Source organism: Curtobacterium flaccumfaciens, assembly GCF_018598405.1.
Taxonomy (GTDB): domain Bacteria; phylum Actinomycetota; class Actinomycetes; order Actinomycetales; family Microbacteriaceae; genus Curtobacterium; species Curtobacterium aurantiacum.
In genome coordinates this window covers 115343-172533 of sequence record NZ_JAHEWS010000003.1, presented here as the reverse complement: position 1 = coordinate 172533, position 57191 = coordinate 115343, and the positions used below count along the sequence as shown (strand labels likewise).

The following is a 57191-nucleotide window of genomic DNA, read 5'->3' as shown; positions in this document are numbered from 1 at the left end:
GTACGCCTTCGACGTGAAGTGGTCGCCGGACTGGGTCGCCAAGGGCCATCCACACCGTTGGCACGACGAGGCCGGCTGGCACACACGGTGCAACGACTGCCTCGACGAGAGTCCAGCCGAGGCGGACGAAGCGGTCGCGTACTCCTGGTTCGCCGACCACCGTCCGATCGCGCACGGTGACACCGCGCCGTCGTTCCGCCCGTCGCCACCGCCCCTGGACGTCCCGATGCCGGGCGCGGACTGACCGGCGGCGGTCAGACGAGCGGCAGCCGCATCATCGTCAGGTCGAGCCACCGGTCGAACTTCCGCCCGACCTCGGGCACGACCGCGACCGTGGTGAAACCGAGCCGTTCGTGCAGGGCGATCGACCCCGTGTTGGTGCTGCAGATCCCGGCCATCATCACGTGCCGCCCCTCGGCGGTGGCGCGCGCGACCAACTCGGCCATCAGCGTCGACGCGATGCCCCGGCCGCGGAACGCCTCGACCACGTAGACGCTGTGCTCGACGGTCAGCCGGTACCCCTGGTGCGGCCGCCACTGGGAGTACGTGGCGTAGCCGGCCACGACCCCGTCGACCTCTGCCACGACCACCGGGAAGCCGTCGCCCTGCCGCGCAGCGAGCCATCCGTCGAAGTACGCACGCGGGTGCGGGGTCTCCTGCCAGATGGCGGTGGAGTGCAACACGGCATCGACGTGCAGGGCGTGCACGACGTCGAGGTCGGCGGGGGTGCAGTCGCGGATCACGACCCCGTTCGTCGCATATGCTGTCGTCATGTCTCACATCGTAGACGACGAGCGCGCCGATCCCGCAACCGGCACCGACGACACCGCGGTCGCCGAGCAGCGGGCGCTCGGCGAACGCCTGCAGCGCCTCCGCACCGAGCGGAAGTGGAGCCTGACCGAGCTCGCCGAGGAGTCGGGCGTCTCCCGCGCGATGATCAACCGCGTCGAACGCGGGGTCTCCAGCCCCACCGCGACGATCCTCGGCCGGCTGTCCGGTGCCTTCGGCCTGACGATCTCGCAGCTCCTCGACGACGCCCTCGAGCACGAGGTGCCCAGGGCGACGGACCCCCACGAGGCGCGTGGGGTCCAACGCGGCGCGACCGCCGATTCCTGGACCGATCCCGACACCGGGTACCGCCGTCGTCCGGTCTCGAGCGCGGCGTTCCCCGCTGACGTCACCGAGGTGCGCCTCCCGGCCGGCCGCGAAGTGGCCTACCCGGCGTCCGCCTACGCGTTCCTGCGGCACTGCATCTGGGTCGTCGACGGCGTGCTGGAGGTCGTCGTCGGCGGCGAGCCGACGCGTCTGGCGGCGGGGGACCGGATCGAGCTCGGCGACCCCGCCGACGTCGTCTACCGCAACCCGGGCGAGGACCCCAACCGGTACCTCGTGGTGGTGGTCCGCGCACCGTAGCCAGTGGTGGTCCGGGCCCCGGAGCCGCAGGAATAGGATCGGTTCCATGCGCATCCACCTCGGAACGGACCACGCCGGCCTCGAGTTCAACAAGACCCTCGCAACCCACCTGACGGAAGCCGGGCACGAGGTCGTGGACCACGGTCCGACCGAGTACGACGCGCTTGACGACTACCCCTCGTTCTGCATCAACGCCGCGCACGCCGTGGTGCAGGACCAGCGCGCCGGTGTCCAGTCCCTCGGCGTCGTCTTCGGTGGTTCCGGCAACGGCGAGCAGATCGCCGCGAACAAGGTCGAGGGCATCCGCGCCGCGCTGGTCTGGAACGAGTCGACCGCCGTCCTCGCCCGGCAGCACAACGACGCCAACGTCATCTCCATCGGCGCGCGCCAGCACACCGAGGACGAAGCGATCCGGTTCGTCGACCTGTTCATCGCCGAGCCGTTCTCCGGCGAGGAGCGTCACGCCCGCCGCATCGCGCAGCTCGCCGAGTACGAGACCACCGGGCTGATCGCCGGTCGTCAGATCGACGCGTAGGGCTCGGACCCACGGCCCAGCAACACCGAGCAGCACCGAGTAGACAAGACCAATGCCCGAGGGTCACTCCGTCCACCGCATCGCCAACCAGTTCACCCGGCACTTCGTCGGCAAGCGCTGCGAGGTCTCGAGCCCGCAGGGTCGCTTCGCCGCCGGGGCCGCGCAGCTCGACGGCAAGCGCATGATCGCCGCGCGTGCCGTGGCGAAGCAGATGTTCCTGGAGTTCGAGGGCGACCTGTTCCTCCGCGTCCACCTCGGGCTCTACGGGGCATGGGACTTCGCGGGGATGATCTCCACCGCCGAGGCGCTGTCCGACGACGACGACCGCGAAGAGTCGCTCAGCTCGATCGGCGCACCCCGGCTGGCCCGCTACCGGATGGCCGAGCAGGAGAAGGTGGAGGACCCGATCGAGTCCTTCCCGCCGGATCCGGTCGGCCAGGTCCGGGTGCGGATCCTCACCGAGGACACCGTCGCCGACCTCCGCGGCCCGACCGCCTGCGTGGTGGAGACCCCGGCCGAGGTGCAGCGCGCCCTCGACAAGCTCGGCCCCGACCCGATGAACGACGACGGACCCGAGGCCGAGAAGACCTTCGTCGACAACGTCCGCCGTCGGAACGTCGCGATCGGCCAGCTGCTGATGGACCAGTCCGTCGTGGCCGGCATCGGCAACATCTACCGCGCCGAACTGCTGTTCCGGCAGCGCATCGACCCGTACAAGCCGGGCAAGAAGATCACCGTCAAGCAGGCGAAGGCGCTCTGGGCGGACTGGTCGAAGCTGCTGCACGACGGGGTCCGCGACGGCCTGATGATGACGATGGACGACTTGTCCGAGGCCGACCACAAGAAGGCCCTGCGCTCGCGGAAGGACCGCCACTGGGTCTACCACCGCCAGGGCGAGCCCTGCCGGGTGTGCGGCACCGAGATCCGGATGGCCGACATGGCCGGCCGGAAGCTCTACTGGTGCCCGAAGGACCAGAAGTAGCGCACCTCCGACGGCGCACCCGCCCGCTCACACCTCCAGGTACGTGAACCGCCCGGCGACGGCCGTGCCGAGCACCCGCATGGCCCGCAGACCGGCGGACGACGCCACGAGCGGGTCGGTCTCGACGAGCACCAGGTCCGCCACGTCGCCGACGGACACCGAGACCCGGCCGTCCGTCGAGCCCTGCCACGCGACGAGTGCCGAGAGCCGTTCGGCCGGCTGCCACGGCTCCCGGCCGTCGCGGTCGCGCCCGACGGCCGCGGCCATGGACACCCACGGGTCGAGCGGCGCCACCGGGGCGTCCGACCCGAGCAGCACGCGTGCCCCGGCCCGGGCGAGTGAGGCGAACGCGAAGGCCCGGTCGGTGAACCCCGCCCAGTGCCGGTCGGCGATGTCCCGGTCGTCCATCGCGTGCTCGGGCTGCACGGACGCGGCGACCCCGAGCCGGGCGAACCGGTCGACGTCGGTGTCGACGAGCAGCTGCGCGTGCTCGATCGTGCCACGGGCCCCGACGGTCTCGAACACGTCGAGGGCGAGGGTGTTCGCCCGGTCGCCGATGGCGTGGATCGCGGGGACGAGCCCGGCGTCGACGGCCCGACGGGTGATGGCCACGAGGTCCTCGAACGGCCAGGCGAGCACGCCGGAGCCGTCCGTCATCGCGGCGGTCCGGGTGCCGAGCGAACCGTCGGTCACCACCTTGAACGGCCCCATCGTGAGCAGACCCCGCGTGCCGTCGACCACGTCGCCGGTGCGCAGCCCCCGGGCGATGGCGGCGTCGAGTTCGGCCGGGTACACCCCGGACGCGACCCGGATCGCGTCGGTGCCGGCGTGGATCCGGCGGCGCCAGCGGTCGAGCCCGAAGCGCATCTCGAGGTCGACGACGCCCGTCACCCCTCGGGCCGCCGCTGCCTCGGCAGCGTCCGCCACGTAGGCGTCGAGCAGGTCGTCCGGCACCTGCGACAGCGCGCCGGTCACGTCGAACGCGTCCTGTTCGCGCAGGATCCCGTCCTCGCCCGCCTCGAGCGGGCGGCCGACGGTCGCGGAGAAGTGCGCGAGCGCGAGGGCGTTGCACCACACCGCGTGCAGGTCCGCGCTGATGACGACGACCGGGAGGCCCGGTGCGGCACGGTCGAGCAGCTCGCGTCGCGCAGGGCGCGGCCACAGACCGTCGCGGTACCCGTGGCCGACGAGCACACGGTCCGTCACACCCGCCCGCGCGACGGCGGCGAGCAGGTCGGCGGTCGTCTCGGCGGAGTCGCAGCCGGTGACGTCGACGCGGCGGCGGACGAGCGCCCACTGGTCGAAGTGCGTGTGGTGGTCGCGGAGCCCCGGACCGAGCCAGGCGCCGGCGGCCTCGACCACGTCGGTGTCGACGCTCGTGGGGTCGAGCGTGCCGGTCGGCGCGATCTCGGTGACGCGACCGTCGACGATGCGGACGTCGGCAGGGGCTCCGGAGGTGCCCACACGCCGGACGGTGCGCAGCAGGATCTCGCTCACCGCTCCTCCAGGTCGTCGACACGCGCAGCGTGCGCTCGCTCCATCTCGTCGGCGAGCGCCGCCGACGCGTAGGGGCCGTCGCCCCGCAGCCCGGCGACGATGCGGTCGATCACCTCGGGGGCCTTGTTCTGCGACAGCTTGGCGCGGGCGTCGAACCGGGTGACCCGGATGCGGATCCCGACGGTGCCCTTGGCCATCCGGCGGGCGGTCTCCTCGTCGATCTGCAACGACACGGGCGAGGGCATCACCCGCTCGAAGTGGTCGACGAGTTCGCCGAGCACCCGGAAGTTCTCGTCGTCGGACAGGATCTCGGGGGCGCCCCAGACGTGGGCGGTGACGTGGTTCCAGGTCGGCACGAACTGCTCCGGCGGGTACCAGGCGGGGGAGACGTAGCCGTGCGGGCCCTGGAACACGACGAGCACCTCGTGCTGCCCGAGTTCGTGCGCGACCTCGTCGGGGCGGCCGACGTGGGACACCAGGACGAGGGCGTCCGGGTCGTCGTCGGGGCCGGGGGTCTCGAGCAGCACCGGGTAGTGCGAGGCGACCAGCCCGGCCGCGGTGTGCGACACGATCGTCGCCCACGGGTTCCCGGTGATGAGGCGTCGGACCTCGTCGACGTCGGTCATCAGGAAGTGCGGTGTGTGGCGCATGGTCCGAGCGTGGCACACCGTGCCGGAGCGCGCGACGAGTGTCGTTTCGCCGGTGTTTCTGCGCGGTAAAACTTTCAGAGTCGATTGAAAGAAGTCTTGTGGACGGGATTCGAACCGGCCTAGCTTTCCCACCACGACGACCGGGCAGGGATCCGGCCGCACCCGATCGAGGAGAGATCATGCGACGCAGGACGATCGCCGCGCTGGCCGCAGCGGCAACCTTGGCACTGGTGGCGACCGGCTGTTCCGCGAGCGGCACCGCGGACGACGACGCGGCCTCGACCCTGGTGTACGCGACCGGTGAGCCCGACCACCTGACCCCGGGGCGGCAGACCGTGGCCTTCGACCAGGTGATGAGCGTCTTCGCGCCGCTCACCCAGACCGACGCCGACGGGGACCTGCGGTACGTGGCGGCGAAGAGCGTCGAGAGCGACGACGCCACCACCTGGACGATCACGCTGCGGGACGGCTGGACGTTCCAGAACGGCGAGGCCGTCACGCCGGAGAGCTACGTGAAGGCCTGGAACCACGTCGCCTACGGCCCGAACGCCTGGGAGAACAGCGGCCAGCTCGCCGGGATCGTCGGGTACACGGACCTCAACCCGGCGAAGGGCGCCCCGAAGACCAAGGAGATGTCGGGGCTCGAGGTCACCGGCAAGGACACCTTCACGGTCACGCTCACCCACGCGGACAGCCAGTTCCCCCTGCAGCTCAGCCAGGCCCAGACGGCGTTCTACCCGATGCCCGAGGCCGCCTACGACGACCTGAAGGCGTACGACAAGCAGCCGATCGGCAACGGCCCGTACGAGATGACGAAGGCGTGGAAGGCGGACCAGGAGTTCACCGTCACCGCCTGGAAGGACTACGAGGGCACGAAGCCCGCCACCGACGAGGTGACCTTCCGCAGCTACTCCGACATGAACACCGCCTACACCGACGTCCTGGCCGGCAACGCCGACGTGCTGTTCCTGCCGACCGACAAGATGACGAGCGCGAAGGCCGACTTCGGCGACCGCCTGCACTCCTTCGACGCCCCCGGCATCGACTACCTCGGGTTCCCGCTGTGGGACGACCGGTACTCCGACCCCGACGTGCGCCGGGCGATCTCGATGTCGATCGACCGTGACCAGGTGAACGACGCCATCTACGGCGGCCTGTACGAACCGGCCACCGCCCTCACCCCGCCGTCGATGTCGGGCACGGAAGAGGGCATCTGCGGGGACGCCTGCGAGTTCGACCCCGCGGCGGCCAAGCAGCTCCTCGCCAGCGCCGGCGGGTTCGACGGCACCATGACGCTCGTCTACCCGGGCGGCACCGGCCTCGACTCCCTGTACGAGGCGTACGCCAACCAGATCCGGCAGAACCTGGGCGTCGACGCCGAGGCGAAGGCCACCACCGACTGGGCGTCGTACTACTCGGAGCTGACCGACAAGAAGGTCGCCGGCCCGCACTTCGGCCACTGGGGCGCGCTCTACATCAGCCAGCAGAACACGCTCCGCGCGCTGTTCACCACGGCCGGCGGCTGTGCCCCGTGCACCGGCTACTACCAGTCCGACGACGTCGACTCGCTGCTCGCGAAGGCCGACTCCGCCGGGTCGCAGGACGAGGCGAACGGGTACTACACGAAGACGCAGGAGGCGGTCCTCGAGGACTTCCCGATCGTCCCGACCTTCTTCGACAAGTACTCGTACGTCACGAGCGACAAGATCGCGAAGCTGCCGGCGGTCGCGGGCAGCCCCGTCATCGCCCAGATCGCCGTGAAGTAGGGCGGGCATGGAGCAGCACACCATCCTCGACCTGGTCCGGGGCGTCCCCGACCGCGACGGCTTCCCGCTCGTCGACGACCTGCACGCCCGGTTCGCGGCGCTCGCCGCAGCGCACCCCGACCGGGTCACGGTCACCAGGATCGGCACGAGCCGCCTCGGCGAACCCCTGCACAGCTACCGCATCGGCACCGGGTCGCACGCGGCCGTCGTGGTCGGCGGGGTGCACCCGAACGAGCCCATCGGTTCGTGGACGGCGTTGCACCTCGCCGAGACGGCCCTCGGTGACGAACGGATGGCCGGGCTCGACGTCACCTGGCACATCGTCCCGACGATCGACCCGGACGGCATGCGGCTCAACGAGGCGTGGTTCCACGACCCGCACGACCGGGTGTTCTACTCGCGGCACTTCTACCGGCCCGCCCCGGACAGCCAGGTCGAGTGGACGTTCCCGAACAGCTACAGGTCGGTGTACTTCGACCGGGTGCTGCCCGAGACGCTCGCGTTCATGCGGCTCATCGACGACACCGAGCCGGACCTGCTCGTGAGCCTGCACAACGGCGAGATGGGCGGCGTCTACTACTACCTGTCCGAGGACCTGCCCGCCGTCGTCGACACCCTGCACGCGGTCCCGGCCGCGCTCGGGCTGCCGCTCGACACCGGGGAGCCCGAGTCGCCGTACCTGCGGGAGCTCGCCCCGGCGGTGTTCGCGATGGACGGCATCGAGACGGCGTACGCCTACCTCGAGGGGCTCGGCGTCGACCCCGGCGAGCACATCCACGGCGGGTCGAGTGCCGCCTGGGCGATGCGGCACGGGGCCCTGTGCATGGTGGCCGAGCTGCCGTACTGGAGCCACCCCGACGCCGACGACCAGACCCCGACCGACGAGTCCTACGCCGACCTGCTCCGCCGGTGCGCGGACGAGCTCGGGGCATCGGGTACAGAACTGCAGGCGTTCCTCGACGAGGCGACGCCGATGCTCTCGATCCCGTCCCCGTTCGTCGAGGCATCCCGGGCGTTCGTGCCGATGCTCGTCGGCACGGCGGAGACCGACCGCCGCCGGGCCGAGCGGGAACCGGCCGACCGGACGGCGACCGTCGCGGAGCGCTTCGGCTGCGAGGACCTCGTCCGCTGCTTCCGCCTGCGCTACGGCGGCATGCTGCTGCGTGCCGTCGAGGCGGAGACCACCGCCGGCACGGCGTCCGCGCCGCTCCGGCGGCTCCGCGATCGCCTGGCCGAGCGGTACGCGCGGTGGCAGGCGGACGCGTCGACGGGTGCGCAGCCGATCCCGGTGGGGAAGCTCGTGGGCGTGCAGTACGGGGCGATCCTCGCCTGCGCGGCGCACGTGGCGGACCCGACCCGCGCCTCCCGGCCGGTGTCGGCGACCGTCTCGGGAGGCGCGTGATGCGTCCGACGCTCGCCGTCGGTCGCCGACTCGGCGGCCTGGTCATCGTGTTCCTCGGGGTGACCTTCCTGATCTACGCGATGACGTTCGCGTTGCCGGGTGACCCGATCAAGGCCCTCGGCGGCGAGCGCCCGCTCACCGACACGGTCGTGCGCACGCTGCGGGCGGAGTACCACCTGGACCAGCCGCTCTGGCTGCAGTACGTGCAGTACGTGGGCGGGCTGTTCCGTGGCGACTTCGGCACCGACTTCAACGGGCAGCCCGTCGGTGAGCAGATGGCGTCGCGGTGGCCGGTGACCATCACGCTGGCGCTGAGCGCGTGGGCGCTCGAGATCGTCCTCGGCATCGGGCTCGGCGTGGTCTCGGCGCTCAAGCGCGGCACCGTGCTCGACAAGACGGTGCTCGTCGGCACCATCGTCGTCGGAGCCGTCCCCGTGTTCGTGCTCGGCGTGGCCCTGCAGCTGGTGTTCTCGGTGCGGCTGCACTGGTTCCCGGTCGCGGGTGTCACCGCCGGGTGGCCGACCGCCTACGTCCTGCCGGCGTTCGTGATCGCCCTGTTCGGCCTGGCCGCGGTGTCCCGGCTCACCCGGACCTCGATGATCGAGACGCTCGATGCCGACTACGTGCGGACGGCCCGTGCGAAGGGGCTCGCCCCGGGCCGGATCGTCGGTGTGCACGTGCTGCGGAACTCGCTCATCCCGACGGCGACGTACCTGGCGACCGACCTCGGGTACCTGATGGGCGGCACCGTCATCATCGAGGGCATCTTCAACCTGCCCGGCGTCGGCAACCTGCTGTTCCAGGGCATCCGCTCGCACGAGGGTGCCGTCGTCGTCGGCATCTCGACCGCCCTCATCCTGGTGTTCCTCGTCACGAGCGTGCTCGTCGACCTGCTGCACGCCGCCCTCGACCCGCGCGTCCGGACAGGAGTCTCGCGATGACCACCGAAGCCCTCGGCGCCACCGTCGAACCCGTCGTCGGGGTCCGGCGCCGGCCACTGCTCGCCGCCGCACGGACGCCGGGGTTCTGGGTGCCCGCGTCGGTGCTCGTGGTGGTCCTGCTCATCGCGGCGTTCCCGCAGGTGTTCGCCGGCCTGTTCGGCCACGGCGACCCGCGGGTGTGCGACCTCGGCCGGAGCGGGGCGGCACCGACCGCCGGGCACCCGTTCGGCTTCGACCTGCAGGGCTGCGACGTGTACGCGAACGTCGTCTGGGGCACCCGGTCGTCGATCGCCGTCGCGGTGCTCACGACCGTGCTCGCCGGCATGGTGGCGGTCGTCGTCGGGACCGTCGCGGGGATGGTCGGCGGATGGGTGGACGCCGTCCTCGCCCGGCTCACCGACGTGTTCCTCGGGTTCCCGTTCCTGCTCGGCGCCGTCGTCGTGCTGAACAGCGTGGGGGAGCGGTCGGTGCTCACCGTGTCGCTCGTGCTCGCCCTGTTCGGGTGGCCGACGATGGCCCGGCTCGTGCGGTCGAGCGTCCGCAGCGTCCGGGGCGCCGAGTTCGTGCTCGCCGCCCGGACGATGGGGCTGTCGACGTGGCGGATCACCACCCGGTACGTGCTGCCGTCGTCGATCTCACCCCTGCTCGTGCTCGCCACCATCACCGTCGGCGGGGTCATCGTGTCCGAGTCGTCGCTGACCTACCTCGGCATCGGACTGGAGCGTCCGGCGATCTCGTGGGGGCTGCAGCTGTCCGCGGCGACGTCGCAGTTCCTCCGCGCACCGCACATGCTCATCGCCCCCGCGGCGTTCCTCGCCGTGACCGTGCTCGCCGTCATCGCGCTCGGCGACACGCTGCGCGCCGCACTCGACCCACGTCGGCGCTGACGGCGCTGACGGCCGTCGACCGCGTCGCGGCGGACATCGCCGCGACCGACGCGCCAGACTCGGACAGAACCGCTCTCGAAAGGACCACCGTGACCGACACCCTCTCCGCGTACCGGAAGACCCTGCCCTACATCCGCGAGTGGGTGTCCTACAAGGTGTGGCAGCTGCGTGTGCCGGGCGTGCAGGTCGCCGTCAGGTACGGCGACGAGGTCCTGTTCGACGAGGCCTGGGGTTACGCCGACGTCGAGGCCGGCCGCCGCCTGACCACCACCGACCTGTTCCGCATCGCCTCGCACTCCAAGACCTTCACGGCGACGGCCCTGCTGCAGCTCGCGGAGCGCGGGTCGCTCCGGCTCGACGACACCGTCGGCACGTACGTCCCCGCCCTGGTAGAGGGCGGGTCCCCGCTCGCCGACGCCACCCTGCGCGAGCTCATGGAGATGGGCGCCGGCGTGATCCGCGACGGACACGACGGCGACTACTGGTCCCTGCTGCGGGCGTTCCCCGACGAGCAGGAGCTCCTCGCGCTCGTGCTCGATGGCGGCCAGAAGGTACCGGCCGGGTCGTCGTTCAACTACTCGAACCTCGGCTACTCGCTGCTCGGCCTCGTCATCGCCGCGGTGTCCGGGCAGTCGTACAACGACTTCGTGCGCGAGTCGATCACCGAACCCCTGGGCTTGCGGAACACCGGCCCGGACTGGGACCCGTCCCGCGCGGACGACTTCGTGGTCGGGTACACCGGCTTCCACACCGCGCGGCACCGGCAGCGCATCGACCACGTCGACACCCGCGCGATGGCCGCCGCCACCGGGTTCCACGGCACCGCGTCCGACCTGGTCCGGTACTTCTCGCAGCACGTGATCGGGCAGGGCACCCTGCTCGACGACCACTCCAAGCGGCTCGCACAGCGGAAGGCCTGGAGCGCCACCGACGACCCCGCCGCCCGTGGCTACGGTGCCGGCTTCATCGTCGACCGGATCGGCGGCCGGGAGATCCGCGGCCACTCCGGCGGGTTCCCCGGCCACATCACCCAGTCGATGTTCGACCCGGCCTCCGGACTCGTGGTGTCCGTGCTGACCAGCGCCGCCGCCGGACCCGCCGCGGTCATCGCCACCGCGATCATCGCGATGCTCGACGCCGCGGCCGACGCCGACGCCCCGGGGACCCCGGTGCCCGACGACGTCGACACGGCCACCTTCACCGGACGCTTCGCGAACCCGTGGGGCGTCACCGACGTCGCCCGGATCGGCGACCGGCTCATCGAGGTCGACCCGTCCGGCCCCGAGCCGATGGACACCCCCACCCGACTCGAGGTCGTCGACGCCGACACCCTGCGGATGACCCACGGCAACCGCTTCGGCTCGGTCGACGAGGACATCACCTACACCCGCGACGAGGACGGCACCGTGCAGGCGATCCGCGGCGGTGGCGGCATGTCGCAGGAGCCGTGGTCGATCCCGGACGAGCGACCCGAGGTGGCCGCCGGGCTGGCCTCGTGACCGACGACGGGGGTACGGGCACCGACGACGGGGGCACGGGCACCGACGACGGGGGTACGGGCACCGACGACGACCGGCTGCTCGGACCGGAGCGCCAGGCGTTCGTCGAGGAGTTCGCCCTGATGCTCAACGACGGAGCGGGCATGCCCCTCACCGACGCCCGGGTGCTCGGCTACCTGATGATGACCCGCGCGCCGCACTCGTCGTCGTCGGACCTGCAGACCGCGCTCGGCGCCAGCTCGGGGTCGGTGTCGATGGCCACCCGGCGGCTCGTCGACTCCGGGTTCGTCAAGCGGCACATCGTCGCCGGCGAGCGCAGCCACTACTTCCGCGCCGAGGCCGACGTCTGGGGCTCCTGGCTCGCCAGCGAACGGAAGTACCTGGACCGGCAGCGCGACATCATCGGCCGCGGGCTCGCCGTCGTCGAGGGTGCCGGCCGCACCGGGACGGGCGACGTGGACGCCGAGGTCCGCGAGCGTCTGCTCAACGGCCGCGACTACATGCAGTGGCTGCAGGGCTACCACCGCAAGATGCTCGAGGAGTGGGAGGCCTTCAAGGCCGCCCGCGACGACACCGACCCCCCGGAGACCCCATGAGCAGCACCAGCGACGTCCTGACGGTCGAACGCCTCACCGTCACCTTCGACGTCGAGGGCGAGGTCGTCCGCGCCGTCGACGACGCCTCGTTCACGGTCGCCCGCGGCGAGGTCGTCGCCGTCGTGGGGGAGTCCGGCTCCGGCAAGAGCATGACCGCGATGACCGCCATGGGCATCGCCCCAAACGGTGCGCGCGCCTCGGGGAGCATCCGGCTCGGCGACCTCGAGGTGCTCGGCACGGACGAGCGCACCCTCCGGTCGGTCCGGGGCCGGAGCGTGTCGATGATCTTCCAGGACCCGTCCGCGGCCCTGAACCCGGTCTTCACGATCGGCTTCCAACTCGCCGAGGCCGTCCGACGCGCCGATGCCGCACACGACCGCGCCGCCGTCCGGGAGCGGTCGCTCGAACTGCTCCGCGCCGTGGAGGTCCCCGAACCCGAACGCCGCCTGGGCCAGTACCCGCACGAGCTCTCCGGCGGGCAGGCCCAGCGCGTGATGATCGCGATGGCGCTCGCCGCCGACCCGGACCTGCTCATCGCGGACGAGCCGACGACCGCCCTCGACGTCACGGTGCAGGCCGAGGTGCTCGACGTGCTCCGCGCGCTGCGCGAGCGCACGGGAACCGCGATCCTGCTCATCACGCACGACATGGGCGTCGTCGCGGACCTCGCCGACCGCGTGGTCGTCATGCGCCGGGGCAGTGTCGTCGAGACCGGCGCCGCCGGTGCGGTCTTCGCCGCACCGTCCGCCGACTACACGCGCGAACTCCTCGCTGCGGTCCCGCGCATGGGCAGGAGCGTCGAACCGGAGGCGCGGGTCGACCCCGCCACCGAGCCACCGGCACCCGTCCTGGACGTCCGGCACCTCGTGGTCGAGTACGGCGGCACCCTGCGGGGGCGCTTTCGTGCCGTCGACGACGTGTCGTTCACCGTCGGCCGCGGCGAGATCGTCGGCCTGGTGGGGGAGTCGGGCAGCGGCAAGACCACCATCGGCCGCTCAGCGATCGGCCTCGCCCCGATCACCTCCGGGTCGGTCATCGTCGACGGCACCGACGTCGCCGGAGCACGACGAGCCGCCCGCCGGCAGATGCGCCAGCACGTCGGCGTGGTGTTCCAGAACCCGCTCCGGTCGCTGAACCCCCGGTACACCGTCGGGCAGACCGTGGCCGAGCCGCTCCGCCAGATCCTCCGGCTGCCGGCGGCGCAGGTCGAGGAGCGTGTCGAGCGACTCCTCGCCGACGTCGGTCTCGACGGCGGGTACGCCGAGCGCTACCCGCACGAACTCTCCGGAGGCCAACGGCAACGCGTCGCGATCGCCCGCGCGGTGGCACTCGACCCCGCGCTCCTGATCGCTGACGAGCCGACGAGCGCGCTCGACGTGTCCGTGCAGGCGCGCGTGCTCGACGTGTTCCGCGAGCTGCAGGGGCGCCTCGGGTTCGCGTGCCTGTTCGTCACGCACGACCTCGCCGTCGTCGACACCCTGTGCGACCGGGTCGTCGTGCTGCACGGCGGGCGCGTCGCCGAACAGGGCACCCGTGACGCCATCCTGCGCTCGCCCCGGGACCCGTACACGCGACGCCTGATCCAGGCCGCCCCCGTGCCGGACCCCGGGGAGCAGGCACGCCGACGATCCGAACGACTGGCGGCCCGCGCGGGCTGAGTCGGGCGGGAGTCCGGGTCAGCGCACCTCGGCCGAGGCCCACAGCGCGCCGACACCGCGGCCCACCGGACGCAGCAGCGGCACGGCGACGAGCACCGCCGCGGCCAGGTAGGCGACGGTCTGCATGAGCCCCGGGAGCGACACCGCGGCGTCGAGCGCGGTCTGCGGCAGCGCGCCGAGCGGCACCGACACCATCAGCAGTGCGGTGACGAACCACGCCGCAGCCGCCACCGTGACGATCCAGCCGAAGGCCCGCTGCACACCCGGTTCACTCCGGACGGTGACGACGCCGAAGGCCACGAGGGCGCCCTGCGCGACGACGAGGAGCACCTCGACCGCCCACCCGGGAGCCGGCCACAGCAGCGCGAACGCGAGGACCGACACCGCGAACGCCAGTGCACGGCGATCCCGGGCGCGCACCGCCGCGACGAGGACGACCACGCCCGCGAGCCCGGCGACCACCGCACCGGCCTGCAACCAGGTCGGCGACAGCTCCCACGGTGCGAGCCAGATCGTCCCCAGCACGCCGCTCGCCCCGAACACCAGCGCCGCCACCACCGCGGCCGCCGACACCACCCGTACCCCCGTGCTGCTCTGCATGCCCGCACCCTATGCCCGGGACCCCGCCAGCGGAACACGCTCCCCGCCGTTCTCGCTCCGACGACACGCCCGTCCGGCGCGCGGCGCTCGTCCAGACGGCGCGGTCGACTTGACTGTCGTTCGAACACACGTTCGAATACCGTCGTGGGACGGCGTCGCGAGAACCGGTGGCAGCCCCCGGAACACCCGGAGGTCGAGCGTCCGCGCGCGTACTCGTTGTCCGAGGACGCCCGCGGCGATGACGTCTGCCACGCCGTCACCCCCAAGCCGGTCTGGGCCTGGATCCAGTTCCCAACCTTCCACGTCCGCGTGAAGGCCTTCGCGAAGAGCTGGACGCGTGACGCCGTACTGGTGGAGTGGGCGCAGTTCGGGCAGCAGGCCGAGGCCTGGGTGTGGCGCTCCGCGGTGAAGCACCGGACGCTGCGGGTGGACCAGGCCGACCGCGCGAATCGGAGTCCGCAGACCGCACTGCGTTGACTTCCGCACGCACCCCGAGGATGGTTTAGCGAACACCGGTTCAGCAAGTAACTCACTGATCGAGGCATTCGGTCCGAGGGCTGCTCCGGAGGAGGAGGCACCATGAAGAACACAGCGGTGCCGTCCTGGGTCGCCCACGTGCTCACCCCGCCCGAGGTCATCAGCGCCTACGTCGAGCGCCGGATCAACGATCCGGCCCTCCTGTCGGGTGAGCAGTCGGAACCCACGTACGCAGACTTCCTGCGCGACGAGTAGACGGTCTTCTCGAGGAGGCCCGGATCACGTACCGCTGTCGGCGGACGTGATCCGGGCCTCCTCTTCGTTCACCCCGCGGCTCCGCCGCGTCGGCGGCGGGCCGACAGGGTCACGCCGACGCTCGCTGCGGTGACGCACGCCAGGGCGACCGTCTCGAGCACCGAGAGCCCCTCGGCCAGCACCACGAGACCGGCGAGGGCGGCGATCGCCGGGCCGAGGCTCTGCAGCACCCCGAAGACCCGTGTCGGCATCCGCCGGAGCGCGAGCATCTCGAGGGCGTACGGCAGCACGCTGGACAGCACGGCGACGGCACCGAAGACGATCAGGAGGGTCGGCTCGCGCAGGACGCCGTCGACCGCCGACCGGAGCCCGAACGGCAGCGACACGAGCATCGCGACCACCATCGACACCACCAGGCCGTCGACCCCGGGGATCGCGGCGCCGACGTGCCGGTTCATCACGATGTAACCCGCCCAGCAGCCGGCGGCGAGGACGGCCCAGACGACCCCGCCGACCTCGGTCACCGCGGTCGGACCGACGCCGAGCAGCACGACCCCGGCGAGCGCCAGCACCGCCCACAGGGCATCGCGCCAGCGCCGGGTGTGCACGAGGGACAGGGCGAGCGGTCCGAGGAACTCGATCGTCACGGCGACGCCGATCGGGATGCTCGCGAACGACAGGTAGATGAAGACGTTCATGCCGCCGAGCGCGAGGCCGAGGCCGATCGCCCCGAGCCACTGCGCTCGCGTCCAGTACCGCACGCGGGGACGGACCACAAGGGCGAGCACGACGGCACCGATGACGAGCCGGAGCGTGGCGGCGCCGACCGCGCCGACGTCGTCGAAGTGGGTCTTCGCGATCGCGGCGCCGAGCTGGACGGACACCATCGCGGTCAGGGCGAGCAGGGGTGCGGGGACCCGGTTCATCCTCGGGCTCGGTTCATCTTCGGGCTCGGTTCATCCGAGGTAGGCGAGGACGGCGAGGACGCGGCGGTGGTCCTCTCCGGTGTCCTCGAGCGCGAGCTTGCCGAAGATGCTCGACACGTGCTTCTCGACGGCGCCGGTGCCGATCACCAGGGCGCGGGCGATGGCGGCGTTCGTGCGGCCCTCCGCCATCAGCCCGAGCACGTCGCGCTCGCGCGGGGTGAGGGCGGCGAGGGGGTCACGGCGCCGGCTCATCAGCTGCGTGACGACCTCGGGGTCGAGCACGGTGCCGCCGGCGGCGATCCGGCGGACCGCGTCGTCGATCTCCTCGAGCCGGGTGACGCGGTCCTTGAGCAGGTACCCGATGCCGGTCGCACCGGCGGCGAGGACGTCCTCGGCGTAGGTGGCCTCGACGTACTGGGAGAGCAGGAGCACACCGGTGCGCGGGGCGATCCGGCGGGTCTCGACGGCGGCGCGGACGCCCTCGTCGGTGAAGGTCGGCGGCATCCGGACGTCCATCACCACGACGTCGGGCGCACCGTCCGGCAGGGTCGCGAGGAAGCCCCGGGCGTCGGAGTACTGCCCGATGACGTCGATGCCGGCCTCGTCGAGCACGCGGGCCAGGCCCTCGCGCAGCAGGACGGCGTCGTCGACGACGACGGCCCGGATGCGTGCTGCATCCGGGCCGTCTGTCATGCCGACCAGCCTAGTGGGAGCGCGCGGGCTCCCGTGGGGTCACGACCGCTGGTTCGCCGCCGTCGGCACGCCGTTCAGCGCGCCGAGCGGGATCCGGGCGGTGGCCTCGGTCGGGCCGCCCTCGGGACTCGACACGACCAGGTCGCCGTCGAGTGCGCGCATGCGGCCGATCAGACCCTCGATGCCGTGGCCCTGCTGCGGTCGGGCCCCACCCCGGCCGTCGTCGGTGACGCTGACCGTCAGGTACCAGAGGCCGGACGCGTCCACCACGAGACCGAGGTACACCCCGGCGGTGGTGGCACCGGCGTGCTTCATGGTGTTCGTCAGGAGCTCGCTCACGGTGAAGTAGACGTTGCGCTGGATCTCCGTGGCGAGCTCCAGACCCTCGGGCAGCCGGACGTCGAGCCCCACCGGGATCGGGGTGCGGGCGACCAGTGCCTCCAGTGCCGCGACGAGTCCGCGGTCGAGCAGGATCGGCGGGGCGAAGCCGCGGGACAGTGCCCGGAGTTCGTCGAGGGCGTCCTGGGCGTGCTCGGAGGCCTCGCCGATGAGCTGCTTCGCCTTCTGCGGGTCCTTCTCGAAGGCACGCTCGGCGGCGGACAGGTCCATCCGGAGTCGGACGAGGCGCTGCTGGGGGCCGTCGTGCAGGTCGCGCTCGATCTGGCGGAGTGCCTGCCCCTCGGCGGTGACGGCACCGGCGCGGGAGGCCTGCAGGCCGGCGACACGACGCTCGAGCACCTCGGCGCGGAACCCGCCGAGCAGGCCGAAGTCGATCCAGTAGTGCGCGAGGACGGACCCACGGGCCCACAGCGGCAGGAGCACGACCGCTGCGGCCATCGACAGCAGCCCCGCGACACCGACACCGGCCACGACCCCGTAGTCCCAGCTCGGGTAGGAGAGCGTCCCGACCCCGCCGAAGGCCCAGGCGCCGACCACGACGATCGGCCAGAAGAACGCGACGAGCAGCAGGACACCGGTACCGACGGTCGCCACCGCCGCCAACGGGTAGACCACCGCGGCGTGCAGCAGGTAGAGCCAGTAGTGCGGGTTGGCGACGGCCGATCCCGTGCGGGTCCACCAGTTCTGCTGCCAGCGCGGCGTCCAGTCCACCGGGCGGATGGGCCTCGGGTCGGCCCAGCTCATGCGGAGCTTCTCGAACTGTCCGAGCCACCGCGCCACGAACAGCGCGATGAAGAACATGAGCAGGACGAACGGGTTGAACAGGTCGCGGAAGCCGCCACCGAAGATCGCCGTCGGGAACGCGAAGTACAGCGTGCAGAGCAGCACGGCGGTGAGCGCCATGTAACCGAAGTCCCGCGGCAGGCGCTTCCACGCGTCGCGGTAGAACTGCCCCGCCGTCATGCCGGACCCTCGACCAGAGCCACCGACCGGACGGGGCCCGACGGGCGGGGTGGCGCTCCAGGACGCCGGCGGGGACTGCCGGTCGTGGTCGTCGGCCTGGTGGTGCTGGCGCGGGTACTGGGGCATCGGCTTGGTGGCTCCAGGGGGCACGGAGTCGGCCAGCGGGACGGTCTGGGCCTGGTCGGGCGAGGGCGTGACGTCGTCCAGCGGGACGGTTCGCGCCTGGTCGAGGCGGTCGGTGTCGGTCATGCATCCAGCTTCGCCATCGCGGAGCCGTTCCCCCATCCTGCCTTCTCCCCACCCCGGGTGGGGTTATCCCCCCTCTTCCACAGGCCGCCCGATGCACGCCCGCGCGGCCTGCTCGTGGATCACGCTCGTCGGATGGGTGATGCGCTCCGAGCACTGATCGACGCCGTCGGGCTCCGGGTGGGGCCGGGCACCGAGGTCCGGTCCGACGACGAGGCGTGGACGCTCGACGTCGAACCGACGGGCACCCACGTCTGGGTGGCGACGCGGTCCCGCTCCGTGTGGGTCCGGCGCGGAGACGACATCGCGATCATCGACGCCGGCACCGCTGCCCTCGTCCAAGGGCACGCGACGATCACGATCAGCACGGGCCCGGAACGCTCTGCCCCGCCCCACGTCGCGGAGACGTACGCGTTCCCGCACGAGGCGCTCTTCGCGCTCACCGGTGTCCTCGTCGGTGCCGCAACGCTCGGCCCGCTCGCCGACGAGGTCCTCGCACTCCCGCCCATCGCGAGCACCGGCCCACCCGGTGCGCCCTCGCCCGACGTCGGCCTCGCGCTGCGCCACGTCGGGCACCTCGACGGCGGGAGGTGGCACGGCGCGCAGCAGCAGGCCCTCGCCCGGCTCGTCGTCACGACGGTGCTCCGCGACAACCCACCCCCGATGCTCGGCGACAACGGTCTCGCGAGGGTCCTCGACCGCCTGTTCGATTCGGCCGGTCCGTCGTCTCTGCAGGCCCTCCTGGTCGGTGTCCAGATGTCGGAGCGCACGCTCGAGCGCCGGTGCGCCGCAGCGACGGGTTGCTCGCCCGCGCAGCTCGGCCGCTGGTACCGCAGTCTCGCCGTCCGCAGCGCGCTCACCCGAGGCGACCACCCGCCCGACGTCGCGACCCGCTTCGGCTTCAGCACGACGTCGTCCATGCGGCGGTCCCTCGAGCGGGTCCGACGCCCGACGAACCGCCGGTGACCGTCGACCGCGGGGGTGGGAGGTTCCGATCCGCATCGATGACGGTTCTGGTTCACGATCCTCGGGTTTCTTGAACCAGAACCGTCACGGCGCGGAGAAGACCACGTCGTCCCGTCGCCGACCGGTAGGTGCGCGCCAGATCCAGGCAGCCGCGCCGCGCTTCGGGAGCGGGAGGGGGAGCGGCGGCAGCGGCAGCGGCAGCGGCAGCGGGAGCGGGAGCAAGCCGTTGGGGCCGACGTCCGGAGCGGGTCAGGCGGGGGCGCGGCCGGTGGACTCGCGGACGCTCAGGGTGAGCGAGGGGCCCGGGCGTGAGGGGAGTGGGACACGGGCGTCGATCTGCTCGCGGAGCAGGGTCGCCGCACGCTGCCCGAGCTCGACGGTGTCGCGGGTGAGCGAGGTGATCGCCGGCCGGACGAGCCGGATCATCGCCGAGTCGTCGAAGGACACGATCGAGACGTCGCCGGGCACCGCGACGCCCATCTCGCTCGCCACGCCGAGTCCGGCGACCGCGAGCACGTCGTTGTCGTAGACGATCGCGGTCGGTCGGACGCTCCGGGACAGCAGCGTGCGGGTGGCGCTCGCGCCGGCCTCGGCCGAGTAGTCCGTCGGGACCGAGACCGCGTCGTCGAGCCCCTCGTCAGCGGCGAAGGCCCGGAGCCGGTCCATGCGCATCGCGGTGTGCTCGAACTCCGGACGCCCGGCGACGTGCGCGATGCGTCGGTGCCCGAGGGCGTGCAGGTACCGCAGAACGGTGTCGGTGGCGTCCGAGTCGTCGATCCAGACCGTGGGTGCGGCGCCGTCGGGGGAGGGGTGCGAGCCGACGACGACGGTCGGCATGCCGAGGTCGGCGAGCAGGGCGAGCCGGGCGTCGTCGCGACGGGGGTCGATCACGATCACGCCGTCGACACGGTGTCCGCGCCACCAGTCCCGGTAGGTCTCGAGTTCCTCGTCCGCATCACGCGCGACGAGCAGGTTCATGCCGACGTGGGTGCCGGCCAGGCCGAGCTGGATGCCGGAGATCAGGTCGCCGAAGAACGACTCCGTGCCCAGGGTCCGCGCTGGTCGGTTCAGCACGAACCCGATAGAGCCGGCCTTCGCGCCGCCGAGTGCCCGCGCGGCGGTGTGCGGCTGCCAGTCGAGTTCGCGGGCGATCTCGCGCACGCGACGTCGGGTCTCGTCGGAGACGCCTGGTCGGTCGTTCAAGGCGAACGACACCGCGCTGATGGACACGCCGGCCCGCGCGGCGATGTCGGCGATCGTCGTTCGACGCTTGGTGGCCACGGGGTTGACTATAGCGCTTTAGTCATCCACAGTGGCTGCCACACACGGGTTCGGTGACTGCTGCTGAACCGGTTCAGCTATGACGAGGGAGTCAGACGCCATGAGGACCACCACACGCATGACGAGGGGCCGCGCCACCGCGCTGCTCGCGACGGCCGCCGCCACGGCGCTCGTCCTGACCGGCTGCTCGAGCGGCGGGAACGCGGCCGACAACGGCGGCGGCGAGATCAGCGGCACCATCACCCTGCAGACCTGGGCGCTGACGCCCACCTACACGGGCTACCTCAACGGGGTCATCGAGGACTTCGAGCAGGCCCACCCGGACGCGAAGGTCAAGCTGCAGGACCAGCCCGGCGACGGGTACGCCGACAAGGTGCTCAGCCAGGCCTCGTCGAACAGCCTGCCCGACGTGATCAACCTGCCGCCGGACATCGCCCTGCCGCTCGCGAAGCGCGGGTTCCTGCAGGACGTCGCGAAGGACGACCCGAAGCTCGCCAGCACCTACGTCGCCGGGGCACTGGACTCGTACGAGTACAAGGGAGTGGACGGCACGTTCGGGTACCCCTGGTACCTCAACACCGACGTGAACTACTGGAACGCGACGATGTTCGCCAAGTGCGGGCTCGACGCGAAGAACCCGCCGAAGACCACCGACGAGCTGTTCACGCAGGCGAAGACCATGCACGACAACTGCCCGACCGACTACCTGATGAGCCGGAAGCCCGGCCTCGGGGACTTCACGCTCGCCGGCGTCAAGGTGCTCAACGCCGACGGCACGAAGTTCACCTTCGCCGACTCGTCGAAGGCCGCTGACCTGATCGACCGCTACAAGGACGCGTACCAGGACGGCTACATGCCCTCCAACGTGCTGAACAGCGACTACCTCGGCAACTCCACCCTGTTCACGCAGGCCAAGGTCGCCTGGACCACCGGTGGCGCCACCTCGCTCGCCGACTTCGAGAAGAACAACCCGTCGCTCAAGGGCAAGGTCACCGTCAGTCCCGCGCTCGACACCCCGCCGCTCTACGTGCAGGGCCTGTCGGTGTCGAGCAAGTCGAAGCACCTCGCCACCGCCGAGGCCTTCGCGAAGTTCATGACGAACGCCAAGAACCAGGAGGCGTTCGCCCACGAGGTCAACATCTTCCCGTCCACCACGTCGTCGCAGTCCGACCCGTACTTCTCGAAGGACGACGGCACCGTGAACGGCGAGGCCCGGGTCCTGGCGAACGAGGCCCTGAAGTCGGCGGAGGTCATCAACCCGGTCGAGGCGAACTCCGCGATGACGGACTTCCTCGACCAGCAGATCGCCCTCGTCATGAAGGGTCAGGTGGCACCGGAGAAGGCGCTCGAGACCGCCCAGACCAAGATGAACAGCCTGCTGGCCAACGGCTGATCCAGCCCCGAAGAAGAGAGAGGGAGGATCGCCATGCGCGCCAACCGCTGGTACACGCCCTGGTTGCTCGTCCTGCCGGCACTGATCTGGCTCGTCGCGTTCAGCCTGTGGCCCTCGATCAACACGGTCCGGCTGTCGTTCACGAACGCGAGCCCGCTCGGCGGCGTCAGTCAGTGGGTCGGGGTCCAGAACTTCGAGACCCTGCTCGCCGACCCGCAGGTGTGGGAGGCGCTGCTCAACAGCGTCATCTACATGGCGGTCTGCCTGCCGCTGCTGACGGTCCTCCCGCTCCTCATCGCGGTGCTCGTGCAGCAGAAGCTGCCCGGGATCGCGTTCTTCCGCACCGCGTTCTACACGCCGGTCATCGCCTCCGCGGTGGTCGTCGGCCTCATCTGGACGTGGATCCTCGACGACCGCGGGGTCATCAACGAGATGGCACAGGCCCTCGGCATCGTGCAGGGCAGCGTGCCGTTCCTGACCGACCGGTGGCTGCTGCTCCTCAGCGCCATCAGCCTGACGGTGTGGAAGGGGCTCGGCTACTACATGATCATCTTCCTGGCCGCCCTCGGGAACGTCGGCAAGGACCTGCACGAGGCCGCCGCCCTCGACGGCGCCGGTTCGGTCCGACGCTTCTGGTCGGTCACGATGCCCGGGGTCCGCGGCACCATGACGCTCGTCGGGATCCTGGTGTGCGTCTCCGCGCTCCGGGTGTTCAGCGAGCTCTACATCCTCACCAACGGCACGGGCGGGCCCGGCGGGCAGGACAACTCGCTCGTCATGCTCATCCAGCAGTACGCCCGCGGCTTCACCGGCAACCTCGGCTACGCGTCCGCCCTGAGTCTCCTGCTCTTCGTCGTGACCCTGATCCCGATGCTCGCCCTCGCCCGGATGAACAGCAAGGCGGACAAGTGACGAACACGACCAGCACGACCGAACCCGTCATCGGGGGCGCGCAGGGCGCAGCCAGCCCGACGCCGGACGTGACCGGCGCGACGGACGCGGGACGGGCCTCCAGGCAGGACCGACGCGACGGACGCAAGCGGCGCCGCGCGGTCTGGGGCGTCATGTCCACCCGCGAGAAGGTCATCCGCTACGTCCTGCTCATCGTGGTGCTCTTCATCACGATCGGCCCGTTCCTGTGGCAGCTGTCCACCTCGCTCAAGGGCGCGGGTGAGGACATCTACACGGCGAACCCGTCCTTCATCCCGTCCGAGCCGACGTTCGACAACTACCTCAAGGTGGCCGCCGCGATCCCCGTCTGGCGCTACATCGGCAACTCGCTGCTCGTCGCCGCGATCGACGTGCTCGGCAACATCCTGTTCGCGACCCTGGCCGGATTCGCCCTCGCCCGTCTGCAGTGGCGGCACCGGAAGCTCGTGCTCGGGCTGTTCCTCGGCACCCTGGTGCTGCCCGGGGAAGCGACGATCATCTCGCAGTTCGTCACCGTCAAGGACCTGGGCCTCGCCGACAACCTGGTCGGTGTCGCCCTGCCCGGCATGATCGCGGCGCTCAACGTGCTGCTGATGTTCAACGCGTTCCGGCAGATCCCCGAGGAGATCGACCAGGCCGCCGTGATGGACGGCGCGAACGCCCTGCAACGCCTGCGGTGGATCTCGCTGCCCGCCGTGCAGGGGACGATCGCCGTCATCGCGATCTTCTCGTTCATCGGTGCGTGGGACGACTTCCTCTGGCCGCTCATCGTGCTGCAGTCACCGGAGAACCTCACCCTGACCGTCGGGTTGCAGTACCTGCAGGGCACGTTCGCCACCGACCAGCGGATGATCGCAGCCGGCACCATGATCGCGTTCATCCCGATCGCCGTGATCTTCGCCGTCCTGCAGCGCTTCTTCTTCAAGGGCGTCGAAGAGGGCGGTGTGAAGGGCTGATGCGCTTCGGGGTCAACTACACGCCCTCGGTCGGCTGGTTCCACTCGTGGCTCGACTTCTCACGGTCGGACACCGCCAGGGACCTCGAGGCCATCGCGTCGATCGGCGCCGACCACGTGCGGATCTTCCCGCTCTGGCCGCTCGTCCAGCCGAACCGGACGCTCATCCGCCAGCAGGCCCTCGACGACGTCGCGACGGTCGTCGACCTCGCCGGGTCGTTCGGGCTCGACGTCAACGTCGACGCCCTGCAGGGGCACCTGTCGAGCTTCGACTTCGTGCCGTCCTGGCTCGACAGCTGGCACCGCCGGAACATGTTCACCGACCCGGACGTGGTCGCGTCGACCGCCGCGTACGTCCGGGCGCTCGCCCGAGCGGTCGCCGGCAAGCCGAACCTGCTCGGGATCACCATCGGCAACGAGGTCAACCAGTTCGCGCACGCCCCGCACCCCGCGCCGCACGCCATCACGGCGGAGCAGGGGCACGCGTGGGCGGCGACGATGGTCGCGGCGGCGCGAGCGGGGCTGTCATCGGGGTCGGTGGAGTCGGCCGGGTCGTCCGGTTCGTCCGGCCTGGAGGCTCGGCTCGGCTCCGCCACGGCCGTCACCCCCGCCGCCGGGTCGCGCCCAGGGCCACTGGTCACCGTCGCGCAGTACGACGCGGCCTGGTACGACGACGCCCAGCCCTTCGGCCCGGAGCACGCGGCGGACCACGGCGACGCCACGGTCACGCACTCGTGGGTGTTCAACGGCTCGGCGGCCCTGCACGGCGCCCTCGGGGCCGGGTCGGTGCGGCACGGGGAGTACCTGCTCCAGCTCGCCGCGGCCTGGAACCGCGACGCCGGCCGGCCGAACTGGCTGCAGGAGGTCGGAGCCCCCACCAACGTCGTCGACCCCGCCGACGCCGCCGCGTTCACCGAGCAGACCATCCGGCACGTCCTCGACGCGCAGCAGGTGCTCGGGGTGACGTGGTGGTGCTCCCACGACGTCGCCCGGTCGCTCGCCGACTTCCCCGAGCTCGAGTACGACCTCGGGCTGTTCACGAACGACGGACGGCTGAAGCCCGCCGGCGAGGCGTTCGCCGCCCTCGCCCGCGCCGAGCACACCCGCGACGCCCGTGCCGCACCGCCGACCACCGCGCTCGTCCTCGACGACGTGCTGTCCGACGGCACCGACCGGCACGGCACCCGCGCCGACTGCGCCCCGGGCGGTCGGTTCGCCGCCGCCTGGCTCGCCCTGGCCGAGGCCGCACCGGACGGCCGCGGGCCCCAGGTCGTCCTGCGCTCCCGACTGTCCGACACCGCACTGCTGGCGGCCCGCGGCGTCGACCGCTGCGTCGACGTGCCGTCCGACCTCGACACCACCACCGTCCGCGTCGCCCACCCCGCGACCACCGCCTGACCCAGGAAGGCCACATGCACGACGACATCCCCCTCACCACCGGACGCGCCCGACGGGTGCTCGACGAGCGGATCACCCCCGCGGTGCACGCGACCACGACGGCCCTCGAGACCGCCTGGCACGAGCTGCCGGGGGAGCCGATCCCGCCGACCGAGGGGCTCGCGCTCGCGTTCGAGCCCTACGAGGTCGGGACACCGTGGGGTGCGGCCTGGGGCACGACGTGGTTCCGGCTGACCGGGACCGTGCCGACCGAGTGGGCCGGGCGCCGGGTCGAGGCCGTGATCGACCTCGGCTTCGACAAGAACATGCCCGGGTTCCAGTGCGAGGGACTCGTCTACCTGGCCGACGGCACCCCCGTGAAGTCGATCAACCCGCGCAACCAGTGGGTCCTGGTCACCGAGCGGGCCGAGGGCGGCGAGACCGTCGAACTGTTCGTCGAGGCCGCGTCGAACCCCGTCCTGCTCGACTACCACCCCTTCCTGCCGACGCAGGAGGGCGACGTGCAGACCTCGTCCTCGAAGCGCCTCTACGCCACCCGCCGGATGGAGCTCGCCGTCTTCGAGTCCGAGGTGCACGAACTCGCCCTCGACATCGACGTCCTGCTCGAACTGCAGGCCGAACTGCCCGCCGGACCCCGACGCATGCGGATCCTGCAGGCCCTCGACGACGCCCTCGATGCCCTCGACCTGCAGCACATCGCGGAGACCGCCGGGGAGGCCCGATCGGCGCTCGCCGAGGTGCTGGCCGCCCCGGCCGAGGCCTCGGCGCACACGATCTCCGCCGTGGGGCACGCCCACATCGACTCCGCCTGGCTCTGGCCCGTGCGCGAGACGATCCGGAAGGTCGCCCGCACCACCTCGACGATGACCGAGCTCATCGACCAGACCGACGACTTCCTGTACGGCATGTCGAGCGCGCAGCAGTACGCGTGGATCAAGGAGCACCGCCCCGAGGTCTACGCCCGCGTCACGGCCGCGGTCGAGGCCGGCCGGTTCCTGCCGATCGGTGGCATGTGGGTCGAGTCCGACACCGTGATGCCCACCGGCGAGAGCATCGTCCGGCAGTTCTCTCAGGGCCAGCGGTTCTTCGAGCGCGAGTTCGGCATCCGGCCCAAGGGCGTCTGGCTGCCCGACAGCTTCGGGTACTCGCCGGCGCTGCCGCAGCTCATGCGCCGCGCGGGGTTCGAGTGGTTCTTCACGCAGAAGATCTCGTGGAACCAGGTGAACAAGTTCCCGCACCACACGTTCCTGTGGGAGGGCATCGACGGGTCGCGGGTGTTCTCGCACTTCCCGTCGATGGACACCTACAACTCGCGGCTGTCCGGCAGCGAGGTCGCGAAGGCCTCCCGCCAGTTCCGCGAGAACCGGCTCGCCACCGGCTCGATCGCCCCGGTCGGCTGGGGCGACGGTGGCGGTGGCACCACCCGCGAGATGACCGGCACCGCCGCACGGCTGGCCGACCTCGAGGGCAGCGCGAAGGTCCGCTGGGAGCACCCGGACACGTTCTTCGACCGCGCGAAGTCCGAGCTGACCGATCCGCCGGTGTGGGTGGGGGAGCTGTACCTCGAGCTGCACCGGGCCACGCTCACGTCGCAGCACGGCACGAAGCAGGGCAACCGCCGGTGCGAGCAGCTGCTCATCGAGGCCGAGCTCTGGGCAGCGACCGCCGCCGCCCGTACCGACTTCGCCTACCCGTACGACGAACTCGACGCCCTGTGGCAGCAGGTCCTGCTCCAGCAGTTCCACGACATCCTCCCGGGCACCTCGATCGCGTGGGTGCACCGCGAAGCGGTCGAGCGCTACGCCGAGACGGCCGCGGCGCTGACCACGATCATCGAGCAGGCGCTCTCGGCGCTCGCCGGTACCGGGGACGCGGCCGTCGTCGTGAACCCGGCCCCGTTCCTCCAGGCCGGAGCACCAGCGCAGGGCGCCGTCGTGGCGACCGACGTGCCGGCGGTGACCGCCGTGTCCCTGACCGAGCAGGACGGCGGGTACGTGCTGGCGAACGACCTGGTGCGGGTCGTCGTCGACGCGCAGGGGCTCGTGACGAGCGCCGTCGACCTGGCGAGCGGGCGGGAGGCGATCGCGGCCGGGCAGGCGGCGAACCTGCTGCAGCTGCACCAGGACTTCCCGAACATGTGGGACGCGTGGGACGTCGACCGGTACTACCGCAACCGCGTCGAGGACCTCGTGTCGACCACCGGCCTGACCGCGTCGGTCAACGAGGCCGGGGTCGCACGGGTCGTCGTGTCCCGGGCGTTCGGCGATTCGACGGTGACGCAGGAGATCGTGCTGGCGCCGGGGTCGCGCACCCTGGAGTTCGACCAGGTGACCGACTGGCACGAGACCGAGAAGTTCCTCAAGGTCGCGTTCCCGCTCGACGTCCGCGCCGAGCACACCGTCGCGGAGACGCAGTTCGGCGCGCAGAAGCGGGTGACGCACACGAACACCTCGTGGGAGGCGGCGAAGTTCGAGACCTCGATGCACCGCTACGTGCTCGTGTCCGAGCCGGGCTTCGGCGTCGCCCTCGTGAACGACTCCATCCACGGCTTCGACACCACGCGCGACGCCGTCGACGGGCACGTCACCACCACCGTGCGGCTGTCGCTGCTGCGGGCACCGCGGTTCCCGGACCCCGAGACCGACCAGGGCATCCAGACGCACCGGTACGGCATCGTCATCGGGACCGACCAGCTCGGTGCCACGTCGGCCGGCGTGCGGATGAACGCGGGCGCGCGGACGATCACCGGGGCGCACGGCTTCGCGCCGCTCGTGCAGGTGTCCGGCGACGTCGTGCTGTCGAGCGTGAAGCTCGCCGACGACCGGTCGGGTGACCTGGTCGTTCGCGTCTACGAGCCGTCCGGGCAGCGGGGGACCGGGGGCATCGCGGTGTCCGAGGCCGACGGGGCTGCGTTCGGCCCTGCTGTCGAGGTGACCCTGCTCGAAGAGCCGCTGGCCTCGGCTGAGGCGGTCGATGCGTCCTCGTTCGCCGTCGACGCCTACGAGGTCCGCACCTTCCGGTTCCCGCGCACTCGCGCCTGAGACTCCGCCGCCGGGACTTCGGGTGTCCCGGCGGCGGCCCCGGTCGGCGACCGCCGACCGGTTCATCACTCGCTGAGGAGTGTCATGAAGAAGTCCACGAAGTTCAGCATCGCGACCGCGCTGGTCGCCATGCTCGCGGCACCGCTGGTGCCCGCCGCTGCATCCGCAGCGCCCTCCCCCTCCGGGCACGGTCACGGCCACGGCGCGTCCCACGGGGGCGGTCACGGTCATGGTCATGGTCATGGCCACGGGCACCACGCTGCGCCCACCAAGTCGGGGCCGACGAGCATCGCCTACGTCGAGGTGAACAACGACGAGCTCGCCAACGTCGGCCGGTACACGCTGGAGAACGGCGCGAACGCGTTCGACGTGGCGATCATCTTCGCCGCGAACATCAACTACGAGGACGGCAAGGCGGTCCTCTACAACAACGAGAACGTGCAGCGCACCCTCGACCAGGCCGCCACGCAGATCCGCCCACTGCAGGCCAAGGGCATCAAGGTGACGCTCTCGGTGCTCGGCAACCACCAGGGCGCCGGCCTCGCGAACTTCCCGACGAAGGCCGCGGCGCGGGACTTCGCGGCGCAGGTCTCCGCGACGGTGAAGAAGTACGGACTCGACGGCGTCGACCTGGACGACGAGTACTCCGACTACGGCGTGAACGGCACCCCGCAGCCGAACCAGCAGTCCATCGGCTGGCTCATCAGTGCCCTCCGTGCCGACATGCCTGGCAAGATCATCTCGTTCTACGACATCGGCCCGTCGTCCGACGCCCTGAAGACGGCGAACCCGTCGATCAGCGGGAAGCTCGACTACGCCTGGAACCCGTACTACGGCACCTACACGGCGCCGACGATCCCGGGGCTGCCGAAGTCGAAGCTGTCCGCCGCCGCGGTCGACATCCAGAACACCCCGCAGGCCACCGCGGTCTCGCTCGCACAGCGCACGAAGGCCGACGGGTACGGCGTCTTCATGACGTACAACCTGCCGGACGGCGACGAGTCTGCGTACGTGTCGTCGTTCACCAAGGTGCTGTACGGACAGGCCGCGTCGTACCGCTGACGCGCTCGTCCTGAGGGCGGCTCGCGCCCCGTGCTCCCCGGCTCCGGCCTGGAGGCACGGGGCGCGTCCGTCGTCCGGGTCCCGCTGGCTCCGGGGAGGCACCAGTTCCTCCTCGTCCGTGACGGTTCCGGTTCGCAGATTCCGGCGATCGTGAACCGGAACCGTCATCCACCGAGAACGAATCCCGATCCGGCGCGCTCGACGCCGCGGCCGTACGATCGCCGCATGGAGCTCGAGTTCCGCGGCGAGGTGATCGAGTGGCGTGGCCCGTCACCGTTCTTCTTCGCCGTCGTGCCGCCGGACGTGGCCGAGGTCATCGCGGACCTCGCGCCGGTGCTCACCTACGGGTGGGGTGTGATCCCGGCACGCGTGACGATCGGCTCGGTGACGTGGACGACGTCGCTGTTCCCGAAGGACGGCGGGTACATCGTGCCGTTGCGTGCGGCGGAGCGGAAGCGTGCCCGGGTGGACCTCGGCGACTCCCCGGAGATCACCCTCGAGTTCGCCGACCCCTGACGTTCGTGCCACTGACCGTCAGTCCTCCACAGGTCCGGCGATCGCGAGACCTTCCCACAGCGACCGCCAGCTGCTCTCGCCGTCACTGTCGGGCTCTTTGCCCCTGGTATGTTGTGCATCTGAAGTATCGGCTCGCGCGAACGGGCTGTGAGGACAGGAGAACGTGATGACGAACTACCTCTTGCGGCTCGAGTGCGTGGCGCAACTCGGGGCAGCGGACGATCGGCGCGCAGCCCTCGCGGCGGACTTCGACACCATCGCGGAAGCACTCTTCGACCTCGACGACGTCCACGACCAGGACCTGACCGCTGACCTGTCGACCGGCACGCTCACCTTCTCGATCGGCGTCGACGCGGACGACGAGTCCGGTGCGCTCGACCGTGCGCTCGGTGCCGTCCGGACCGCGCTGCACGTTGCGGGACGCGGCACTCCCGGTTGGGAGCAGCACTACCGGATGCTGCGGCAGGAAGTCGAAGAAACACCGCTCGGAGCGCTCTAGGGACGACCCGGGAGCGTGGGACCGCTCATCGTCTCAGCTGTGTGCGTCACAACCAGGTGGCGACGCCGCCGTGCCCGGAGCAGGTCCCTCGCCGTGACTGGCTGTAGCTGTACACACCGTCGACACACTGTGCCGTCGCTCCGGCGGGTGCGCTCGAAGCGGCTTCGGGCCGACAGACCGTTGCTCCATCGGAATTGACGTACGTGCCGTTCGAGCACGTCGGAGCTACCGGCGCTGCGGGAGCGACGTAGGTGCCGACCGTCGTCACCTGCGTCACCGGCGGCGTCGTCACGCGTTCGTTCGTCAGGACTCGACCGGACTCCACGCCGTCGGTGTAGGTGACCGTGTAGGTCTTCGTGGTGACGCCCCGCACCCCGGGCGTCGTGACCGTCGTCGTCCCCTGCGCCAGCGTCGAGCTCTGCACTGTCGTGGAGCTGAACGGGATCCGTGAGGTCTCCGTCACCGCCTTGGTCGTGACCATCGGCGTGGGTGTCGGCGACGGTGTCGGAGTGGGCGTCACCGTCACCGTCGGTGTCGGTGTCGGTGTCGGGGACGTCTTCGGCTTCGCGGCCGTCGTCGTGCTCGGGGTCGTCGCGGCGGCGACCTGTGCCGGTGCGTCGGGCAACGGATGGGTCGCACCGTAGGCCGAGGTGGATCCGATCAATGCGGCGAGAGCGATGCCCGCACCGATCGCGGCAGTAGCGCGCTTCCTCGGGATCCGGAGCCACGTCGAGCGCCGGAAGGCAACGGCGTAGAGCGTCGTGGGCAGGATGACGAGCGCGATCATCATCAGCATCCCCCAGACCCCGGTCGACGCGAGGCCGGCGAGTGCGAGGACGGCGGTTCCGACGATGCCGACCCACGTGATGATCGGTACCCGACGACGGGTACGTGGCGAACGCGGGCTTGTGGTCTGGCGGGGGTTCGGCACTGAGCTCCTATGCATGGCGAGGACCGCTCAAGTGTCCTGGAGACAGCTCCACCGCCCCATCCCCAGTTCTGGGTGGTGCCGAGATGCACGGTGCGCACGTGTCCACACTGTGCGGAGTTGATCGCTCGGTGCGCCGGAACGGCCTCGCACAGAGCAACCCAGCGCGCACGGGCCGAACAACAACGCACCGTGCGGCGACGGCAGAAAGGGGACGAAGAGAGGGGATGACGGGAATCGAACCCGCGTAGCCAGTTTGGAAGACTGGGGCTCTACCATTGAGCTACATCCCCGCGCCTGCGCACCAGGCGCAGCCCGACCATCGTAGCGGACGAACGAGCACCGACATGCCGACGCGCGTCATCCCGAAGCCCGACGCCGGTGCCGAGCGCACGATCCGCCGGTCGAGGGTGGTCTCGTACGTGCTGGTGGTCCTCGCCGCCGCGGTCCTCTCCCTGCGCCCCGACCTGTTCGGCGACCCGCAGTCGCAGCCAGTGCACGCCCTGCTGCACGTCTGGCGGATCGTCGTCGGGCTGCTGCTCGCGGTCGCCGCCCTCGGGGTCCAGGTGGCCGTCGGTGTGCGCTGGCGGCGCGGCCTGCGAGGCGCCGCCGACGACGACTGAACAACGTCCGGGAACTGCGCGGCGTCGGACCGCTAGACTCACCGGGGTCGCATGCGCCCTGCGCGTGCGCGGCCGATCCCTGGCACACACCAACGGGGCGTAGCTCAGCTTGGTAGAGCGCCCGCTTTGGGAGCGGGAGGTCGCAGGTTCAAATCCTGTCGCCCCGACCAGGTCCTTCGAGCACCACCGACCACACGAACGTCAACCAACAGGAGAACATCCCTTGGCCACCAGCACCGTCGACAAGGTGAGCGACACCCGCGTCAAGCTCACCGTGAACGTGACGCCGGACGATCTCAAGCCGAGCATCGACCACGCCTACAAGCACATCGCCGAGCAGATCAACATCCCCGGCTTCCGCAAGGGCAAGGTCCCGCCGGCGATCGTCGACCAGCGCGTCGGCCGCGGCGAGGTCCTGAACCACGCCGTCGGTGACGCCATCGACAACTTCTACCGCCAGGCGGTCGAAGAGCAGGAGCTGCGCATCCTCGGCCGTGCCGAGGCCGACGTCGCCGAACTGCCGAACGTCGCGGACTTCACCGGCGACCTCGTCCTCACCTTCGAGGTCGACGTCCGCCCCGAGTTCGACCTGCCGGACTACTCCTCGTACGAGCTCGCCGTCGACGCCGTCGAGGTGTCGGACGACGAGATCGAAGAAGAGCTGCAGAACCTCCGCACCCGCTTCGGCACGCTCGTGACGGTCGACCGTCCGGCGAAGACCGGCGACTTCGCGCAGATCGACCTCACCGCCAGCATCGGCGACGACGAGGTCGACTCGGCCACCGGCGTCTCCTATGAGATCGGCTCCGGCGACCTGCTCGAGGGCATCGACGAGGCGCTCGAGTCCCTGACCGCCGGTGAGTCGACGACCTTCGAGTCGAAGCTCGTCGGTGGCGACCGCGAGGGCGAGACCGCCCAGATCGCCGTCACCGTCACCGCCGTCAAGGAGCGCGAGCTCCCCGAGGCCGACGACGAGTTCGCCCAGATCGCCAGCCAGTTCGACACCATCGACGAGCTCAAGGCGGACCTCAAGGAGCAGATCGCGAAGTCCAAGACCTTCGGTCAGGGCGCCGCGGCTCGCGACAAGCTCGTCGAGAAGCTCACCGAGGACGTCAACATCCCGATCTCGGAGCAGCTCATCGCCGACGAGGTGCACCGTCACCTCGAGCAGGAGAACCGCCTCGAGGACGAGGAGCACCGCAAGGAGGTCTCCGAGTCCAGCGAGACCGCCTTCCGCTCGCAGATCCTCCTCGACGCGATCGCCGAGAAGGAAGAGATCCAGGTCTCGCAGGAGGAACTGACCCAGTACCTCATCCAGGCCGCCGCGCAGTACGGCATGGAGCCGGCCGAGTTCATCAAGGTCATCGACCAGAACGGCCAGATCCCCGGCATGGTCGGCGAGGTCGCCCGCTCGAAGGCGGTCGCGACCGTCCTGTCCAAGGTGACCGTCAAGGACACCAACGGCGACGCCGTCGACCTGTCCGCCTTCACGGCGGGCGTCGCGCAGGAGCCGGCAGGGGCTGCCGAGTAACGATCTCGACGCCACCAGCACGACGGACGGGAGGCACGGTGCCAGTTGGCACCGCGCCTCCCGTCTCGTGTTTTCCGCACCACCGCATTGCTGTCGGCGAACAGACGAGAACTGGTGCGTTGCACCCGATAAGTTCGACAACAAGCGACAACTGAACGGGAGCTTTTCCATGGCCGAAGCAACACTGAACCCCAGTGTTTTTGACCGCCTTCTGAGAGACCGGATCGTGTGGCTCGGCTCCGAGGTCCGCGACGACAACTCGAACGAGATCGCAGCCAAGCTGCTGCTGCTCGCCGCCGAGGACCCTGAGAAGGACATCTACCTCTACATCAACTCGCCCGGTGGTTCGATCACCGCCGGCATGGCGATCTACGACACGATGCAGTTCGTCCCGAACGACATCGTCACCGTGGGCATCGGCCTCGCCGCGTCGATGGGACAGTTCCTGCTGTCCTCCGGCACGCCCGGCAAGCGCTACATCACGCCGAACGCCCGCGTCCTGCTCCACCAGCCGTCCGGTGGCTTCGGCGGCACCGCCGCCGACATCCAGACGCAGGCCAAGGTCATCCTCGACATGAAGCAGCGCATGGCGGAGCTCACGGCCGAGCAGACCGGCAAGTCGATCGAGCAGATCCTCAAGGACAACGACCGCGACAACTGGTTCACGGCGCAGGAAGCGCTCGAGTACGGCTTCGTCGACCACCTCCGCGCCTCGAGCGCCGAGGTCATCGGCGGTGGTGGCACCGTCGGCGACGGCGAGACGCCCACCAGCGCAGCCGAGCCCGACGCCCAGTCCTGATCACCACCGAAGAAAAGGAAACGAGAATGCATCTCCCCATGCTCGGTGGCGCGCAGAACGTCCCGGCTCCGTACAATCGGTACATCCTGCCGAGCTTCGAAGAGCGCACGGCCTACGGCTACAAGCGCCAGGACCCGTACGCCAAGCTCTTCGAGGACCGCATCGTGTTCCTCGGCGTGCAGGTCGACGACGCGTCGGCTGACGACGTCATGGCCCAGCTGCTCGTGCTCGAGTCGATGGACCCCGACCGCGACATCGTGATGTACATCAACTCGCCCGGTGGCTCGTTCACCGCGATGACGGCGATCTACGACACGATGCAGTACATCCGTCCGCAGATCCAGACGGTCTGCCTCGGCCAGGCGGCCTCGGCCGCGTCGGTGCTCCTCGCCGGCGGCACCCCCGGCAAGCGTCTCGCGCTGCCGAACGCCCGTGTGCTGATCCACCAGCCCGCGACCCAGCAGGGTGGCGGTCAGGCGTCCGACATCGAGATCCAGGCGGCGGAGATCCTCCGCATGCGCACCTGGCTCGAGGAGACGCTGTCGAAGCACTCCAACAAGACGCCGGCGGAGATCAACCACGACATCGAGCGCGACAAGATCATGTCGGCGCAGGAAGCCGTGGAGTACGGCCTGATCGACCAGGTCCTCACCAGCCGCAAGAACCTGCCGGCGCTCGTCAAGTAGCACCAGCACGAACGACGAAGGCCCCGCACCGATCGGTGCGGGGCCTTCGTCGTTGCACGGTGGCTAGTCCTCGGTGTCGTCGGACTCCGGGGCCGGCTTGCGGCGCAGGAGCAGCAGCACCGCGACGACCACGCCGACGAGGACGACGCCACCCGCGCCGATCCAGATCGCGTCGGACGCTGCCGAGTCGTTCGACCCCGAGGCCGTCCCGGTGGTGGTGTCCGAGCCGGCGGCGTCGTTGCCCGCGGTGGCGCAGGTCGGGGGCTTCGCGGCTCCCGAGGCCGGGGTGAAGCCCGACGGCGCCTTCCACGTGAAGGGGTACTCGTCGGACACGGTGTGCCCGTCGGCGGAGACGATCTGCCACTCGACGGTGTACCCGCCCGAGTCGCCGAGTGCGGCGGCCGTGGTCATCGACGGCCCCTCGACGTCGACGCAGCCGTCCTCGTAGTACTTCCCGTCGGGGCCGACGATGCGGAACGCGAAGCCCGACCCCGAGTCGCCGATGTCGAGCAGCTTGTCGTTCGTCGTGATGTCGAAGGTCTCCGGCAGCTCGGTCAGGGTGCCGCCGACCTCCGGGTCGGACGAGATCAGGTAGTTGTGCGCGCTGGCCGGACCGGCGAGCCCGAGGACCGCACCACCGGCGATCGCGACGGCCGCGGCGGACCCGGCCACGAGCCTCCAGGCAGAGGACCGTGGCCGGGACCGACGCGAGCCGCGCTGCGTCACTTGGCGGAGCTCCGACGACGCGTGCCGGCGACGGCGACGACCAGGGCGACGGCGCCGAGCACCAGGCCGCCGAGGCCGAGGAACCGGCCGACCAGGTCGGGGTCGCTCGAAGCGTTCGTGCCGGCGGCCTCGGCCGTCGGGGTCGCGGCGACCGGGTCGCCGTCGTCGTCCGTCGCCTCGGCGGCGGTCAGGGTGATCGAGGGTGCCGGGTGCTCGGGCTCGGCTTCGCCGGCCTGCTGCTCCTGGTTCCACTCGACGCTGCCCTTCTCGCAGGTCTGGATCGCGGGGAACTCGACCAGGTCACCGGCCTTGCCGTCCGGCAGCGAGAACGACAGCGCGAAGGTGTCGCGCTCGTCGGCGGGCAGGGGGGTCTTGGCGGTGTAGGTGACGCTGGTGACGCGCTCGGCGGCCGTCTCGGCGTGGTCCTCGTCGGACGCGGAGGCCGAGGGGTCGGTGTAGGGCTCGGTCGCCTTCGTGATCGTCCAGTTCGGGTTCACGGTGGGCGTGACCTCGATGACGGACTCCGGCACCTGGAACTCGATCTTCGTGGTGGGGGAGCCGTCGCAGCCGTGCGGGACCGAGAAGGTCGCCGTGGTGTACGAGTTCGCCGCGGTGGAGGTGGCCGTCGCGGAGACGTGCGCGCTGGCCGACGTGGCGCTCCCGAGGACGATGACTGCTGCGACACCGAGGGTGACGGCGCCGCCGGCGGCGAGACGCTTCTGCATGGGGGTTCCTTCCAGAGGGTTCCTGGCTTGTGGTTCTACAACTTGTAGAGGAGTCGCGATCACCGTAGCAGGCCCGCACGCCCTGGGCGAACGCGCTGGCGGATTCCGGAGGGGCATCGCGGTCGGTGTCACCGGTTGCGGTTAGGCTCGTGTCCACGACGAGGTGCCCACCAGCAGCGGTGCACCAGCGGTGGTGCGACAGCGCGGCCGGCATGTCCAATCAGGGAGGCACGGGAATGGCACGCATCGGAGAGAGCGGCGATCTCCTCAAGTGCTCGTTCTGCGGCAAGAGCCAGAAGCAGGTCCAGCAGCTGATCGCCGGACCCGGCGTCTACATCTGCGACGAGTGCGTCGAGCTCTGCAACGAGATCATCGAGGAACGTCTGGCCGAAGCCGGAGAAGACACCTCGAGCGGTGACTTCGAACTGCCGAAGCCTCGCGAGATCTTCGACTTCCTGCAGGAGTACGTCATCGGGCAGGACCCGGCGAAGCGCGCCCTCGCCGTGGCCGTCTACAACCACTACAAGCGCATCCGGGCGCAGGGGCAGATCACCGCCGCCGAAGACCGCGACGACATCGAGATCGCCAAGTCGAACATCCTGCTCATCGGCCCGACCGGCTGCGGCAAGACGTACCTGGCGCAGACCCTGGCCAAGCGCCTCAACGTGCCGTTCGCCGTCGCGGACGCCACCGCCCTGACCGAGGCCGGCTACGTGGGCGAGGACGTCGAGAACATCCTCCTCAAGCTCATCCAGGCCGCCGACTACGACGTGAAGCGCGCCGAGACGGGCATCATCTACATCGACGAGGTCGACAAGATCGCGCGCAAGGCCGAGAACCCGTCGATCACCCGCGACGTCTCCGGCGAAGGTGTGCAGCAGGCGCTGCTCAAGATCCTCGAGGGCACGGTCGCCTCGGTCCCGCCGCAGGGCGGTCGGAAGCACCCGCACCAGGAGTTCATCCAGATCGACACGACGAACGTGCTGTTCATCGTGGCCGGTGCGTTCGCCGGGCTCGAGGACATCGTGTCCTCGCGGGTCGGCAAGCGCGGGATCGGCTTCGGGGCGCCCCTGCACAGCGCGTCCGACCACCAGGACCTCTACTCCGAGGTGCTGCCGGAAGACCTGCACAAGTTCGGCCTGATCCCCGAGTTCATCGGTCGTCTGCCCGTCGTCACCACGGTGTCGCAGCTCGACCAGGCGGCGCTCATGCAGATCCTGACCGAGCCGAAGAACGCGCTGGTCAAGCAGTACCAGCGGATGTTCCAGATCGACGGCGTCGAGCTCGAGTTCGACCAGGGCGCGCTCGAGGCCATCGCGGACCTCGCGGTGCTGCGCCAGACGGGTGCCCGCGGGCTCCGGGCGATCCTCGAAGAGGTGCTCGGCCCGGTGATGTTCGACGTCCCGTCGGACGACGACGTGGCCCGGGTGGTGATCACCCGCGAGTCCGTGCTCGAGAACGCGGCGCCGACGATCGTGCCGCGGCCCCGGGCGAAGCGCGTCGAGAAGTCGGCGTAGCCTGCTTCGTCGTCCTCAGCGCGAAGGCCCGCACCGTGATCGGTGCGGGCCTTCGTCGTTCGTGCCGTGCGCCGCCTACTCCAGTCCGCGGCGCCGCAGCAACGGGCCGACCTCGGCGTCGCGGCCGCGGAAGTCCCGGTAGGCCTCCAGCGGGTCCTTCGCGCCGCCGACCCCGAGCAGACGCTCGGCGAACCGCTTGCCGGCCGACCGGTCCAGCCCGCCGTTCTCGCGGAACCACTCCACCGTGTCGGCGTCGAGCACCTCCGACCAGATGTACCCGTAGTACCCGGCGTCGTACCCGCCCGAGAACGTGTGCGCGAAGTACGTCGACGAGTACCGCGGCGGTACGGCGTCGACCGCGATGCCGGCGTCGGCCAGGGCGTCTCGCTCGAAGTCCTCGACTGACGTCACGGCGGCGGCTTCGGCGGCGGACAAGCGGTGCCACGCCTGGTCGAGCAGCGCTGCGGCGAGGTACTCGGTCGTGCCGAATCCCTCGTTGAAGCCCTCGGACTCGCTGAGCCCCAGGACGAGCTCCGGCGGCAGGGGAGCCTCGGTCTCGTGGTGCTTCGCGTAGTTCGCCAGGACCGACGGCCACGACACCCACATCTCGTTCACCTGGCTCGGGAACTCGACGAAGTCCCGCTCGACGTTCGTGCCGGAGAACCGCGGGTAGGTGGTCCTGGCGATGAGGCCGTGCAGGGCGTGCCCGAACTCGTGGAAGAGCGTCTCGACCTCGTCCTGGATGAGCAGGGTGGGAGAGCCGGCGGCCGGCTTCGCGACGTTGAGGTTGTTGACCACGACGGGCAGGGTGCCGAGGAGCTCGGACTGCTCGACGACCGGGTTCATCCACGCGCCACCGCGCTTGCCGTCGCGCGTGTAGAGGTCGAGCAGGTACAGCCCCACCGGCTCGCCGTCGTCGCCGGTGACCTCGAAGACCCGGACCTCGTCGTTGTAGCCGTGCAGGTCCGGGCGCTCGGTGAAGTTCAGACCGTACAGGGCGCCGGCGGCGTGGAAGACCCCGTCGTGCAGGACTCGGTCGGCCTCGAAGTACGGGCGGAGCGCGGTGCTGTCCGCGGCGAACTGCTCCCCACGCAGGATCTCGGTGGCGTACGCCCAGTCCCACGACTCGATGTCGAACCCGACCGTGCGGGAACGGACGGCCCGCTCGTCGTCGGCGTTCCGGGCGGCGGCACCGACGAGCGAGGACAGCAGGCCGTCGACGGCCTCGGGGGTCTTCGCGGTCTCGTCTGCGGTGACGACGGCGGCGTGGTTCGGGAACCCGAGCAGTTCGGCACGCTCGGCCCGGAGCCGGACGATGCGGAGCAGGACCTCGCGGTTGTCGTACTGGTTGCCGCGCCTGCCGCGGGCGAGCGACGCGCGCATGATCCGCTCGCGCAGGTCGCGGTTCGCCAGGGACGACAGCCACGGGTGGCCGGTGTAGAGCGGCAGCGTGATGAGCCAGCCGTCCAGCCGACGGTCGGCGGCAGCACCGGCGGCGGCGGACTTCGCACCGTCGTCCAGGCCCTCGAGCTCGTCCTCGCGCGTCACGTGCACGGCGGAGTCGTTGGTGTCCTCGAGCAGGTTCCGCTCGAAGGTCGTCGTGAGGGTCGAGAGCTCCTGGTTGATCGCGGTCAGTCGCTCCTTGCCCGCGTCGTCGAGGCCGGCTCCGGCCAGGGTCATCTCGGCGTGGGTCCGCTCGACCAGCCGCAGCGCCTCACCGGTCAACCCGGCGGCCTCGGCCCCGTCGAGTACCTGCTGCACGCGGGCGTACAGGCGCGAGTCGAGCGTGATCGCGTCGCGGTGGGAGGCGAGGAGCGGCGAGACCTCGGCCTCGAGGTCCTGCAGCTCAGGCGTCGAGTCGGCCGACGACAGCGTGAAGAACACGTGGCTGACACGGGTCAGCAGCTGCCCCGACCGCTCCAGCGCGACCAGGGTGTTCTCGACCGTCGGGGCGTGCGGGTCGGTGGCGATGGCCTCGACCTCGGCGCGCTGCTCGGCCATGCCGGCCTCGAAGGCCGGTCGGTAGTGCTCGAGTCGCACGTCGCCGAAGGGCGGCAGGGCGTAGGGGAGGGTGCTCGGGACGTCGAACGGGGTTGCCATCTGCCCACCCTATGCACGGGTGCTGGAGTCCGTTCCTTCCCATGACACCCGGACTGGGAAGCGGGATCGGGCATACCTGGTCGAAAGAACCGACCCGGTACGCCCGGAACGACCAGGTACGCCCGGATCGGCCCGGCAGACGCACCCGCGCCCGGCGCGACCAACAGACGGACGGGAGGCCCGTGGCGGCATCGCCACGGGCCTCCCGTCCGTCCCGGATCGCGTATCAGCGCATCGCAGCGTCGATCAGGGTCACCGCGGCGCGACGCGCGTGCGCGGCCGGCGCCGTGGTGCCGGCGATGGCCGCGGTGGTCTGCGCGCCCTCGGCGAGCAGCGCGAGCTGGGCCGCGAGCTCCTCGGCACGGACCGGGTCGGCGACGACCTCGGCGGTGTGCTCCTGGATGAACCGCTGGAACGAGTCCTTGTGCTCGCGCGCGATCTCGGCGACCGCGGGCGAGGTCGCACCGAGCTCGCCGAAGGCGTTGATGAACCCGCAGCCGCGGAAGGTGTCGTCGCCGAACCACGACTCCAGGAAGTCGTAGACCGCGAGCAGCTTGTCGCGGGGGCCGGCAGCGGCCTCGACCGCCCCGTGCACGCCCTGCTCCCACATGTCGTGCCGGCCGGCGAGCACCGCGGCGATGAGCTGCTCCTTGCCGGGGAACGCGGCGTACAGCTTCTTCAGTGAGACCCCCGCGCCCGTGCGGATCTCGTCCATCCCCACGGACTGGATCCCGCGCGTGTAGAAGAGCTGGTCGGCGACCTCGACGATGTGTGCTCGGACGTCCGGCTCGATGGTGCTGGTGGCCATGTGTGTACCCCGTTCCCTGAGTGTTCACCATCCCCGACTTGCGTCGGGAACGGGCGTTCTCTACTGTAGTCCACATCGGCAGAGAACGCTCGTTCTCCGCGATACTCAGGGAAGGAACGATCATGGGTGCCATCACCGTCGGAACCGAGAACAGCGTCGACATCGAACTCCACTACGAGGACAAGGGCCAGGGACAGCCGATCGTGCTGATCCACGGCTTCCCCCTCGACGGCAACTCCTGGGAGGGGCAGGTCCCGATGCTCCTCGAGGCCGGGTACCGCGTCATCACGTACGACCGCCGCGGTTTCGGCCAGTCCTCGCAGCCGTCCACCGGCTACGACTACGACACCTTCGCCGACGACCTCAACACGCTCCTTGAGACCCTCGACCTGCGCGACGTGATCCTCGTCGGGTTCTCGATGGGCACCGGCGAGATCGCCCGCTACATCGGCCGCCACGGTGAGGAGCGGATCGCGAAGGTCGCGTTCCTGGCCTCGCTCGAGCCGTTCCTCGCGATCACCGACGACAACCCGGACGGTGCCGGCCCGATGTCGTTCTTCGAGGGCGTCGCCGCCGATGTGGCGAAGGACCGCTACGCGTACTTCACGAACTTCTACCAGGACTTCTTCAACCTGTCGGAGAACCTCGGCAGCCGCATCTCCGAGGAGCAGGTCCGCAACGCCTGGAACATCGCGGCCGGCTCCGGCTCGATCGCGTCGGCCGCGGCGCCCCTGACCTGGCCGACCGACTTCCGCCAGGACATCCCGAAGGTCACCGTCCCCGCCCTGATCGTGCACGGCACGTCGGACAACATCCTGCCCATCGACGCCACCGGCCGCCGCTTCACCCAGGCGCTGCCCGCGGCGAAGTACGTCGAGATCGAGGGCGCCCCGCACGGCCTGCTCACCACGCACACCGCCGAGGTGAACGAGGTCCTCGGCACCTGGCTCGCCGAGTCCTGATCCCTCGGCGATCACGCGGGCGCTCCCCGGTGGGGGCGCCCGCATCGTGAGCAGAAATGGTCGGGTCCCCACCGGGGACCCGACCATTTCTGCACGCCAAACGAACCGCGCGCAGCGCGCCGCGCAGCGCGCGCCCTCGCCTCAGTCCTCTTCGCCCGCGTCGTCCGGGTTGGTGACCTGGGCGTGCCCGAGCGCGTCGAGGTGGATCGAGGTGCCGTCATCGAGCTCGACGATCGGCTTGCCCTCGAGGAACGTCAGGGTCCAGCCCCACGTCCCCGTGTCGACCGACTCCGCCGCGAGCTCGTCCTCGACCTCGCGCACGGCGACGACCATCGCCTCGGGCAGTCGCGCAGGCGGCTCCCCACCCACGTTCCAGCGTGTGCCCAACTGCATCCGTGCCTCCAGTCCGGTGGTTGACGGGCCGGGTCGCCGACGCGACCCGGCCCGGACGACCGACGTTACGCCTGCTGTTCCGCGAGCTCGATCTCGGTGACGGCGAGCTCGTCGCCGTCCACGAACGACAGGTTCTCGATGCGGCCGACGGCCGCCAGGTCGACCGCCGCGCGCTCGATGAGCACCCGCGTCTCGGCGGGCGCCGCGACGACCGCACGCGTCACGGGCGTCTTCTGGGACGCCTTCGCCGCCGTCTTCGCGCCGCGGATCCCGATGAGCGCCTGTCCGACGGCCGCGAGCAGTCCGGTGGGGGCCGCGTCGGTGGGCAGGTCGGCCGCGGTCGGCCAGGAGGCCCGGTGCACGCTGGTGTCGTGGGTCCAGGCCCACACTTCCTCGGTCGCGTACGGGAGGAACGGTGCCAGCAGTCGGAGCAGCACGTCGATCGCGCCGCGCAGCGCCAGCACCGCGCTCGCCTGCGTCTCGTGCGTCGCGTCGGACGCGGTGCCGTAGGCACGCTCCTTCACGAGCTCGAGGTAGTCGTCGCAGAACGTCCAGAAGAAGCGCTCGGTGATCTCGAGGGCACGGGCGTGGTCGAACCCGTCGAACGCCGCGGTGGCCTGCTCGACGACCGCGCCGAGCTCGGCGAGCATGTCGACGTCGAGGGCCTCGGTGACGCTCGACGCGCCCTCGGGCAGCGGGAAGCCGTAGACGAACTTCGCCGCGTTGAGCACCTTGATCGCCAGACGACGGCCGACCTTGATCTGCTTCGGGTTCTGCGGATCGAAGGCCGCGTCGGTGCCGAGCTTGGACGACGCCGCCCAGTAGCGGACCGCGTCGGCGCCGTGCTGCTCGAGGATCGACAGCGGCGTGACGACGTTGCCCTTCGACTTCGACATCTTCTTGCGGTCGGGGTCGACGATGAAGCCGGAGATGGAGGCGTGCTTCCACGGCACCACGTCCGCCTCGAGCTGGCTGCGGAGGACGGTCGTGAAGAGCCACGTGCGGATGATGTCCTGCGCCTGCGGGCGGACGTCGTACGGGTACACCAGCTCGTAGAGCGCTGGGTCGGTCTCCCACTTGCCCGCGAGCTGCGGGGTCAGCGACGAGGTCGCCCAGGTGTCCATGACGTCGAGCTCACCCTGGAACCCGCCGGGCACGCCGCGCTGGTCCTCGGTGAAGCCCGGGGCGGGCTCGGAGGCCGGGTCGACGGGCAGCTGCGCCTCGGTCGGCACGATCGGCTGGTCGAACACCGGGTTGCCGTCGGCGTCGAGCGGGTACCAGACCGGCAGCGGCACACCGAAGAAGCGCTGGCGCGAGATGAGCCAGTCGCCGGACAGGCCACCGACCCAGTTGTCGTAGCGGACGCGCATGAAGTCCGGGTGGAACGCGATCTCCTCGCCGCGCTGGCGGAGCGTGCTCTTCAGCTGCTCGTCGCGGGCACCGTTGACGATGTACCACTGGCGGGTCGACACGATCTCGAGGGGCTTGTCGCCCTTCTCGAAGAACTTCACCGGGTGCTGGATGGTCTTGACGTCACCGATCAGCTCCCCGGACTCGGTCAGGGCGTCGACGACGACCTTCTTGGCCGAGAACACGGTCTTGCCGGCCATCTCGGCGTAGAGCTCCTGGCCCTTTGCCGACTCGATCCAGGCGGGCTCGTCGGAGCGCACGCGGCCGTCGAACCCGATGATCGCGCGGTTCGGCAGCTGCAGCTCGCGCCACCACACGACGTCGGTGGTGTCACCGAAGGTGCAGACCATCGCGATGCCGGCGCCCTTGTCCTTCTGCGCCAGGTGGTGTGCGAGCACCGGGACCTCGACGTCGAACAGGGGGGAGCGGACCGTGGTGCCGAAGAGGTCCTGGAACCGCTCGTCGTCCGGGTGTGCCACCAGGGCGACGCAGGCGGGCAGCAGCTCGGGGCGGGTGGTCTGGATGACGACGTCGTCACCGCCGTCGGTGCGGTGGAAGGCGATGCCGTGGTACGCGCCGGGCATCTCCTTGTCCTCGAGCTCGGCCTGCGCGACCGCGGTGCGGAACGTGACGTCCCACAGGGTCGGGGCGTCGGCCTGGTAGGCCTCGCCGCGCTCGAGGTTGCGCAGGAACGCGCGCTGGGCGCTGGCCCGCGAGGTGTCGCCGATGGTGCGGTACGACTGGGTCCAGTCGACCGACAGGCCGAGCGTGCGGAAGAGCTCCTCGAACTGCTGCTCGTCCTGCACGGTCAGGCGCTCGCACAGCTCGATGAAGTTGCGGCGCGACACCGGCAGCTGGTCGGCGGCCTTCGAGGACTTGCCGTCGCCCCCCTCGAACGGCGGCGTGAAGTCGGGGTCGTACGGCAGGGTCGGGTCGCAGCGGACGCCGTAGTAGTTCTGCACGCGCCGCTCGGTGGGCAGACCGTTGTCGTCCCAGCCCATCGGGTAGAACACGTGCTTGCCGCGCATCCGCTCGAACCGGGCCTTGAGGTCGGTGTGCGTGTACGAGAACACGTGGCCGATGTGCAGCGAGCCGGACGCGGTGGGCGGCGGGGTGTCGATCGACCAGACGGCGTCGCGGTGACCGGCGGCGTCGCGGTCGAAGCGGTAGGTGCCGTCCTGCTCCCAGACGGGCCCCCAGACCTGCTCCAGTCCGTCGACGCTCGGCTTCTCGGGCATGGGCTTGGTCATGGGTGTGCCTTCCGTACGTGTGTGCGGCACCGAGTCCGTGATGAGGTGCCTGAGTGTTCCGCGCCTGACGCGCGGTGCCCCAATCGTAGCGGCCGTGCACGCGTCCGGAGCCGGGTGACCTGGCAGCCCGCGGCCTGCCACCGCCAGCGCCTAGCACACCGAACTGTCGGACACGCCAAGGGCCTGCTAGTCTGTCGGAGTTTGTCCGGCGAACGCAGAGTTCGCAGGAGCTGCAACGTTGCCGTCCGCCGGACGCCCGAAGGAAGCACCGCACCCCGGAGGAACGACTTGGCACCGAACAACGCACCCCACCCGCACGGCGATCGGCCGTTGCGCACGAAGGGCGCTGCGAAGCGCGCTCGTCGCGACCTCACGAAGGACGACGTCACCGTCGTCGAGGAGTCGCTGCTCAAGCGTGCCGTCGCGGCTGCCGCGCTCGGCAACGCCATGGAGTGGTTCGACTTCGGCATCTTCGCCTACCTGACGGTCACCATCTCGCAGGTGTTCCTGCCGCAGGGCGACCCGGCCGCGAACATCGTCGCCACGTTCGGCTTCTTCGCCGCGGCGTTCATCGTGCGCCCGATCGGCGGTGCCGTGTTCGGCCCGATCGGCGACAAGATCGGCCGGCAGAAGGTCCTCGCGCTGACGATGATCCTGATGGCCGCCGGCACGCTGATGATCGGTCTGATCCCGTCGTACGACACGATCGGCTTCTGGGCCCCGGTCCTGCTGCTCGTCGCCCGCTTCGTGCAGGGCTTCTCGACCGGTGGTGAGTACGGCGGCGCCGCGACCTTCATCGCCGAGTACTCGCCCGACAAGCGCCGCGGGTTCATGGGCTCCTGGCTCGAGTTCGGCACCCTCGCCGGCTACGTCCTCGGTGCCTCGATCGTCACCGGCCTGCAGTTCGGCCTCTCCGAGGACGCCCTGCTCAGCTGGGGCTGGCGCATCCCGTTCATCATCGCGGGCCCCCTCGGCCTGATCGGTCTCTACCTGCGCCTCAAGCTCGAGGAGACCCCGGCGTTCCAGAAGCAGCAGGAGCAGGCCGCCGAGCGCGAGGGGCAGAAGACCCCCTTCATCAAGCTCTTCGCCGAGAACTGGCGCTCGCTCATCATCTGCATCGGCCTGGTCCTGGTCTTCAACGTGACCGACTACATGCTGCTGTCGTACATGCCGACCTACCTCGAGCAGAACCTCGGCCAGAACGCCACGTTCGGCCTCATCCTGATCGTCATCGTGATGCTGCTCATGATGGTCGTCATCACCTTCGGTGGCCGACTGTCCGACAGGTTCGGTCGCCGTCCGGTGCTCGCCGCCGGCTGCATCGGCTTCATCCTGCTGTCCTGGCCGGCCCTCAAGCTGGTCCAGACCGGCACCGGCGTCGGCGTCTTCGCCGGGCTGCTGATCCTCGGCGTCGTGCTGGTCACGTTCACCTCGACCATGCCCTCGACGCTGCCCGCGCTGTTCCCGACGATCATCCGCTACGGCGCCCTGGCGATCGCGTTCAACGTCTCGGTGTCGCTCTTCGGTGGGACCACCCCGCTCGCGACCGCCGCGCTCATCAACGCCGCGAAGGACGCCGGGTACGGCTGGGCCGAGGACATCCCCGCGTTCTACCTGATGCTCGCCGCCGTGATCGGCCTGGTCGCGGTGTACTTCACCAAGGAGACCGCCGCGAGCCCGCTCATGGGTTCCGGCCCGACGGTCGGCTCCGAGGACGAGGTCGCCGGCGTCATCGAGGACTACAACGACCCGACGTCGGAGCTCGCGCAGTCCGACTGGGCGAAGGAGTTCTCGACGAGCGAGATCCCAATCATCTCGGCCGACGCCGCCCAGAAGGAGCCGTCCGGCTCCTGACCACGCGGCCGCCCCGCGGCAACCCCGGCCTGGAGGCCCGGTGCACGTCCGCAACGGACGCGCGCCGGGCCTCCTGTCAGTTCTCGAGCTGTGGCTGCGTTTCGCGCGCAGCGACAGTTCACGGGCGCGAGCGCGCGTGGACTGTCGCTCAGCCCGTGAGGTCGGCCGCCGCGTCGACGGCGGGCCCGGCGGCCAGCCGCTCCGCGGCGTGCAGCAGCCGCGCGGTCACCGGGTGGGCCGGGCGCGCGAAGACCTCGGCGGCGGGGCCGTGCTCGACGACCGCGCCCCGGTGCACGACGAGCACCTCGTCGGCCATCCGCCGGACCGCCCGGAGGTCGTGCGACACGAACACCATCGCCACCCCGGTCTCGTCGCGGAGCCGTTCGAGCAGCCGCAGCACCGCGTCCTGCACCGTGGCGTCGAGGGCGGTCACGGGTTCGTCGAGCACGATCACCTCGGGGTCGGTCGCCAGCGCGCGGGCGATCGCGAGCCGTTGCCGTTGTCCGCCGGACAGGGTGCGCGGGGAACGCGAGCGGAGCGCCGGGTCGAGGTCGACCTGCCGGAGCGCCGCGTCGACCCGGCCACCGAGCGCACCGCGTGCCCGCCGTTCGTCACCGCGCGAGAACGCGTCGGCGAGGACCCGCTCGACGTTCCACCGCTCGTCGAACGTCGCGCCGGAGTCCTGCACGACGGCCGACACCCGGTGCCGTCGGGGGCGTCGATCGCGCTCGGGCAGCGGGACCCAGGGCTCGCCGTCGAGCGTGACCGTGCCGGCGTCGGGCGTCTCGAGCCCGAGGAGCATCCGCGCCAGGGTCGTCTTGCCCGACCCCGAGGCGCCGATCACCCCGAGCACCCGGCCGCGCTCGAGTCCGAACGACACGTCGTCGACCGCGAGCACTCCGTCGTAGCCGCGTGAGAGTCCGTGCGCCGCGAGCACGTCGCCCCTCGCACCGTGCGAGGTCGCGCGCTCGGTGCCGCGGTCGCTGATCGGCGCACGGTGCGCAGTCTCGCGGTCGGTGCGAGGTTGGCCGCTCGGTGCATCGTCAGAGGACTGCACGGAGCCATCGACCTCGCACCGATCGGCAAGATCGGCACCGTGCGGTGGCTCCGGCGCAGCCGCGGCAGCACCGGCCGCGCGCACCAGCGCCTGCGTCGCGGGGTGCTGCGGCGCGGCGAAGACCTCGGCGACCGCGCCCTGCTCGACGATCCGGCCCTCGTGCACGACGGCGACCCGGTCGGCCCATCCCGCGACGAGCCCGAGGTCATGCGTGATGACGAGCAGTCCGGCACCCCGTGTCTGCGCCGCCCGCAGCTGCTCCATGACGGTGACGGCGACCCCGGCGTCGAGCGCCGTCGTCGGCTCGTCGGCGACCAGCAGTGCGGGGGAGCCGACGGTCGCCGCGGCGATGAGGGCGCGCTGCCGCATCCCGCCCGACAGTGTGCCGGCGAGCCGACCGTCGGTCGCGATGTCCGGGTCGAGGCCCACCGCGGCGAGGACATCACGCACGGCGTCCACGCGCTCGGCCGCACCCATCCCGGTGTGCAGGCGGAGGGTGTCGGCGACCTCGCGCCCGACGGGGCGCAACGGGTCCAACGCGCCCAGGGCCTCCTGGCCGACGTAGCCGATCCGCGATCCCCGCAGCCGACGCCACCGCCGGTCCGGGTACCCGCGGACGTCGACCCCGTCGACCTCGAACGCGTCGGCGTGCACGGCGGCGCCGGGCGCGGACAGGCCCAGCACGGCACGGGCGGTGACGGTCTTGCCGGAGCCGGAGGCACCGACCAGGGCGACGCACTCACCGGCATCGACGCGCAGGTCGACCCCGTGCACGATCGCGGTGCCGCCGATGGCGACGGTGAGCCCGCGGACGTCGAGGACGGCGCTCACCGGGCCGCTCCCGTCCGTCGGATCGCCCGACCGAGCACGGTGACGGCGGTCGCGAGCACCACGATCGCGAGCCCGGGGAACGTGCTCATCCAGGGCGCGGTCTGCAGGTACGTACGGCCGTCGGCGAGCATCGCGCCCCACTCCGGTGCGGGCGGTGGTGTGCCGACGCCGAGGTAGCTCAGGGCCGACGCCCACACGACGGCCTGCCCGACCCCCAGCGTGGCGACGGCGACGACGGGCCAGAGCGCCGTCGGCAGCACGTGCCGGACGACGGTCCGGGCGGGGGAGCGGCCGAGCAGCACCGCGGTCTCGACCACCTGCGAACTCCGTGCGGCCCGGACCAGGCCGCGCACGATCCGGGCGTACCCGGGAGCGGTGGCGAACCCGACGGCGAGCACCGCGGGCACCGGACCCGGGCCGGTCACGGCGATCACGACCAGGGCCACGAGCAGCAGCGGCAGGGCGAACGCGACCTCGGTGACGCGGCCGATGACGGCGTCGAGCAGGCGTCCGAGTCGTCCGGCCCCGGCACCGAGCCCGGCCACGACGCCGAGCAGGACGCCCACGCCGCCGCCGATCAGGGTCGCGGCGACGCCCACGACGAGCGACGCGCGGGTCCCCGCGACCACCCGTGCCAGGACGTCGCGGCCGGACTCGTCGGTGCCGAACGGGTGCGCGCCGCTCGGGGCGAGCAGGGCCTCGGCCGGGTGGACCGCGAGCGGGTCGCCCCCGCCGAGCAGGGCGGGCCAGGCCGCCGCGACCACGGCGACCAGGACGACCACCCCCGCGGCGATGCCGCCGACGCCGAGCGTCCCCCCACGGACTCGCTCGGTGCCGGCGGTGGTCTGGTCGCCGGGTGCTCCGGTCGGGTGACCGGGTGCTCCGGTCTGGAGGCCCGGGTCGGCGATCCCGCTCACCGTGCGCCCGCCGGTCGGCCGGGTCCACGGCGTCGCTCGCTGCCGCCTCGCGCGGTGCCGGTCCGCGCGCCGCTGCCCGCTGACGTGCGCGGGTCGACGACGCGCTCCACGAGGTCGGCGACTGCCAGCACGACGACGTACGCGGCCGCCGACACCATCGCGATGCCGGCGACGAGCGGCATGTCCCGCTGGGTGACGGCGGTCACCAGTGCACGGCCGATCCCGGGCAGGGCGAACACCGACTCGACGACCACGGCTCCGGAGACGAGCGACCCGAACGCCCAGGCGGACAGCGCGATCCCGGGCAGGGCGGCGTGCCGGAGCAGGTGCCGTCCGAACAGGCCCAGGCGGGTCTCGCCCCGACCGCGGGCGGCGAGGGCGAAGGCCGAGCGCTGTGCGTCCACGACCCCGTCGCGCACGGTCTCGGCGAGGTACCCGGCGACCGGGACGGCCACGGTCAGCACCGGCAGGACCCATCCCCGGACGGTGCCGTCGCTGACCGCCGGCACCCATCCCAGGGCACTGGCGAACACGACGATGAGCACGCTGCCGAGCCAGAAGTGCGGCATCACGCTCGCGGTGACGCTCAGGGCGCTGGTGAGCCCGGCGGCGACGCGGCCGCGCTGCGTCGATGCCCACGCGGCGACGATCGCCAGCACCCAGGCGACGACGAGTCCGGCGACCGCGAGCGTCAGCGTGACGGGCAGCTGCTGGGCGAGGAGCGTCGCGACCGGGGTGCGGAAGGCGTACGAGTCGCCGAGCTGCCCCGTCGCCAGACGTCCGAGGAACACCGCGTACTGCACCAGCACCGGCTGGTCGAGGCCGTACTCGTGGCGGACCTGGGCGACGGCCTCGGCCGAGGCCTGCGAGCCCGGGCCGCCGAGGATCGCGAGCGCCGGGTCACCGGGGATGAGCCGGATCGCGACGAAGACGATCGTCGCGACGGCCCAGAGCACGCCGATGCCGCCGGCGAGCCGCCGGACGGCCCACCAGACCCATCGCATCCGGGTCAGCGGTCGATCCAGGCGGTGCCGAACCAGGGCGTCGAGACCGGGGTCCTCCGGATGCCGTGCACGGCCGAGCGCACCAGGAAGTGGTTCTGCTGGTCGTAGAGCGGCAGCACGGTGTCGCTCGCCAGGATCACCTTCTGGGCCTGTTCGTACAGGTCGGCGCGCTGGTCGGCGTCCGAGGTGCCGGCGGCCTGTTCGAGCAGCCGGTCGAGGGCCGGGTCGTCGAGCTGGGCCAGGTTCGCGAAGTAGCCGGACGGTGCCGGTTCGATGCTCGCGCTGTCGTACAGGATGCGCAGGACGTCGGGGCCGACCTTGGTGTACGGGGCGCTGACGACGTCGTACTCGTTCGCGGCGAGGGCCGCGTACCAGCTGGAGAGGTCGAGCTCGTCGAGCACCACCTTGAACCCGACGGCCTTCTCGGACGCCTGGATCTGCTGGAACAGGCTGCGCTCGGCCGGCACCGACTGGTTCGTCGAGACGGGGAACGTCACGGTGAGCTGCTGGCCGTCCTTCTCGCGGATGCCGTCCGAGCCGACCTTCCACCCGGCATCGTCCAGGAGCTGCTTCGCCTTGGTGGGGGAGTAGTCGAACCGGCTCTTCTCCGAGTACGCGAGCGGCTCAGCGCTCGAGAGCGCCGAGTACGAGCGCTTCGCGGTGCCGAGGAACAGCGACTGCAGGCCGGGGTCGATCTCGGCGCCGGCGATGAAGGCCTGGCGCACCGCCTGGTCGCGGAACACGCCGTGACCGGAGTTCAGCTCGAGCCGGTTCGACGCACCGGGACGCGGGGCGTCCAGGTCGCGGATCGTGCCCTTCGCCGACGCGGCCTTGAGCTGGTCGGGCTGGGCGTTGTCGATGACGTCGACCTGACCCGACTGCAGCGCGGCGTAGCGCGACGTCGAGTCCGGCAGGAACCGCCACGTGATGCCGGACAGGCGCGGCTTCGTCGTTCCCCAGTAGTCGGGGTTCTTCGTCAGGGTGACGCGGTCGCCGTGCTTCCAGCCGGTGACCTCGAAGGGGCCGGTGCCGACGGGGGACTCGCAGTTCGTCGCCTGCTTCCGTTCGAGCGCCTTCGGGGACTCCATGCCCACCCAGGGCTGCGAGAAGGACTCGAGCAGCGCGCTGTCCGGCCGGCTCAGCGTCAGCGTGACGGTGTGCTCGTCGGTGGCGGTCGCCTTCGTGATGGACTGCAGCGCCAGGTAGCCGGTGCTCGAAGCGGTGGCCGGGTCCTGCACGTGCGCGATGTTCGCCACGACCGCGGCGGCGTCGAACGGGGTGCCGTCGGTGAACGAGACGTCGTCACGCAGGGTGAACGTCAGGGTCTTCCCGTCGTCGCTCGTGGTCCACTTCGTCGCGAGTTCGGGTGTCGGCTTGCCGTCCTCGAGCCCGACGAGCTCCTCGATGTACTGCGTCGCCAGGAGCGCCTGCGGGTAGTTGCCGCCGACGTGCGGGTCCAGGCAGGTCGGTTCGGCGTCACCGGAGGCGTAGGTGAGCGTGCCGCCCGCGACCGGGGTGCTGCTCCCGGTGCTCGTGCCCGGTCCGCTGCAGGCAGCCAGGGTGAGCAGGACCGCCGAGGCGCCCGCGACTGCGGCGAGGGTTTTCTGTACTGAGTCCAAGATCATGGCTGACCGAGTCTAGCGGTTTACTGGGGCCCATGGACGAACCGATCCGCCGCGGTGGCCGCCCCCGACGCTCGAGCGCCGAGGTGCTCGCGGACGCCGCCGCCGAGCTGTTCCTCGAGCAGGGGTACGGACGCACCACGGTCGACCAGATCGCCGCCCGCGCCGGGGTCAGCCGCGCGACGTTCTTCAACTACTTCCCGGCGAAGGCCGACGTGATGTGGCTCGAGCTCGACGCCGCCGTGGCCGGGCTGCCCGGGTACCTCGCCGCCTCGACCGAGCCGAGCGTCGTTCGGGCCGTCGAACAGGCGCTCCTCGCCGCCGCCCGGGCCCACGACCCCGAGCGGGTGCCGTGGGCAGTGGCGCAGGCCGAGGTGATGGGGATCGGGCCGGAGCTGGTGGCGGGCGTCGCGGTCCGGGTGACGGCGCAGCACGACGCCGTCGCGGCGTTCGTCGCGGGCCGCACGGGGGAGCAGCCGCGCTCGATCTGGCCGCAGACGGTGTCCGGCGCGATGCTCGGGGCCGCCGCCGCCGCGTTCGGGGTGTGGGTGACCGACGGGGTCGGCCGCCGTGCGCTCGTCGAGTACGTCGCGGCGGCGCTCACCCCGGTGGTCGCGGGCCTCGACGCCCGCTGACCCGCCGGCGTCCTCACATGACGCCGCATCGACGGCGAGACGCCGCCTTATCCGGCGGCGTCTCGAGCACGTGGCGACGTCTTGCTGACACGCCGGCGTCCCCCGAGCCGCGTGCGGGGCGGTGGACGTGACGGGCGGCGGACGGGAGGCCCGTGGCGGCCTGGCACCGCGCCTCCCGTCCGCCGGTCGGTCGCTCACAGAACACGCCGTCGTCTTCTCGCGACGCCGCCTCGCCGGCGAGACGCCGCCGGATGCGGCGGCGTCGCGGGCACGTGGCGGCGTCGGACGGACACGCCGGCGTCCTGCGACACCAGCCCGACATCCACCCGTCCGCCCGCTGACGCTCACTCCGTGCGCAGGGTCCCCGCACCGCCGGACGCCACGTCCGAGGCCGTGCCGTCCCGCACGACCTCGGGCACGTCGCCGTCGGTCGGCACCAGGGACTCGTCGCCCGGGTAGCTCAGGGTGAGGACGGCCTCCTCGATGTAGGGGCTGTCCTCGAGCGACTGCTCCACCTCGCGCAACCGCACCGCGACGTGCGCCTCGGTCTCGTTGCCGGTCAGGTCGACGGCCGCGACGAGGTACACCCGCGACGGCCCGACGAACTCCAGGTGCAGGTAGGTGACCCGCTCGACCTGCGGCCGGCCCAGCAGCTCGACGAGGACCGCGTTCTCGAGCTCGGGGGACGTGCTCTCGCCGAGCAGGAACCGGCGGTTGCGGTCGATCAGGACGATCGCGACGACCCCGAGCAGCACACCGATCGCGATGGAGCCGAGCGCGTCGAAGACCGCGAGCCCCGTGACCTGGTGCAGGAACACCCCGAGGAACGCCACGACCAGGCCGATCAGCGCCGCGGCGTCCTCGGCGAACACCGCACGGAGCGTCGGGTTCGACGACTGCAGCACGTGCCGCAGCACCGGCACCTTGCGCTTGGTCGCGGCACCGTGCGCCTGCCGGTACGCCTGCAGGAAGCTCGTGCCCTCGAGCAGGAACGCGACCCCGAGCACGACGTAGTTGAGCACGACGTCCTCGGCCGGTCCGGTGTCGCCGAACTCCGAGATGCCGTGGTAGATCGAGACGATCGCTCCCGCCGTGAACAGGCCGAACGCGGCGAACATCGACCAGATGTAGGTCTCGCGTCCGTACCCGAGCGGGTGCGCGGTGTCCCGCTGCTTGCCTCCCCGTCGTTCGGCGACGAGCAGGAACACCTCGTTGCCGGTGTCCGCCCACGAGTGCGCCGCCTCGGCCACCATCGAGGCCGAACCCGAGACGAGCGAGGCGATCGTCTTCGCGATCGCGACGAGCAGGTTCGCCCCGAACGCGATCAGGACGGTGACGAGTGACTCGGGGCGTTCTGCTGCGGGCATCGCTCAAGCATGCTCCCGTCCGGTAAAGTCGTCTTCCAAGAGCGTCGATCCGGCCATCACCGGGGAGCTTCCGGAAGAACACGGAGCGCACCAGCGCCTCCGTCAGTAGAACCGGGCGGGTTCGGGACCGTCACCACCCCCGACACAGAGTGGTCGCACAGCGCACGTTGGGCGGCAAACGAGGTGGTACCGCGGAACCTGCTTTTCGTCCTCGTGGAGATCGAGCGAACCCACAAGGAGTCCCGGTGCCGTACCCGTTGAACGCCGATGCCGATGGCGTCGTCCCCTCGCCGAGCTTCCCCGCCGTCGAGCGGGGCATCCTCGCCTTCTGGAAGCGCGACGACACGTTCCAGGCGTCCATCGACGCGCGACAGGGCTGCCCGGAGTGGACCTTCTACGACGGCCCGCCCTTCGCCAACGGCCTGCCGCACTACGGGCACCTGCTGACCGGGTACGCCAAGGACGTCTTCCCGCGCTACCAGACCATGCGGGGCAAGCAGGTGCACCGCCGCTTCGGCTGGGACACCCACGGCCTGCCCGCCGAGCTCGAGGCGATGCGCCAGCTCGGCATCACCGAGAAGCACGAGATCGACGCGATGGGCATCGACGTCTTCAACGCCGCCGCCAAGAAGTCCGTGCTGCAGTACACCGACGAGTGGCAGGAGTACGTCACCCGTCAGGCGCGCTGGGTCGACTTCGAGGACGACTACAAGACCCTCGACGTCACCTTCATGGAGAGCGTGCTCTGGGCGTGGAAGCAGCTCTGGGACAAGGGCCTGGCGTACGAGGGCTTCCGGGTCCTGCCGTACTGCTGGAACGACCAGACGCCGCTGTCCAACCACGAACTGCGCATGGACGACGACGTCTACAAGATGCGCCAGGACCAGTCCGTCACGGTGGCGTTCCCGCTGCACGGCGACCGCGCTGCGGCGCTCGACCTGACCGGTGTGCGGGCGCTCGCCTGGACGACGACCCCCTGGACCCTCCCCACGAACGCCGCGTTGGCAGTCGGACCGGCGATCGCCTACGCGGTCGTCCCGGCAGGGCCTGGAGGCGCGGCTGACGGTGCCGACGCCGGGTCCGTCTCCTACCTGCTCGCGTCCGACACCGTGGCCGCGCACGCGAAGGAGCTTGGCTACGCCTCGGGTGACGAGGCGCTCGCCGCCGTCGCGCGCACGCTGACGGGCGCCGAGCTCGACGGCGTCGAGTACGAGCGCCTGTTCGACCACCTGGCCGACGCCGAAGGCTACGAGAACGCCTGGCGCATCCTGGTCGCCGAGTACGTCGAGACCGGTGAGGGCACCGGCATCGTGCACCAGGCCCCGGCCTACGGTGCCGACGACCAAGAGGTCTGCGCCGCCGCCGGCATCCCCGTCGTGCTGTCCCTCGACGAGGGCGGCGTCTTCACGTCGCAGTTCGGCGAGGTCGCCGGCATGCTCTGGTCGGACGCGAACAAGCCGCTGACGAAGGCCGTCCGCGACGCCGGGCGACTGCTCCGCCAGGCGTCCTACGAGCACAGCTACCCGCACTGCTGGCGGTGCCGGAAGCCCCTCATCTACAAGGCCGTCTCGTCGTGGTTCGTCCGCGTCACCGAACTCCGCGACCGCATGGGCCAGCTCAACCAGGACATCAACTGGGTGCCGGACAACGTCAAGGACGGCCAGTTCGGCAAGTGGGTCGGCAACGCCATCGACTGGTCGGTCTCGCGCAACCGCTACTTCGGCACGCCGATCCCGGTGTGGCAGTCCGACGACCCCGAGTACCCGCGCACCGACGTCTACGGCTCGCTCGCCGACATCGAGCGCGACTTCGGTCGCCTGCCGGTGAACGCCGAGGGCGAAGTGGACCTGCACCGCCCGTTCATCGACGACCTGACGCGGCCGAACCCCGACGACCCCACGGGCGGGTCGACGATGCGCCGGATCACCGACGTGTTCGACGTGTGGTTCGACTCCGGCTCGATGCCGTACGCCCAGGTGCACTACCCGTTCGAGAACCGGGAGTGGTTCGAGTCGCACAGCCCGGCCGACTTCATCGTCGAGTACATCGGGCAGACGCGTGGCTGGTTCTACGTCATGCACGTGCTCTCCACCGCGCTGTTCGACCGGCCGGCGTTCCAGAACGTCATCAGCCACGGCATCGTCCTCGGCTCGGACGGCCAGAAGATGTCGAAGTCGCTCCGGAACTACCCGGACGTGTCCGAGGTCTTCGACCGCGACGGCGCCGACGCCATGCGCTGGTTCCTGATGTCCTCGTCGGTGATCCGCGGCGGCAACCTCGTCGTCACCGAAGAGGGCATCCGCCAGGGCGTCCGCGAGTTCATGCTGCCGCTGTGGTCGACGTACTACTTCTTCACCCTGTACGCGAACGCCTCGGGTCCCGACGGCTACCGGGCCGAGCGCCGGACCGACTCGACCGACGTGCTCGACCGGTACCTGCTCGCGAAGACCCGGGTGCTCGTCACCGACGTCCGGGCGCACCTCGACGCGCTCGACACCCCGCTCGCGGCCCAGGCCGTCCGCGACTTCGCCGACGTGCTGACGAACTGGTACGTCCGCCGCTCGCGTGACAAGTTCTGGACCGGGGCCGACGCGGACGCCGGTGCCGAGACCCGTGCGGCGTTCGACACGCTGTACACCGTGCTCGAGACCCTGACCCGGGTCGCCGCACCGCTCGCGCCGCTCGTCACCGAGGAGATCTGGAAGGGCCTGACCGGTGGGCGCAGCGTCCACCTGACGGACTTCCCGGACCCCGACGAATTCCCCGCCGACGACGCCCTCGTCGACGCGATGGACCGCGTGCGCGACGTCGCCTCGAAGGGCCTGGCGCTCCGCAAGGCCACCGGCAAGCGCGTCCGGCTGCCCCTCGCCACGCTGACCCTGGTGGTGCCGGACCCGGCCGCGGTCGAACCGTTCGCCGACATCCTGCGCGACGAGCTCAACGTCAAGCGCGTGGTGCTCGAGACGCAGGCCGAGGAGTCGCTGGCGCAGTACGGCATCGAGCGGAAGCTCACCGTGAAC

51 protein-coding genes and 2 tRNA genes (2 of these 53 running past the window's edge) are annotated in these 57191 nt (G+C 71.0%); 32 read left to right on the top strand and 21 right to left on the bottom strand.

Features of this window, described 5'->3' with window-relative positions:
* Positions 1-244: the 3' portion of a hypothetical protein gene (locus KK097_RS03350; RefSeq protein WP_214543687.1), read on the top strand. The gene continues 806 nt to the left of window position 1, outside the view; the window shows 244 of its 1050 coding nt (coding positions 807-1050); its start codon lies off the left edge, out of view; it ends in the stop codon at positions 242-244.
* Positions 245-254: 10 nt separating this feature from the next.
* On the opposite strand, the gene KK097_RS03345 is transcribed toward KK097_RS03350, so the two are convergent.
* A complete protein-coding gene (locus tag KK097_RS03345; RefSeq protein WP_214543686.1) occupies positions 255-773 on the bottom strand; it encodes a GNAT family N-acetyltransferase in 519 nt (172 codons plus the stop codon).
* Here KK097_RS03345 and KK097_RS03340 point away from each other — a divergent pair.
* Genes KK097_RS03340 through KK097_RS03330 form a run of 3 tightly spaced genes read left to right on the top strand, consistent with a single transcriptional unit; the run spans position 772 to position 2930 of the window.
* A complete protein-coding gene (locus tag KK097_RS03340; RefSeq protein ID WP_214543685.1) occupies positions 772-1413 on the top strand; it encodes a helix-turn-helix domain-containing protein in 642 nt (213 codons plus the stop codon). The genes KK097_RS03345 and KK097_RS03340 overlap by 2 nt on opposite strands.
* Before the next feature lie 46 nt (positions 1414-1459).
* A complete protein-coding gene (locus KK097_RS03335; RefSeq protein ID WP_214543684.1) occupies positions 1460-1948 on the top strand; it encodes a ribose-5-phosphate isomerase in 489 nt (162 codons plus the stop codon).
* A gap of 52 nt (positions 1949-2000) precedes the next feature.
* Positions 2001-2930: an Fpg/Nei family DNA glycosylase gene (locus KK097_RS03330; protein ID WP_214530411.1), complete on the top strand. Its 930-nt coding sequence runs from the start codon at positions 2001-2003 to the stop codon at positions 2928-2930.
* Positions 2931-2957: 27 nt separating this feature from the next.
* On the opposite strand, the gene KK097_RS03325 is transcribed toward KK097_RS03330, so the two are convergent.
* Entirely contained in the window at positions 2958-4427 is a 1470-nt protein-coding gene (locus KK097_RS03325; RefSeq protein WP_214543683.1) for an amidohydrolase, read from the bottom strand.
* Entirely contained in the window at positions 4424-5077 is a 654-nt protein-coding gene (locus KK097_RS03320) for an FMN-binding negative transcriptional regulator (RefSeq protein WP_214543682.1), read from the bottom strand. The genes KK097_RS03325 and KK097_RS03320 overlap by 4 nt, the downstream gene beginning before the upstream one ends.
* Positions 5078-5256: 179 nt before the next feature.
* On the opposite strand from KK097_RS03320, the gene KK097_RS03315 reads away from it, so the two are divergent.
* The 7 genes from KK097_RS03315 to KK097_RS03285 all read left to right on the top strand — a co-directional run bounded on the left by KK097_RS03315 (position 5257) and on the right by KK097_RS03285 (position 13826).
* Positions 5257-6843 (top strand): peptide ABC transporter substrate-binding protein, encoded by a 1587-nt coding sequence (locus KK097_RS03315; protein ID WP_250896392.1) that lies wholly within the window; start codon positions 5257-5259, stop codon positions 6841-6843.
* Between the two features lie 7 nt (positions 6844-6850).
* The gene (locus KK097_RS03310) at positions 6851-8245 is read left to right on the top strand and encodes a M14 family zinc carboxypeptidase (protein WP_214543681.1); all 1395 of its coding nucleotides are present in this window, start codon (positions 6851-6853) and stop codon (positions 8243-8245) included.
* Complete coding sequence (locus tag KK097_RS03305) at positions 8245-9186, top strand: ABC transporter permease (protein ID WP_214543680.1); 942 nt, start codon at positions 8245-8247, stop codon at positions 9184-9186. Before KK097_RS03310 ends, KK097_RS03305 begins: the two co-directional genes overlap by 1 nt.
* Positions 9183-10073, top strand: a complete 891-nt coding sequence (locus KK097_RS03300; protein ID WP_214543679.1) for an ABC transporter permease — start codon at positions 9183-9185, stop codon at positions 10071-10073. Before KK097_RS03305 ends, KK097_RS03300 begins: the two co-directional genes overlap by 4 nt.
* A gap of 89 nt (positions 10074-10162) precedes the next feature.
* The gene (locus KK097_RS03295) at positions 10163-11572 is read left to right on the top strand and encodes a serine hydrolase (RefSeq protein ID WP_307858328.1); all 1410 of its coding nucleotides are present in this window, start codon (positions 10163-10165) and stop codon (positions 11570-11572) included.
* On the top strand, positions 11569-12168 hold the full coding sequence (locus KK097_RS03290; protein WP_214543678.1) for a GbsR/MarR family transcriptional regulator: 600 nt from the start codon (positions 11569-11571) through the stop codon (positions 12166-12168). Before KK097_RS03295 ends, KK097_RS03290 begins: the two co-directional genes overlap by 4 nt.
* Positions 12165-13826, top strand: coding sequence for a dipeptide ABC transporter ATP-binding protein (locus KK097_RS03285; RefSeq protein WP_214543677.1), 1662 nt, complete (start codon positions 12165-12167; stop codon positions 13824-13826). Before KK097_RS03290 ends, KK097_RS03285 begins: the two co-directional genes overlap by 4 nt.
* Positions 13827-13844: 18 nt before the next feature.
* On the opposite strand, the gene KK097_RS03280 is transcribed toward KK097_RS03285, so the two are convergent.
* Complete coding sequence (locus KK097_RS03280) at positions 13845-14426, bottom strand: hypothetical protein (RefSeq protein ID WP_214543676.1); 582 nt, start codon at positions 14424-14426, stop codon at positions 13845-13847.
* A 144-nt stretch (positions 14427-14570) separates the two neighbouring features.
* On the opposite strand from KK097_RS03280, the gene KK097_RS03275 reads away from it, so the two are divergent.
* Entirely contained in the window at positions 14571-14903 is a 333-nt protein-coding gene (locus KK097_RS03275; RefSeq protein WP_214530420.1) for a hypothetical protein, read from the top strand.
* A gap of 102 nt (positions 14904-15005) precedes the next feature.
* Positions 15006-15158: a hypothetical protein gene (locus KK097_RS03270; RefSeq protein ID WP_181420993.1), complete on the top strand. Its 153-nt coding sequence runs from the start codon at positions 15006-15008 to the stop codon at positions 15156-15158.
* Positions 15159-15226: 68 nt separating this feature from the next.
* Here the strand turns inward: KK097_RS03270 and KK097_RS03265 are convergent, their stop codons facing one another.
* The 3 genes from KK097_RS03265 to KK097_RS03255 are packed head-to-tail and all read right to left on the bottom strand — an operon-like array spanning position 15227 to position 18388.
* Positions 15227-16084, bottom strand: a complete 858-nt coding sequence (locus tag KK097_RS03265) for an EamA family transporter (RefSeq protein WP_214543675.1) — start codon at positions 16082-16084, stop codon at positions 15227-15229.
* Positions 16085-16114: 30 nt separating this feature from the next.
* Complete coding sequence (locus KK097_RS03260) at positions 16115-16777, bottom strand: response regulator transcription factor (protein WP_214530422.1); 663 nt, start codon at positions 16775-16777, stop codon at positions 16115-16117.
* 39 nt (positions 16778-16816) lie between these two features.
* Positions 16817-18388 (bottom strand): sensor histidine kinase, encoded by a 1572-nt coding sequence (locus KK097_RS03255; RefSeq protein ID WP_214543674.1) that lies wholly within the window; start codon positions 18386-18388, stop codon positions 16817-16819.
* 132 nt (positions 18389-18520) lie between these two features.
* Here KK097_RS03255 and KK097_RS03250 point away from each other — a divergent pair, with 132 nt between their 5' ends.
* On the top strand, positions 18521-19351 hold the full coding sequence (locus KK097_RS03250; protein WP_214543673.1) for a helix-turn-helix domain-containing protein: 831 nt from the start codon (positions 18521-18523) through the stop codon (positions 19349-19351).
* 249 nt (positions 19352-19600) lie between these two features.
* On the opposite strand, the gene KK097_RS03245 is transcribed toward KK097_RS03250, so the two are convergent.
* Complete coding sequence (locus KK097_RS03245) at positions 19601-20632, bottom strand: LacI family DNA-binding transcriptional regulator (RefSeq protein ID WP_214543672.1); 1032 nt, start codon at positions 20630-20632, stop codon at positions 19601-19603.
* 118 nt (positions 20633-20750) lie between these two features.
* On the opposite strand from KK097_RS03245, the gene KK097_RS03240 reads away from it, so the two are divergent.
* The 8 genes from KK097_RS03240 to KK097_RS03205 all read left to right on the top strand — a co-directional run bounded on the left by KK097_RS03240 (position 20751) and on the right by KK097_RS03205 (position 30426).
* Complete coding sequence (locus KK097_RS03240; protein WP_214543671.1) at positions 20751-22025, top strand: ABC transporter substrate-binding protein; 1275 nt, start codon at positions 20751-20753, stop codon at positions 22023-22025.
* Positions 22026-22058: 33 nt separating this feature from the next.
* Complete coding sequence (locus KK097_RS03235; RefSeq protein WP_214530427.1) at positions 22059-22937, top strand: carbohydrate ABC transporter permease; 879 nt, start codon at positions 22059-22061, stop codon at positions 22935-22937.
* Positions 22934-23911 (top strand): carbohydrate ABC transporter permease, encoded by a 978-nt coding sequence (locus tag KK097_RS03230; protein WP_214530428.1) that lies wholly within the window; start codon positions 22934-22936, stop codon positions 23909-23911. Before KK097_RS03235 ends, KK097_RS03230 begins: the two co-directional genes overlap by 4 nt.
* The gene (locus KK097_RS03225) at positions 23911-25308 is read left to right on the top strand and encodes a glycoside hydrolase 5 family protein (protein ID WP_214543670.1); all 1398 of its coding nucleotides are present in this window, start codon (positions 23911-23913) and stop codon (positions 25306-25308) included. The genes KK097_RS03230 and KK097_RS03225 overlap by 1 nt, the downstream gene beginning before the upstream one ends.
* A 14-nt stretch (positions 25309-25322) precedes the next feature.
* Positions 25323-28349 carry an alpha-mannosidase gene (locus KK097_RS03220; protein WP_214543669.1) on the top strand — a complete coding sequence of 1009 codons (3027 nt, stop codon included), beginning with the start codon at positions 25323-25325 and terminating at the stop codon, positions 28347-28349.
* An 84-nt stretch (positions 28350-28433) separates the two neighbouring features.
* Complete coding sequence (locus tag KK097_RS03215) at positions 28434-29411, top strand: endo-beta-N-acetylglucosaminidase H (RefSeq protein WP_214543668.1); 978 nt, start codon at positions 28434-28436, stop codon at positions 29409-29411.
* Between the two features lie 225 nt (positions 29412-29636).
* The gene (locus KK097_RS03210; protein WP_214543667.1) at positions 29637-29927 is read left to right on the top strand and encodes a DUF1905 domain-containing protein; all 291 of its coding nucleotides are present in this window, start codon (positions 29637-29639) and stop codon (positions 29925-29927) included.
* A gap of 166 nt (positions 29928-30093) precedes the next feature.
* Entirely contained in the window at positions 30094-30426 is a 333-nt protein-coding gene (locus KK097_RS03205) for a hypothetical protein (RefSeq protein ID WP_214543666.1), read from the top strand.
* Positions 30427-30472: 46 nt separating this feature from the next.
* Here KK097_RS03205 and KK097_RS18565 read toward each other — a convergent pair whose 3' ends face one another.
* Both KK097_RS18565 and KK097_RS03195 read right to left on the bottom strand, forming a co-directional pair.
* Complete coding sequence (locus tag KK097_RS18565; protein WP_307858327.1) at positions 30473-31357, bottom strand: G5 domain-containing protein; 885 nt, start codon at positions 31355-31357, stop codon at positions 30473-30475.
* A gap of 219 nt (positions 31358-31576) precedes the next feature.
* Positions 31577-31647, bottom strand: a tRNA-Gly gene (locus KK097_RS03195).
* Between the two features lie 54 nt (positions 31648-31701).
* Between KK097_RS03195 and KK097_RS03190 the strand changes: the two genes are divergently transcribed.
* The 5 genes from KK097_RS03190 to KK097_RS03170 all read left to right on the top strand — a co-directional run bounded on the left by KK097_RS03190 (position 31702) and on the right by KK097_RS03170 (position 34993).
* Entirely contained in the window at positions 31702-31977 is a 276-nt protein-coding gene (locus KK097_RS03190; RefSeq protein WP_214543665.1) for a hypothetical protein, read from the top strand.
* A 93-nt stretch (positions 31978-32070) separates the two neighbouring features.
* Positions 32071-32147 (top strand) — tRNA-Pro (locus KK097_RS03185).
* Between the two features lie 53 nt (positions 32148-32200).
* Positions 32201-33508 carry a trigger factor gene (gene tig, locus KK097_RS03180; protein ID WP_214543664.1) on the top strand — a complete coding sequence of 436 codons (1308 nt, stop codon included), beginning with the start codon at positions 32201-32203 and terminating at the stop codon, positions 33506-33508.
* Positions 33509-33677: 169 nt separating this feature from the next.
* The gene (locus KK097_RS03175) at positions 33678-34307 is read left to right on the top strand and encodes an ATP-dependent Clp protease proteolytic subunit (RefSeq protein ID WP_182064839.1); all 630 of its coding nucleotides are present in this window, start codon (positions 33678-33680) and stop codon (positions 34305-34307) included.
* A gap of 26 nt (positions 34308-34333) precedes the next feature.
* Entirely contained in the window at positions 34334-34993 is a 660-nt protein-coding gene (locus tag KK097_RS03170) for an ATP-dependent Clp protease proteolytic subunit (RefSeq protein WP_250896391.1), read from the top strand.
* A gap of 63 nt (positions 34994-35056) precedes the next feature.
* Here the strand turns inward: KK097_RS03170 and KK097_RS03165 are convergent, their stop codons facing one another.
* Positions 35057-35665 (bottom strand): copper resistance CopC family protein, encoded by a 609-nt coding sequence (locus KK097_RS03165; RefSeq protein WP_214543663.1) that lies wholly within the window; start codon positions 35663-35665, stop codon positions 35057-35059.
* Between the two features lie 50 nt (positions 35666-35715).
* A complete protein-coding gene (locus KK097_RS03160) occupies positions 35716-36444 on the bottom strand; it encodes a YcnI family copper-binding membrane protein (protein WP_214530437.1) in 729 nt (242 codons plus the stop codon).
* A gap of 236 nt (positions 36445-36680) precedes the next feature.
* Here KK097_RS03160 and clpX point away from each other — a divergent pair, with 236 nt between their 5' ends.
* Positions 36681-37961 carry an ATP-dependent Clp protease ATP-binding subunit ClpX gene (gene clpX / locus KK097_RS03155; RefSeq protein ID WP_111224128.1) on the top strand — a complete coding sequence of 427 codons (1281 nt, stop codon included), beginning with the start codon at positions 36681-36683 and terminating at the stop codon, positions 37959-37961.
* A gap of 75 nt (positions 37962-38036) precedes the next feature.
* On the opposite strand, the gene KK097_RS03150 is transcribed toward clpX, so the two are convergent.
* Positions 38037-40061, bottom strand: coding sequence for a M3 family metallopeptidase (locus KK097_RS03150; protein ID WP_214543662.1), 2025 nt, complete (start codon positions 40059-40061; stop codon positions 38037-38039).
* A gap of 226 nt (positions 40062-40287) precedes the next feature.
* The gene (locus tag KK097_RS03145; RefSeq protein ID WP_214543661.1) at positions 40288-40869 is read right to left on the bottom strand and encodes a TetR/AcrR family transcriptional regulator; all 582 of its coding nucleotides are present in this window, start codon (positions 40867-40869) and stop codon (positions 40288-40290) included.
* A 122-nt stretch (positions 40870-40991) separates the two neighbouring features.
* Here KK097_RS03145 and KK097_RS03140 point away from each other — a divergent pair, with 122 nt between their 5' ends.
* A complete protein-coding gene (locus tag KK097_RS03140) occupies positions 40992-41831 on the top strand; it encodes an alpha/beta fold hydrolase (protein WP_214530440.1) in 840 nt (279 codons plus the stop codon).
* A 141-nt stretch (positions 41832-41972) separates the two neighbouring features.
* Here the strand turns inward: KK097_RS03140 and KK097_RS03135 are convergent, their stop codons facing one another.
* Together KK097_RS03135 and valS are read right to left on the bottom strand one after the other, a co-directional pair.
* The gene (locus tag KK097_RS03135) at positions 41973-42224 is read right to left on the bottom strand and encodes a hypothetical protein (RefSeq protein ID WP_214530441.1); all 252 of its coding nucleotides are present in this window, start codon (positions 42222-42224) and stop codon (positions 41973-41975) included.
* A 65-nt stretch (positions 42225-42289) separates the two neighbouring features.
* A complete protein-coding gene (valS, locus tag KK097_RS03130; RefSeq protein ID WP_250896390.1) occupies positions 42290-44884 on the bottom strand; it encodes a valine--tRNA ligase in 2595 nt (864 codons plus the stop codon).
* A gap of 288 nt (positions 44885-45172) precedes the next feature.
* Here valS and proP point away from each other — a divergent pair, with 288 nt between their 5' ends.
* Positions 45173-46738 (top strand): glycine betaine/L-proline transporter ProP, encoded by a 1566-nt coding sequence (gene proP / locus KK097_RS03125; protein ID WP_250896389.1) that lies wholly within the window; start codon positions 45173-45175, stop codon positions 46736-46738.
* A gap of 148 nt (positions 46739-46886) precedes the next feature.
* Here the strand turns inward: proP and KK097_RS03120 are convergent, their stop codons facing one another.
* Genes KK097_RS03120 through KK097_RS03105 form a run of 4 tightly spaced genes read right to left on the bottom strand, consistent with a single transcriptional unit; the run spans position 46887 to position 52172 of the window.
* Positions 46887-48626, bottom strand: coding sequence for an ATP-binding cassette domain-containing protein (locus KK097_RS03120; RefSeq protein ID WP_214543660.1), 1740 nt, complete (start codon positions 48624-48626; stop codon positions 46887-46889).
* A complete protein-coding gene (locus KK097_RS03115; protein WP_214543659.1) occupies positions 48623-49543 on the bottom strand; it encodes an ABC transporter permease in 921 nt (306 codons plus the stop codon). The genes KK097_RS03120 and KK097_RS03115 overlap by 4 nt, the downstream gene beginning before the upstream one ends.
* Entirely contained in the window at positions 49540-50547 is a 1008-nt protein-coding gene (locus KK097_RS03110) for an ABC transporter permease (RefSeq protein ID WP_214543658.1), read from the bottom strand. Before KK097_RS03110 ends, KK097_RS03115 begins: the two co-directional genes overlap by 4 nt.
* 5 nt (positions 50548-50552) lie before the next feature.
* Positions 50553-52172, bottom strand: a complete 1620-nt coding sequence (locus tag KK097_RS03105) for an ABC transporter substrate-binding protein (RefSeq protein WP_214543657.1) — start codon at positions 52170-52172, stop codon at positions 50553-50555.
* Positions 52173-52204: 32 nt separating this feature from the next.
* On the opposite strand from KK097_RS03105, the gene KK097_RS03100 reads away from it, so the two are divergent.
* On the top strand, positions 52205-52804 hold the full coding sequence (locus KK097_RS03100; protein WP_214543656.1) for an acyl-CoA-like ligand-binding transcription factor: 600 nt from the start codon (positions 52205-52207) through the stop codon (positions 52802-52804).
* Between the two features lie 344 nt (positions 52805-53148).
* Here the strand turns inward: KK097_RS03100 and KK097_RS03095 are convergent, their stop codons facing one another.
* Entirely contained in the window at positions 53149-54171 is a 1023-nt protein-coding gene (locus KK097_RS03095) for a cation diffusion facilitator family transporter (protein ID WP_214543655.1), read from the bottom strand.
* 245 nt (positions 54172-54416) lie between these two features.
* Between KK097_RS03095 and ileS the strand changes: the two genes are divergently transcribed.
* Positions 54417-57191 carry the 5' portion of an isoleucine--tRNA ligase gene (gene ileS / locus KK097_RS03090; protein ID WP_214543654.1) on the top strand. Its footprint extends 483 nt past the window's final position, so only the first 2775 of its 3258 coding nucleotides appear in the window; its start codon is at positions 54417-54419; its stop codon lies beyond the right edge, outside the window.

Excerpts from the sequence above, each read along its gene's own strand:
- KK097_RS03270 (WP_181420993.1), top strand. The coding sequence starts at position 15,006 with ATGAAGAACACAGCGGTGCCGTCCTGGGTCGCCCACGTGCTCACCCCG.
- KK097_RS03280 (WP_214543676.1), bottom strand. The coding sequence starts at position 14,426 with ATGCAGAGCAGCACGGGGGTACGGGTGGTGTCGGCGGCCGCGGTGGTG.
- clpX (WP_111224128.1), top strand. The coding sequence starts at position 36,681 with ATGGCACGCATCGGAGAGAGCGGCGATCTCCTCAAGTGCTCGTTCTGC.
- KK097_RS03210 (WP_214543667.1), top strand. The coding sequence starts at position 29,637 with ATGGAGCTCGAGTTCCGCGGCGAGGTGATCGAGTGGCGTGGCCCGTCA.
- valS (WP_250896390.1), bottom strand. The coding sequence starts at position 44,884 with ATGACCAAGCCCATGCCCGAGAAGCCGAGCGTCGACGGACTGGAGCAG.
- KK097_RS03335 (WP_214543684.1), top strand. The coding sequence starts at position 1,460 with ATGCGCATCCACCTCGGAACGGACCACGCCGGCCTCGAGTTCAACAAG.
- KK097_RS03225 (WP_214543670.1), top strand. The coding sequence starts at position 23,911 with ATGCGCTTCGGGGTCAACTACACGCCCTCGGTCGGCTGGTTCCACTCG.
- KK097_RS03140 (WP_214530440.1), top strand. The coding sequence starts at position 40,992 with ATGGGTGCCATCACCGTCGGAACCGAGAACAGCGTCGACATCGAACTC.
- KK097_RS03170 (WP_250896391.1), top strand. The coding sequence starts at position 34,334 with ATGCATCTCCCCATGCTCGGTGGCGCGCAGAACGTCCCGGCTCCGTAC.
- KK097_RS03135 (WP_214530441.1), bottom strand. The coding sequence starts at position 42,224 with ATGCAGTTGGGCACACGCTGGAACGTGGGTGGGGAGCCGCCTGCGCGA.
- KK097_RS03310 (WP_214543681.1), top strand. The coding sequence starts at position 6,851 with ATGGAGCAGCACACCATCCTCGACCTGGTCCGGGGCGTCCCCGACCGC.
- KK097_RS03160 (WP_214530437.1), bottom strand. The coding sequence starts at position 36,444 with ATGCAGAAGCGTCTCGCCGCCGGCGGCGCCGTCACCCTCGGTGTCGCA.
- KK097_RS03150 (WP_214543662.1), bottom strand. The coding sequence starts at position 40,061 with ATGGCAACCCCGTTCGACGTCCCGAGCACCCTCCCCTACGCCCTGCCG.
- KK097_RS03190 (WP_214543665.1), top strand. The coding sequence starts at position 31,702 with ATGCCGACGCGCGTCATCCCGAAGCCCGACGCCGGTGCCGAGCGCACG.
- KK097_RS03320 (WP_214543682.1), bottom strand. The coding sequence starts at position 5,077 with ATGCGCCACACACCGCACTTCCTGATGACCGACGTCGACGAGGTCCGA.
- KK097_RS03315 (WP_250896392.1), top strand. The coding sequence starts at position 5,257 with ATGCGACGCAGGACGATCGCCGCGCTGGCCGCAGCGGCAACCTTGGCA.
- KK097_RS03340 (WP_214543685.1), top strand. The coding sequence starts at position 772 with ATGTCTCACATCGTAGACGACGAGCGCGCCGATCCCGCAACCGGCACC.
- KK097_RS03265 (WP_214543675.1), bottom strand. The coding sequence starts at position 16,084 with ATGAACCGGGTCCCCGCACCCCTGCTCGCCCTGACCGCGATGGTGTCC.
- KK097_RS03305 (WP_214543680.1), top strand. The coding sequence starts at position 8,245 with ATGCGTCCGACGCTCGCCGTCGGTCGCCGACTCGGCGGCCTGGTCATC.
- KK097_RS03345 (WP_214543686.1), bottom strand. The coding sequence starts at position 773 with ATGACGACAGCATATGCGACGAACGGGGTCGTGATCCGCGACTGCACC.
- KK097_RS03105 (WP_214543657.1), bottom strand. The coding sequence starts at position 52,172 with ATGATCTTGGACTCAGTACAGAAAACCCTCGCCGCAGTCGCGGGCGCC.
- KK097_RS03250 (WP_214543673.1), top strand. The coding sequence starts at position 18,521 with ATGGGTGATGCGCTCCGAGCACTGATCGACGCCGTCGGGCTCCGGGTG.
- KK097_RS03260 (WP_214530422.1), bottom strand. The coding sequence starts at position 16,777 with ATGACAGACGGCCCGGATGCAGCACGCATCCGGGCCGTCGTCGTCGAC.
- KK097_RS03300 (WP_214543679.1), top strand. The coding sequence starts at position 9,183 with ATGACCACCGAAGCCCTCGGCGCCACCGTCGAACCCGTCGTCGGGGTC.
- KK097_RS03145 (WP_214543661.1), bottom strand. The coding sequence starts at position 40,869 with ATGGCCACCAGCACCATCGAGCCGGACGTCCGAGCACACATCGTCGAG.
- KK097_RS03205 (WP_214543666.1), top strand. The coding sequence starts at position 30,094 with ATGACGAACTACCTCTTGCGGCTCGAGTGCGTGGCGCAACTCGGGGCA.
- KK097_RS03110 (WP_214543658.1), bottom strand. The coding sequence starts at position 50,547 with ATGCGATGGGTCTGGTGGGCCGTCCGGCGGCTCGCCGGCGGCATCGGC.
- KK097_RS03240 (WP_214543671.1), top strand. The coding sequence starts at position 20,751 with ATGACGAGGGGCCGCGCCACCGCGCTGCTCGCGACGGCCGCCGCCACG.
- KK097_RS03235 (WP_214530427.1), top strand. The coding sequence starts at position 22,059 with ATGCGCGCCAACCGCTGGTACACGCCCTGGTTGCTCGTCCTGCCGGCA.
- KK097_RS03215 (WP_214543668.1), top strand. The coding sequence starts at position 28,434 with ATGAAGAAGTCCACGAAGTTCAGCATCGCGACCGCGCTGGTCGCCATG.
- KK097_RS03100 (WP_214543656.1), top strand. The coding sequence starts at position 52,205 with ATGGACGAACCGATCCGCCGCGGTGGCCGCCCCCGACGCTCGAGCGCC.
- KK097_RS03220 (WP_214543669.1), top strand. The coding sequence starts at position 25,323 with ATGCACGACGACATCCCCCTCACCACCGGACGCGCCCGACGGGTGCTC.
- KK097_RS03255 (WP_214543674.1), bottom strand. The coding sequence starts at position 18,388 with ATGACCGACACCGACCGCCTCGACCAGGCGCGAACCGTCCCGCTGGAC.
- KK097_RS03175 (WP_182064839.1), top strand. The coding sequence starts at position 33,678 with ATGGCCGAAGCAACACTGAACCCCAGTGTTTTTGACCGCCTTCTGAGA.
- KK097_RS03285 (WP_214543677.1), top strand. The coding sequence starts at position 12,165 with ATGAGCAGCACCAGCGACGTCCTGACGGTCGAACGCCTCACCGTCACC.
- KK097_RS03330 (WP_214530411.1), top strand. The coding sequence starts at position 2,001 with ATGCCCGAGGGTCACTCCGTCCACCGCATCGCCAACCAGTTCACCCGG.
- KK097_RS03095 (WP_214543655.1), bottom strand. The coding sequence starts at position 54,171 with ATGCCCGCAGCAGAACGCCCCGAGTCACTCGTCACCGTCCTGATCGCG.